Source organism: Candidatus Protochlamydia sp. W-9, assembly GCF_001950615.1.
Taxonomy (GTDB): Bacteria; Chlamydiota; Chlamydiia; order Chlamydiales; family Parachlamydiaceae; genus Protochlamydia; species Protochlamydia amoebophila.
The window spans coordinates 1-53,315 of sequence record NZ_BCPZ01000331.1 but is presented as its reverse complement, the minus strand read 5'-3'; the positions used below and the strand labels follow the sequence as shown (position 1 = coordinate 53,315).

Sequence of the window (53,315 nt, the reverse complement as noted above, 5' to 3'; positions counted from 1 at the left end):
ATTAAAAATTAATTTAAATAAATTGACATTTAATTATTTATTTAAATTTAAATAATATTAACATAGAAATAAATATATAAAATATATTTATTTTAATGAATTTGTAAGATTAGAAAATTTGTTAATAAAATTTCTTGATTATATCTTTATTGATAATGAGAATTTACAAAAAAATATTAAGAATAGTAATTTTTTTCGAGCACATCAACTTTATGTCTGTGGTTTTTCAGAAAAATTCAAAACCAACTTCATGTTATGTAGTACAAATTGAAAAACTTATTCATAACTATAAATTAGTAAAATTAAAAGTTTAATCTATACATCACGATTGGATTTAATTAACATCAGCCTTTTGAGAAACATAGGTATAAAGTGATTGGTTATCAGTAGCGTTTTCTATGGATTCATCAATCAATTTTAAAAAACTATTAATCCTATCCATTTGAGGGGAAGGGCGTACTGAGGCCATTAACCTTTCACTCTTGTCTATGGCATCGCAAACTTTTTTCGCTGTAATACTTTCCACTGCTCGCGCCGGTTGATAACCAATTGTTTTATCATGAAAAGAGATTGCAGATAAAATGCGATCGCTCTGTAAAGCCTCCAAAACAAGTTGTAAGTGATTAAGTGACATGCCTAATTCATGGGATAAAGCTCGATCAGTTAAAGGCATTTCATTTTTTACAAAAGCTTCAACACATCGATAAGTAATGAGTAAAGCAATAGCTTTATTAGAAAGGGGAGTGAGACGCCTTGCAGGAAGAAATAAATCATTTTCAATTTCAAAGGCCATTTCAGCGCCAGCTAGCAAAATATTCCAGCTAAATTGGAGCCAAATTAAAAATAGGGGTAAAGCTGCAAAGCTTCCGTAAATAGCTCCGTAGCTAGCAACTCCAATTTGAAATTTAATGTAAATCCATTGCCAAATTTGAAAAGCTGTTCCTGCGACAATACCTGCAATCAAAGCGGATCTTAAATAAACTTTTGTATTAGGCATGAATAAATAGACAAAAGTAAAGAGGAGCCAGCCCAAAAAATAGGGGAAAAGCTTTAAAAGATAAAAAAGAAACGGACTAAGTGCTTCTACAATAATATTATTATGTGCTGTTTGAGTGATTTGTGTATTGATAAAAACATTTATACTACTTGAAGTGACGAGAAAAAGAGGAGCCACAAGCATGGCTGCTAAGTAGTCACTAATTTTTCGGCTATAGGGACGTGTGTGCCTGGTTTTCCAAATGGCGTTCAGGGCCATTTCAATATTATTCAAAAGCCCAAAAACTGTCCAAAGTAAGGTTAAAGTTCCAATTCCTGCTATGACACCACCTTGAACAGTTTTTAACCATGTATAAGCAAATTCGATCACTTTTTCGACAAGTTCTTTTTGTTCAAGAAATTGTTGGTTAAGCTCTGATTCTAAAGCTTTTTCAAATCCAAATCCTTTAGCAATTCCAAATAAAACCGCCAAAACAGGAACAACTGATAATAAAGTATAAAATGTCAAAGCAGAAGCTTTAGCATAACAATCATCATCAATAAATCCCTTACAGGTATTAACTAAAACGCGAAAACACCTTTTAAAAAAGGAAGGAGAAACAAATTTTTCAGGAGAAGGTCTTGAATGTATGTGCTGTTGACTATCAGTCATAAATTTTTTAATATTAAAATTAGGATTCTAACATTACATGCAATAAGGACTTTGTCAATAAACTTTTCGAAGATTCCCTTAATAATAAGCGAATAGAAATAAACTTCTATTCGCTTAATAAACAGCTTATATGGAAAAAGATGCTTTAAGTCGTTTAAATTGCTTAGGGTAGTCGAGTAATACATCAATTAAAATATCATGTGACACTATGTAGGAATGAGATGGACAAAATAAGGAAGCGATAATCATTCCTCCTGTTAGCATTGCATTAGCCGTATTGCGCTGGACGTCAGGATTATGAACGTCTTTTTTTAATTTCTCTTCCTCTTCTGGCAACCAAATTTGTTGCAGCGTTCCATAAAGCATAGAAAGAAGATCTATGACAAAGGCACGCTTTGTCAAATCTGAAATCTCTATCACTTTATTAATGAACGCATCTTTAGATATTGCATCTCTAAGGTCACTAAAAAAGGCTGTAAGGTGTTTAAATTGAGTGTCATCATCATTTGGTCCTGATATTCGCATCAAAATTCTTTTAAGAATGGCATAAGATTCAAAAATAGTAAAAGAGGATGGATCAATATTTTGATAAAAAAATTCATCTAATTTATCTAGGGTGTTAGATGGATTATTTTGCCGCATTAGACGTTGGCTTGGGCCCTCAGATCTTCCTTCTGGAATACCTTGCAAAGGGTAAAGTCTAGACAGCATTGAGGAGATTAAACGATGTAATTGAAAGTTAAGAGTATCGCTACTTGCAAATTTTTGAATTGTTTTATCAATCATACGATTTTCTAAATCTTGACATAAATTTGGAATAATTAATCTAGAATCATCCATGTGATTTTTGATAATATTTAAATTTTCATACAAGTTCTTAAGTTGATCATAAGAGCATTGATCCAATACAGATTTGCTAAAATTACTAGATTGAATTAATTCAAGGAATTTTCCTTTTATAACTGTTATATCAGTTGGTTTTTCCAAATGTTTAAATTCTAAAACTCGTTTCGAAATTTTTCCATAATCCTTCGTTTGAATAGCGGTAGATTTAACTTTTAACTGAAAGCGTTGTGTAGGATCAATTTTTAATGATGTTAGCCAACGCAATGACCAGTTGATAGAATTTTGAATTTCTATAATTTTATCTTCTTCGGTTTTTAATACGGTCTTTAATTCAGTTCCCTTTTCTGGGCTTGAAGGGGGTCTTTTTGTTTTAGATTTTATTTTATCTTTTTGAGGGGTAGAAAAAATAGGAGTTTCAATAAGCGTCTTGGTAGCAGTGCTAGCAGAAGATAAGTTTGAATTCCAAAAAAAGGTTGGCAAATCAAAAAAATCTGAACTTATAGGCTTAAAATTGACAGGTAAAGTCGTGGAAGGGGGAGAATCAGTCACTCGAGAAGAATCTTCCGTTACCTGTTTAGAAGTTTGGTCACTAGATAGAATCGTCGTGATCGGTCTAACTTTTTTTATAGCAGGCGCTTCTGTAGCTTGATGCAAAAGAAATTTTGGGCTCAAATTAGCATTTGGCAAACATGTCTCCGTTACAGTAGCAGGTTCCTTCAGTACCTCTGGAGTTGAAGGGATAGATTTTGTTTCTGTTTGGAGATTATCAACTACATTTTCGACTCTCATACCTTCTTTTTCAGCTATCAAAGAAGATGTTTCTTCAAGATAATTTCGAGGAGTTGTTGGAGAAACCAGCTGGTCGTCAGCTAAATTAAAAGAGCTCTGATAAAAATCAGTAGGTTGGGTAACTTTTGCTTTCAAATCTACATATGTACTTGTTTCTAATACAGTTACTTGTTGATGTAGAGTTGTTACAGATGTAATATTGGGTAATTCAACACTTTTTGACTTAGGTTGATTTGCTTGAGCAGCCGTTGCAGTAGGTAAAACCTGCGGTATTTTTATTGAAATAGCATTTATTGAATGAGGAGTAGAATTTTTAGCTGACAATCCCTCTGTGGTTGGATTAACTGTTGGCATCGTAAGTTTTTGCATATCAGTAGAATCAGGTGAGAGAACAGCGATTGAACCTTGCTTTATTGAGTTACGTAGAATTTGTTTTTCAGATCTTGTGGGCGTAATAGAAGATGAAGATGAAGATCTAGGAATACATATTGGTGAAGAAAGTGAAGCTGAATTGCTTGACGGTACAATTCGATTATCAGAGATTAATCCAGTATAAACGTGATATTGATAACATGCTTTGGGATTTCTTTGCATATAATAAGGGCCGAATAAAATATTAAAAGCCAACAATCCTGCTTTCCCTAAAAGACGATAAAAAGGTTCCGGATTTCTTTTAAATTCTTCATTTCGTATTGATTTAAAAAGAATATTTCCTATTACACAAATACATCCAGCAGCTTCGAAAATGGGAATTGCAAGCATTTTTAAATTTGCTTTAGCTAAATTCCCAGTAGCAATATCGTTTTGAATTTGTTTCATTAACCTTTCTAAAGGAATTAATCCATGAATTTTCATTTTTGGCCCCTTGTATAATAAATAAAATAAAAAATTATAAAAACTTTTTTTTAAAGTCAATGTAAAGATTATTAATAAGGATAATTTAATTGTTGTTAATATTAAATATAAAATTCTTTAGAATAATTACCAACGTCTGATAATATATGTTATGTTTCTTTTATAGGGAATTAATTTATTTGATCTCCAGATGCATTAAAAAAAATAAAAGTCTATGATTAGAAAATAAATTTAAATTAACGAAATAGACCTCGAAAGGAGTTTTTTTATGGCTACAGCACTTTTAATTTTACTGGGAATCGTCATTGTAGTTTTTTTATGGGGTATGGGAGTTTACAATACTCTCGTTCGTTTACGTAATCAAGTCAACAATGCATGGGGCCAAATTGATGTTCAACTACAACGTCGCTATGATTTAATTCCCAATTTAGTGGAAGCTGTTAAAGGATATATGAGTTATGAAAAAAACACATTAGAAGCTGTAATTAGTGCGCGCAATCAAGCTCAAGCTGCACGTGGCCAAATTACCCAAAGTGGCGGTCCCACTGAGAGTTCTGCCAGCGCTGTTAAAAAATTAGTTACAGCTGATGCGGCGGTTAGAGGCGCTGTTACAAATATTATGGCTCTTGCAGAAAATTATCCGCAACTAAAAGCTAGTGAGAATATGCAACAGCTTCAAGAAGAATTAAGCTCAACAGAAAATAAAGTTGCCTTTGCTCGTCAAGCCTACAATGATAATGTCATGCTTTATAATACGGCTCAGCAAGAATTTCCCGCAGTATTATTTGTTACAATATTTGGGCATCATTCAGTGGAATTATTTCAAATTGATGATCAAAAAGCTAAACTAGCTCCAAAAATATCTTTTGATTAAGCAACTTATTTTAAGAAATAGAAGGATTCAGTGATGGCCATGAACTTTTGGGAAGCTCAACGTGAAGCAAAGACAAAAACAACTCTTTATTTAGTGATCTTTTTTATTCTTACTCTTATCTCAGCAACCCTTGCAGAAATATTGATGAGAGGCTTTGTACAAGATGGCTATCATACTGATTTTCCTTATGTAGGCTTAGGATTTTTAAGTGTTATTTTTTGTGTGGCCGGATTCAATTATATGAATTATTTGCAAAATGGAGGTAGTTACGTAGCAGAGTCTTTAGGTGCGAGACTTATCGACCAGAATACGCGCGATGGTAAAGAAAGGCAATTATTGAATATCGTGGAAGAAATTGCTTTGGCCACTTCTTTACCTATTCCTTCTGTGTACATTTTAGAAGCTCAAGAAATCAATGCTTTTGCGGCAGGAACTTCGTACGATAATGCAGCTATAACTGTCACACAAGGATGCTTATTAGCTTTGAATCGAGATGAATTGCAAGGAGTTTTAGCTCACGAATTTGGGCATATATACAATCGAGATATGCTGATTGGAATGCGTGTTGCGGCTATGATTATGGGATTCTTTATTGTCTCTTATATTGGACTTAGAATGTTACAAACCGTTCCTTATGCAAGAAGAGATGATAAGGAAGAACGTAAAAGTGGTAATCCTGTTGCAGCGATAGGTATGATTTTCACGTTAGTGGGAGCATTCATGTGGTTTTTTGGCTCTATTCTTCAAGCCATGGTGAGCCGCCAAAGGGAGTATTTAGCGGATGCAAGTTCTGTCCAATATACACGCAATCCTGTAGGAATTTCTAATGCTTTAAAGAAGATCCAAAACTATAAACTTTCTGATATGCCAAAAAGTGGGAAACCTTTTGCTCATTTATACTTTAATGAGCATACCTCTTTTTGGCAGCGCTTATTCGCGAGTCATCCTCCAATTGAAGATCGTATTGCAGCGATTGAAGGTCATAAATATGTGGATCTTAATCAAGAATAATGATGTTGCATTGCCCTCCCCTGCACTTAATTAAAAGTTTCAAAAAATTTTACTAAAGCACCTAAACTATCAAATGAAAAAATTAAAATGCTTAGACTTACATCCTCATTTAGGTATTTTGACTTTAATAAGCAAATAAATGAGATGATTACATGTCAAAAGAGCTGTTCAACTAAAATTTTTTTACTAAGCTTAAACTGTTTGTTCATAATTTGTTTACTTCCCTTTATTTTGTAAAAAATGGGAGCAAATTATTCTCATTATAAAATTCTGAAAAGTATTTTTTAAATTTTTTACTATCATTCATGGGTAACCACTATCGCCATTATCATGATTATGAAATTTTTCTGCTAAAACATAGAAAATTTTTTGATAATTTGAAATTTAATGATATAAACTGGAACTTAATTTTAAAGATTTTCAGGATTTTGAAATGGATAGCCCTAAAATTGACATTTTGCTAGCTACTTATCAAGGCTCTAGCTATATTGACGAGCAAATTAGTTCGATTATAGAGCAAACTTATCAAGATTTTCATTTGTGGATAAGAGATGACAATTCTTCCGATCAAACAGGGCAATTATTAAATCAATGGGCATTAGCCTATCCTCAAAAAATTACTTTGATTTTGAGCAATAAAAATTTAGGGATTACTCAAAATTTTTCATGCCTTTTAGATTATGCGCAGGCCCCTTACATTTGTTTTGCTGATCAAGACGACAAATGGCTTCCGCATAAATTAGAATGGAGTCTAAAAAAGATGCAAGAATTAGAAAAAAAGCACGGGCATGCGACTCCCCTACTTATTCATTCAGACTTAGTCGTTGCATCAAAAGATTTATCTATTATCCATCCCTCATTTTGGAAGTATACACGTTTGAATCCTCATTTGACGAGCCTGAATCGACTTTTAATTCAAAATAACGTGACAGGATGTACTTCGATGATAAATCGATCTTTAGTTGATCTCGCAAAACCCATTCCTGAAAATGTCGCAATGCATGATTGGTGGCTAGCTTTAGTAGCCTCTTGTTTTGGAGTAATCGGAAATATTGAGCAACCTACGTTACTGTACCGGCAGCATGTTTCAAACGATACTGGAGCTAAACAAAACAGTATTTTAAACTATTTTACTCAAAATTCTAAGGAAAAAAATAAAAAGGAAGATGCAGCACTTTTCTCCTATCATCACGCAGAAATGATGTTAGAGCGGTATAAACTATTACTGAACGAGAAGAATAGAAACATATTGCAGTCTTACGCAAAATTAAGGACATTACCGTATGGCAAGCAAAAACTTCAAACTCTAAAATATCAATTTTATAAACAAGGATTTCTGCGATTTTTGAAAACATTTCTTTGTCAATATTGATAATTTTATAAAGAAATAAAATTTAAATTTGCCTATAGGCGAGATTAACTAAAACATGGCCTATAGAATGAAATGTTATCGAAGATCTTTAACTTCATTTACAACCTGAGTAATTAAACCAATTTCATTTTTCATGGCAACACTTTCCAATATAGATTCAGAAGTGGCCCCTATTATTTTTTTAACTAAAGCTCCGTGTCGTTTATTAAAATCTTGATAATCTATAAGTTTTATTATATTTCTGGACATTTCATTGTTATGTTTAGCAATGTTGAAATTTAAAGTAGCTAATCTCCTACCAACTAAAACTGGGCAGTTGTAAGTACCATCTTTGAATTTTAATTGATTTAACGTTTCAATTTTAAGTTTTTCCAGCTCCCTATTTTTACTTGGTGTGACTGGTTTTTTAGTTGCTCCTGCTGGTGTTATACTTTTTGTTTTTGTAGGACTTCTTGTTGTGATTATAGCAGAGGTGGATTTTCTTAGTTTTGCAGCAGCTTCACGTTTACTATCATTTAAACTTTCCAGTTCTTGAAAATAAGATACAAGAGTTTCAATTTTATTTTCCTCTTCATCTGAGCTTTCCAGATAATCTTTCCACATGACATCTTTTTTCAATGTTTGTACCAATTCACAATCATCATATTTTTTTAATTTAAATGTCGCTATCTCTAAAACTTTAGAAATTTGCTCTGTCAATCTTCTTTGTACATGGGGATTAGTATCATTAAGTAGTAATAAATGGGGATTTAAAATATTTGCTGGATTTGGTTTAGTAAATTGGGGTCTTGCAGAATTTATTCTTGAAGGGGTTAATGGTGGTGTTGTTGAATGTGCAGGAAGGATAGAACGTTTTTTATTCATAGCCTCTTTAAGTGATTCTATGAATGAAACTTGAACAGATGGAGTTTTGTTAAGAGCGCGTCTATTAATGCTAATGCCATCAATGGGAGTTGACTTTGACAGATTATTTGCTATCGCTTTCAGAGTCGAAACAGATATCTGAGAAGAAGAAGAAGGAGGAGGAGGTGGTGGTGGCGGTGGTGCGGGTTGAATAAATGGAGTACTGCTCTGAGGTGTTGAAACAGTAGGTTGCGATTTCACAGAAGCTCTGAATGGCGTTGTTCCTGAACTGGAAGCTTGGGCTTGCGAATTTAATGCGGGCTTTTCAGTAACCAAATTAGGTGGAATATTGCTCTCTCTAAAACCAGGAGTTGAATCTAAAGGTAAGGGCCTTGCTCTTAAAGAGGGAGACTGTGCTTTTTTATCCCTATTTACGGTTGTTGTTTCAGGCCAATATTCCCTATACGAAGAGTGTCGAGATAGCCTTGAAAATGGCTGAGCTGATTTTTCATTTTTAGGGAGCCTTTGACTCATGAATTGATTGGCACGTTCAGGATTTAATAAACAAACAAATGGAAGCAAAATTCCAGTCACGAGACTTTCAACGACTCTTATCAAATGAATTAAAGCAGAGGATAATTCTAAATCTGTTGATGCGGCTTTATCCGGAAAAAATAAGTCAGCTGTAATATTATAGGGAGAAATGACTATTCCAGTTGCAAATTTACTTGTTGTCAAACAGGCGTGCGCGAAAGCATCTGCTAAAGATGTAAATGGGATGGCAACAAAACCAACAATTCGAGAACTAACAGAACCTAATACAAATGAATGGTTAACATTCGCCATTTGTTTTGTAAAATATGCTGTAAAACTAAAATTTTCTAAGTTTGATAGTGATGCGCTGGGTATCATTAAATTACCTTCTAAGAAATTTTCATCATTTCTGTATAAAACAGGTGATATGATGATTTAGATCAATTTTACAATTATTATTTATAAAACTAAAGTGTAATCATAAATCACACCTTATAATTTATCTAGAAAAAATTCACATAAACAATGCTTTTAATCATATTTTTACAAAATCTTAAATTAAAAATAAAAAAACTTTTTTGTTTATATGCGAGTAAAATTTGTTAAAATATCAAATTTTTTATAATCTGGGATGAAAATTTAAAGGTTCAAAGCCATGTCAACAATTCTCATTTACACACCTAACGTTGTTCATTCAAAAATGGCAGGGCCTGCAATTCGTTGCTGGGAACTTGCGAAAGCTTTAAGTTCATCTCATCATGTTATTTTAGTTATTCCAAATCAAACAGAAATGAAAGGAGAAGGATTTCAAATTATTGCAAAACAAAGCTCTGAATTAAAGCAGTGGATTAAAAAGGCAGAAATATTAATTGCACAAAATTTAACTATATCCATGGCATGGCATGCTAAGAAAAACGGAATTAAAATTATTATCGATGCTTATGATCCCCTACCCCTAGAAATTTTAGAACTTTTTAAAAACGATAGGGTTGCCAAAAGAAAAGAAAGTTTAAACTCTTCTCTTAATCAACTTATTTTTAACTTTAAAATAACCGACGGAATTCTTTGTGCAAGCGAAAAACAAAGGGATTTGTGGATAGGATTTTTACTAAGCCAAAAATTAATTACACTTTCTCGCTATGATCAAGATAAAAGCTTAAGGCAATTTATTGATGTCGTCCCTTTTGGCCTTCCAAACAAAATAGCTAAAAAGGATGGACCAGGGCTTAAAGAAAAATATTCCCTTAATTCTAAAGATAAAATTCTTTTATGGGGAGGAGGAATTTGGAATTGGTTTGACCCATTAACCCTTATCAAAGCTGTCAAAAAACTTAGCATGACAAGATCGGATATTAAGCTTGTTTTCCTGGGAATTAAGAATCCGGATCCTTCAGTTCCTGAAATGGAGATGGCTTCAAAAGCTATTAAACTTGCTGAAGAATTAAATATTTTAGATCGCCATGTATTTTTTAACCATGACTGGATTCCTTATAACGAAAGACATAATAGTTTTTTGGACGCCACAATTGGTGTTTCTACTCACTTTGATCATTTAGAAACCCGATATTCTTTTCGAACAAGAATGTTAGATTATATTTGGACTGGACTTCCCATTTTAGCGACCGAAGGTGACTCTTTTGCGGAATTGATTGAACAAAATAAACTGGGAATTACGATTTCTTATAACGATGAAGAATCTTTAATAAATGCCATTACCTTAATGGTGGATCACCCAGATTTAATCACCGAATTTCAAAATCAATTAACATCTATTCGCCCTTTGTTTCATTGGAACAAAATTATTGAACCGATCAACCATATGATAGCGAATTTTGATAAGACGCCTAATTCATCCCTGAATTTTGAAGTGATCAAAATATTAACAACTTTTGTTATTCATCAAGTTTATGAAAAAGGCTTTAAAAATACAGCCAAAATTATTTTAAGGAAAATGTTCAATAAATGGAGATAGAAAAGAATGAATAATTAAATTTTTGATTGTTTCTGCAGCGAATAATTTTCAAAAAATTGCTTATCAAGCCAGCTAGACATTTCCACATCTTCAATATTTTCAAATTTACGTGAAGCACTTTCATGATGGATTCCTTTTGCATAAGGAGTATATAAACAATAAAAACCTTTAGATTTAACTTTAGTTGCTAAATTAGTATCGCTGTAAGCAATCGGGTACCATATTTCATCAAATCCTCCGACTTCTACAAATAAAGTTTTTTTCATTAGTGAGCAAGCTGCGGTGACAGCATCCACTAAACGAATGATTTTTGTCATTTTTTGATTCGTTTTTGGAGCAAGTTTTTCTAAGCTAATCCACATTAATTGATTAGCTGGTGCATCGCGTTTAATGTCAATTCCTCCATGCTGTAATAACCCATTAGGATAATGCAGTTGGCATCCCACCATTCCAATCATAGGTTGAACAATCCATCGACACATTTCCTCTAAAGCATCTTCCTCAAGTTCTACGTCATTATTAAGAAAAAGAAGATAATCACAATTCTTGGCATAAATAGTTCTTTCAACAGCAATATTATTTAATCTCGAATAGTTGAAAGGTTCTTTAACAATAATTACTTCACTACCCAATTTTCTAATTTCTGAAGCAATTGTTTCATCTTGACTGTCGTTATCAATAGCTGTCACAAAAACTTGAACATTTTTTTGTTTCAAAATACTATGGATCGTTTTTAAAGTCAGAATTTTTTGATTTTTAAAAGGGATGATTACTTGAACTTTTGGAACGGCGTTTAAAGCTGGAATAGCTCGGTAGGTTTGGGAAATTAATCCTTTACCCCATGACCATGTTAATTTTTTTGCTAAGCTATATTTTTCTAATTGTTTGACAAATAAAAGAGATGCTTCTTTTTGTTGAAAGTGGGGATTTATACAACGTTTCGCATATAAATAAAAAGGTAGGTGGTAGAATTTTGCCCCAGCTAAATCTAATCTTAAAGCCAAATCCCAATATAATTCTTCTTTATTAATTTCTTCCATTCCTCCAGCTCTATTCCATAATTGACGTGGAATTAAGACACTTCTCCCTAAAGCTTGATGAAAAAGATAAGGGAAAACTAATTCGTTTGGTTTAGAAAAGAGCCCTCCTGGAATGGGATCATCGTTTTCGGTGATTTCATATTCATCTGTATAAATACACCCATTCTCCTTTTCTTTTATGAGTCTTAAAAATTGTTCGCACCGGAAGAAAAAATCTGGTCGAATCCAATCTTCAGGATCTAAAATAAAAAGGAAATCTCCTTCAGCAAATTGTGCTAGAGAGTTTAAAATCTGCGTGAGAGAATGATCAGAAAATGAAAATGTTTTAATTAATTGAGGATATTCATTTTGATATTCTTTAATTAGCGTCTCAATTTCTTTAGTTTGTTGCTCCTTGTTATAACCAACCAAAATTTCGAAGTTAGGCGCTGTTTGTTGTAGAGCAGAAAAAAGTGCTTTGCAAAAACAATTTCTTCTTAGCGAATCTGAAACAGGAATTAAAATTGAATAAGAAAATGAAGGTTCAGAGGAAGACATTAAAGTATGCAGACCTATAGTCAATTGGCGAAGCTTTTTTATTCGAGGGCCCTGTAAATCTCCTAAATCACGACACTCTTTATTTAAAGCTGCTCCTAATGATTGAAGGTGACGGAAGCTGTGTCTTGCAAAACTTACCCAATGGACTTTGAGCAGATTTGATCGATATCCTTGTCTTAAGTAATTGAAAAGAGGATAAATACAGTCTTTTAACAAAATAAAAATGCGCTTGGAATGATGAAATATTTTCATGATGGTTCTTTGTAATATGGAATATTGGAAAATAACATAAAGCTATTTAATGCAGAAAGTTTAGATTTGCCTTAATCAATTGTTTAATTGAAAAGCTAAGTAAGCTAACAAGATTCTATAGGCTATTCCCATAATCTATCCATTTAAAAGAAAGAAATTTTTATCAATCAAAAACAACTTCAAAATTAGTATGAGTATTTTAGAAGTTCAAATTTTTTTTAAAAATTAGGCAAATAAGGATTTTCGAATTTTCAATAAAACCTCATTCATGCAAGCGAAATTTTTGAAAAATTCGAAAACCTTACTACTTCCAAAATCATCTACTTAATTATTAAGTGCTATTTAATAAAGGTGCGTTTGACAATTACTTATTTTCAAGAAGGTATTTTTCAATTAAATAATCAATTGAAAAGCGACCTGGACCAAAAGCAAAAATAAATAAAGAGATGAGAAGAAAGTTGAAAGGACTTTCAGCTACAAATTCAGTTGGATTTCTAAAGATAGATTTTAACGATTCCTGATGTGCAGTTGCATAAGCTATTAACATAGTGATGATTAAAGGAATTGCAGCAACTCGAGAAGCAAATCCTAAGATTAAACAAATCCCTCCAAAAAATTCCGTGCAAGCGGCCAAATAAGCAAAAAAATAAGGAGCTGGGAAATCAAATTGGGTTAATAAACTGACAAAGGGATCCATATGAGTTAATTTTCCCCATCCTGCTAACAAAAATAACGTTCCCCAATATAGCCGACAAAGCATTAGAATCGGAGATTTTAAATTCGTTGCAAAGGTGATAAGCTTTTGGTAGGCTTTAGCTCGTTCTTTAAACATATATATCCACCGAGTTAAGATCTTTGAAATTGAGGTCTCTTTTGCTTAATAATATACGCAGCAATGTCAATTGCTTCGTCTTCTGGTAAAGAAGCATCTTGATAAGGCATGTTCCAATATATAAATGAAGAAAGCATGTCTAATCGCGTCATTCCAGCTCCATCATTAAATGACTGAGGACCCCATAAAGGGGGAATGCTTTTTCCTTCTAATGCCGTTAATGTAGCTCCCCCCTCTCCATTTTCTTTATGACAAGATGCACAATAAGAAATATATAATTTTTCCCCTTTCTGAGAATTTCCTTTATATTCACTTTTTAAGAATTTTAGGCCTAGCCAGGGAATATCCTTAATATGTTCAACTTCTTTCGAAATCCATTGTAAATAAGTGACTATATCTTTCATCTGTTGAGAATTTTTAGGAAGAGAAACTCCGTTCATACTCCTTTGAAAACAGTTGTCAATACGCTCTTCGATGCTAATTTCTCTATTGTCCCGTTTAGAAAAACGGGGATAGCTGGTTGTGACTCCGATCAATGCAATTCCGCCATTTTTTCCTCCTAAAGTGTCTCCCCCTAAAAAATGACAGTTTGTACAAGAAAGTTGATTTTTCACATACTCAGGCGCATAGTGTGGTGTATTCATGATGAGTCGATATCCTCTCATGACACTATCTCGAATATCTAAAGGGGCTTGTTCGGGATCTTGCAAATCTACACTATAAATTGTATGAGCTTGAGTCAAAGCAAGTCCATGTTTAAATGAGCAGCGATCATAACATTCAATCTCACGAGCTTTATGCTTAATAGCCCAGAAAAGGCCAATTCCTAAAAGAATTGCTAAGATGAAAGAGATAGATTTAATCATGTTAATATGCAATGTATGGTTAATGTAGGTAAGTAAAATAGTTGATAACTTTTTTACCCATAAAATTTTTAAGTATCAAAAGTTTTGACAATATTTTTGTTTAAACCCATGTTGATTGAATTATTAAATCTTTTTTATAGAAAATGGCAAGAAAGATTCATCATTTTTTTAATGAGCAGTATAATTGCTTTTTTTTAAATTTTTTTTTGCACTTTAAATAACAAAGCTTTAGAAAAATTGAAATTCAATTTACGGATAAAGGAATATAAGTATGTCTGCGAGTTTAACCATCCGTCGATTTGGCTACATCGCCTCCCTCTTAATTTTTATTTTAGGTGCAACCTTATTTTATAATGAATCTCATACTTTTTGGAATAGCTTATCGGCTGCTTTTTTAAGCTCTCTTTTAGTTTTGATTTCTTTTATTATGATTAGCTGGCTAGTTCAAGTTTTTACAAAATAGATTTGCGAAATTCACTTTATTTTGTAAAGATAGTCTTACTTAAATCAATTCCCCTAATTTTTATAGGATGATAAACAGCCAAAAAAGTTTAAATGTGCGATTGAATCCGCACGAGGGCCTTTAGCGAAACATTTTAAAGTGAGTTTTTACTGTGAAACTTTTGTATAAAACGTTGATTTTTCTATTAGGTATAGTTAGCTTTCCGCTTGTTGTGATTGCTCTCCCTCAACTAGAAAAAAAAATAACGTTGGATTATTTAGCGAGTCAAATTTCTCAAGAACAATATCCAGCTTTAGCACTTTTTAAAATCTGGGATTCCTCTATAGAGATTGCCGATCAATCTAAAGAGTTATCTTGCACTCCTCTAGACTTATTAAATTCTGTGAAAATTTGTTCACAAGAACAATTTGCTTATCAATTTATTAAACTTTGTCATCAACTTGGCATTCGCACACGATTAAGTAGTAAACAGAATGCTTTTGCCTTTGATTTTGGCTATGACGACGAATGGATCTTCATTGATTTAGAAAAAAAACAAGTTTATCTAACTTTAGACAATCAAACACTCGCCTCTTCCGAAGATTTAATGGACGATCCATTTTTAGCTTTAAGGAGTAAAGATTCAATTTATGATACTGATGTTGACTTTGAAAAAAGTATTATAAAGCTAGCTCAATTCTCGATTACTGAACCTTTTTTGGTCGAGCAAGAAAGTGGCTTATATGGACAAATATTTGATACAGAGAGCGGATTTAATCCATTTAATATTGATGAAGTTGATTTAAAAGACCCTGTACCTGGGGATATACAAGTTGGGAATCAATCCCAAGTGTTTGATTTTACTTCTCCTTGTTTTTACTTAATGAATCTAGGTGAAGTGCCTGCAGGAAAAATTTGGTGGCAAATTTCCCCTAACCCTACTTTTAATTTTATTCCCTCCAATTTTGAACAAATTGAACCTTTTAAAACAGAAGTCATTTTATCTCCGACAACTGAAACATTTTTTAATGCGGGAAGCATTTATTATTTCCGAATTAAAGGCTTCTCTGATGGTAAATGGGGTGCTTGGTCCAGAATTTTTGCCTTTACCGTTGAAAAACCAGATCCAGTTGCATTAGTAGAATTTGAAAAAAAGGGTCAGCTTTTTGAGCTAAGTTGGGAAAGAGAATCTATTGATGATCCGACTATTGAATATTTAGTTTTCGGATCAAACTCTCTAGATTTTATTCCTACTCTTTATACAAATTTGCAAATTAATGCAATGGAAGACGGGAAAATCACAGATATAGAAATTAATAACAATTTAGTTGCAATTATTAAAGAAACTAAAATTTTGGTAGATGGATCTTTAGCATACTACCGTATTATTGCAAGGAAAAATGGACAATACTCAGTCCCTTCTTCCCTTATCCATGTTTATGATGAGGAACTTATTCAACCACGTAATGTTTTGCAAGTTGTTGAACAAGAAGAGGGTAAACACATTATTAAAAGAATGTTATTACCCCTTTCTTATCCATATTTTCAAAGTTTTTTACCTCAAATTTCTAATTCTTACGATACTTTTGACAATAGCCTAATTAAACTCTATAAAATTTATCATCGAACACCAGTTTTACCTTTAATAGAAATCAAAGCTTATCAAAAATCTTCTTATGTACCAGATCAAATTTGGGAACACGTGCGACCCTATTTATTGCCAGAAAATCATCCGGTTAAGCCTAAATTAGATCGTATGTTTTCGGCAACTCGCGTGATTTTAACACCAGAAACTTTTAAAAAGGCTGGTTTTAAACGCTATCAACAAGGACGTGCTAGCCGCATCATGGCATCTCCCCACCCTGATTTACCTCACCACTTTATCAAAGCATTTCCAGATAGCGATCTTGTTGTACGGGCAGAGTGGCATAAATTTGTTCATCGCATTGAAGGGGCAAAAGTGATAAGAAACTGGATTACTAATAATAACTTACAAGCCACTTTCAGTGTTCCTAAGAAGTGGATTTATCCTTTACCAGAATATCCCTCTCCTCCTAATTCATCTAGATACATGCGAAAAAATTTTATTTTAGTCGCAGAAAATATGCGTATTTTGAGTCATGAAAAAAATGAAAAGGCCTATAAACATCGTATGACTCGCAAATTATTAGACCAAATTTATCAAGTTTTTGACGATTTAGGGCTGTATGATTCTGTTTATGCTTTTAATGTCCCTTTTTGCAAAAATGGAAAGCTAGCTTTTATTGATACTGAACATCATCATAGATGGCCAGTTCCTTTTCAAAAGCTTAAAAAATACTTTTCAAATGATATGCAAAATTATTGGCAGCAACTTATTGATAAAGGTGGGCCAAAAGGGCATATTAGAAATCCTAATTATTAGGAAATTTCTTTTTTTGGAGTCGATACTTAACACAGTATCGACTCTATATTTTAGAAGATTCATTTATGTAGATTTTTTATTCTGTTTTTCAAACACTCTTACAAGTCAATGATTTTTTATCAAATGAAGCCAATTTCTAAAAAACAATTAAAAAATTCTTTAAATTACTCTTAGAACTTGGATTAATCGATTCCATTCGTTCACGTCTAGGGGCATTCGGAATGTCTTGCTGCAAACCACTGTTTAAATTTATCACTCAGCCATAGTAAGCAAGGAAAAAGAATAAGCCATACACCTCCAAGAATCATCAAAGTTAAAGGTAGCGGCTTAAGTAAGCTGATACTTCCGAGCCGGATAGCCGAAAAATAACTAAGAGGGCCACCAAAAGCACCTAAAACTGCTGCCAATACCCATCTTTGATTAAGCCAAGAAAAAAGAGGAAGGTTAACAGCTACCAGAGCCCAAAGTAAGAAAATCCACACGGGAGGAAGCCAAATGATTGAATGAAAAGAATGATGATAATTGATTAAACCAAATTGAGCATATAAGGCATCTGACAAAGGCCCTAAGAGACAGATAAAACAAACCAACAAAAAATCTGCTTTTCGAGAATTCGATCGAAAAATCTGATAAATAATGATAAATAAAACAAACCAAAATCCATAATAATGTGTGCGGTTATGTGCGGCATCATTTAAACACCAACACCATCCCCCATAAAATAGAGCGGTGCTAATCGCGCGGTCTAAAAAAGGAAGCAACACGTTGTGATCCAAATTTAAAAATTTTTGATATCAATTGATACAATAAAATCCCTACAACAATTCCGATTGCCGTATAGCCCAAGCCTTCCAATGTCAAATTAATACCTGCTTGATAAGAATAAAAGGTTTCTTGAGCAATAGGGTAATTCATTTCTTTTAAGAAAACAAATGGGCGTTCAAAATAAGAGCTTTGAACCAAACTTCTTAAACTATCATTGAGGTTTTGCCAACGAGTGACTAATGCCTGCATGAACTCCCCTTGTTTGACGAAATCTAAATCACTACTATGAACAAATTTTTGAATATATTGTTCTAAAGATTTATTAGAGGCAGAAGCTAATTGGCTTAATTGATCAATTATATATTTCAACTCATCAACATGACCCGCTAACCGTTGCACGTATTGTTGCAAAAATTCAGGGATTTGACTTCCTAAAAATGCCCCTAAAACAACAAAAAAACGATCCAAAAACTTATCCAAAATTTGCCAAAATTTCATCAAATTACCTAACTCATCTATCTCATCATGCCTAGTTCTTTTATTATTTTTCAACTCTGGCACAATCTAATGATCCCCTGGATAGTAAGGTTCGATGTGAACGGTCACATCTCGAACTGCTGGCCAAGCTTTTTGAATAGCTGCGCGTACTTGTTGACTAATTTGATGTGCGAAATCAACTGTAAGTTTTGGTTCCACTTCAACGTCGATATCCACATGAGCGTCAGGACCATAAAGTTGAATGCGAATTTTTTCTGTCGCTTGCACTCCTTCTACTTCATGCGCAGCTTTTTCGACGGTTTTAAAAAACTCTTGATTAGGGACTTTATCTGTTAGTTGATTAAAGTTTTCACGTGCAGCAAAAACCCCAAGACCTATCATAAATAAAGCAATCAGAATAGCTCCTATATGGTCAACGATTCCGCTCCATTCAGGAACCAAGGCAGCTGCAATTAATGTTAAAGTTGCCAATAGGCTTGTTAACCCATCTATTCGATAATGGACAGCGTCTGCAGCTAGAGCTGGACTATTTTCTTTTTTTGCCGTTCTAAAAATTAATTGATAACAAATTTCTAAAAGAATCATAGCTGTAGCAGGAAAAATCCAAGCCCAGGGATGTAAAAAAGGTTGAGGAGCTTCCTGAATAAATCCATTGACTTGTTGGAACAACATAATGGCTCCAATAAAAATTAAAATTAAGCCAATTAAAAGACCACCCAAAGGTTCATAGCGACCATGTCCAAAAGGATGATCTTCATCAGGTGGTTTACGAGCTAATTTTATGCATATAATCAAAAAAATAGTCGATAGAACATCCATTAAACCGGAAATAGCATCTAAGAAAAGAGTAGAGCTATTGATCAACGCTACACCAAAAAGTTCAAAAACAATAATAGCTAGTCGTATTTTTATTCCCAATTTAGCAGATCGAAGAATAAGTTGACTGCGTTGAGCTCTTTTGAGATAAACATCCGCTGGAAGAAAAACTGGTTTGGGAAATTTTGCCATGAAAACCTTTAATTAATAGTCGATTGTGTTTCTAATTTTCCAAATAATTCTAGTGCTTGCTTTAAAGGCGTCTTTTCACCCACAACAACTAAAACATCATTAGCGAGTAATTGAGTATCCGGAGAGGGATTAGAAATAACAGCTTTTTCGCGCCTAATTAATAAAACCGTCATTCCGTGTTTTTTACGTAAATTTGATTCAGATAAAAGCATCCCAACCAAGGGAGAATTTTCGTGTAAACGAAAAGTTCCCATTTCAACGTTTGATAAATTTAGCTTAACTTCTGATAAATTTGTTAAAGGAGCTTGTTGATCGCGTAACATTTTGTATCCATCTGCTCGAACCTCTGTGACAAGTTGATGGATTTCTTCATCTGGGATGTAATATTGTTTTAATACACGAGAAAAAATTTCTACAGAAGTTCCTAATTCATCAGGAATTACTTCATCAGCACCTAATTTATGCATTAACAGCATTTCTCGCATGTAACGTGTTCTTACAACAATGTAAATGGTTGGATTAGATTCTCGTGCAATTTTAACAATTCGTCTTGCTGCAATAGGATCATTAACTAAAACAGCAATTGCTTTGGCTTTATGAATGTGGGAGTGTTCTAAGACAGTTAGATGTGTCGCATCACCAAAATAAATTGATTCATTAAGTGTCCGTTGTTCCCTGACAATATCTGGATTCATTTCTAGTATTGTATAAGGAATATTTGCTAATTTGCTTGAACGCGCTAGATTTTTCCCACTGATCCCAAACCCAACAATAATCACGTGATTACTGAATGACCTATCATCACTTTTTCGTTGTTCTCTTAGGCCTGAAAGCAATTTTTGTGGTAAAGGTAAAGAACAGATGAAACTAACAATTTTTGGAGAAAAAGAAATCAAAATTGGGCTAATCGCAAGAGAAACAAGTGAAATTGATAAAAAAAGTTGGTATTCATAATCCGTTAGGAGTCTAAAAGACATTCCAGCGTTTGCTAAGACAAAAGAAAATTCTCCAACCTGACTTAGCATTAAACCTGTTAAAATAGCTGTTCGCATGGGTAAACCAATCATCAATGTTGTTAATCCTGTCACGAAAATCTTTAAAAAAATGACGAGGGTAGCTAAAGCTAGAATAGTAAATAAATGATGGATGAAAAAATCGATATTTAACAACATGCCTATGGAAACAAAAAAGAAGCTAATGAAAAGCGTTTGCAAAGGAAAGATATGCCCCACAGCTTCATGGCTATACTCTGATTCAGAAATAATTAAACCAGCTAGAAATGCACCGATCGTTAAGGAAAGGCCTAAGGTTGACGTCAGCCATGCAACACCAAAGCAAAGAGTTAATACACTTAATAAAAAGAGATCTTTATTCCGCGTTCTTGCCACTTGTAGTAATAAACGAGGGACGATCCGTTGCGCACTAAAAAAGACAGCGACTAAAATTAACATTCCTACCATAAAAGGTTTAAAAACTGTCCACTCTATTTGAAATTGTTTTTCTTCCATATTTCCAGAAAGCATAGGAATAAACAAAATCATTGGAATTGCAATCAAATCTTGAAAAATCAGAATTGAGATAGAAAGTTTACCCTGAGGACTTAAGCTTTCCCCTTTTTGCTCTAAAAGTCTAACAACAATTGCTGTGCTGCTCATAGATATTAAACAGCCGATAAAGATAGATTCTTTCCATGGCAATTGCATGAGCTGGGTTAAAATATAAGTAAATAGAATGGTTAAGCCAACTTGTAGAGAACCTCCTAAAAAAAAGAGCCGTCTAATCTGAAAAAGTTTTTTAATGGAAAACTCCATTCCAATTCCAAACAAAAGGAGAACGATTCCCAATTGAGCTAACATTTCTACATCTTTACTTTCTTGCACGAAGGCTAATCCGTGCGGGCCTGCTAACATACCTGTTAAAAGAAAACAAACAACAGGAGGAATGTTAAATCGATAACCCACTAGAAGGATAATAATCGATATAGCAAACAGAATTAATAAATCTGTAAATAGAAATAATTCCATATCGAATCCTATTTTACTTGCAAATGGAGCTTTGTTTTTTAAGCCAGAGAGTTTTAATTAGCAAATTAAAGATTGAAGTGAAAGAAATGGTTTTCTGCTAGTTTCAAAAAGCTGTTCTAATCAAATTAATTCTAGGGCTCCAAAATTTGAAAAGATATTCAAAATTTGGAGATTGGAATCTTATAAAAGTTTATTTTTTCTTAATCAATGCTTGTACAGCTTCATTGACTGCGGCTTTATAACCTTGATAACCATTTTGCAAATCATCAACAGTTATTGAATAAGCAATATCTGGAGTGACACCCAAATTTTCTATTTTTAATAAAGTTTCGGGTCTTTCTGCAATAGAACCAGTATAGGAAAATGCAGCAATTCCATTATTATTTGGAAAACTGGCCTGTAAAACAAATCCACCTGCGCCAGATGTACGCGTTCCAAAAAGAACAGCTCTTTGATTATCTTGCATTATAGCTGGCATGAAGTCGCCACCTGAAAAGTCGAGTTCATTGATCAACATTAAAATAGGCTTTGTATAACGATAATCAGAATGAGGATTAATCCAGTCACACCCTTCTAGATGCGTTGGATCGGTTAAAGTTCGCTGCTCGTCCCATTCTTGAATTGTAAACTCATAAAAGGCTTTGAGAAATAATAAATGTTGATAATCAATAGGACCTTCTTCTATCTCATCATCTATTCCTTGTTGAATTTTTTCAATTACGTCTAAAATTTGATAAGCAGTCAAAACATCTTTTTGTGTAATTTTCATTTGGTGTTTAGGTGTTTTAAGCGGATTTAAAGCAAGCATAGAAGCTAATTCATATTGGAAAGAAGCATAACCACCACCATTATGCACTTGATCGATCACTAAAGCATCTGTTTTTTGCTCTAGATAGTTTAGTAATTCTCCAAACTCTTTACTCTCTTCTTTATGACCAATATAATGAGGAATGCGGATATATCCGATTTTTTCTTCTTCAGATATTTTATAAATATAGGCATACCAGGAAATTTCTTTTTCTTTGTCAATTTTATCAAACATCCAAACACGAGGCCCTAAAGTAGGAATAAAACTTTTTCGAGCACATAATGTTCCATCCCGCTTTGTTTCAGACATCATTTTACGATGCGTCAAATTCATCATCGTCATGTAAGGACTTCTAATACTGATTTTTTTGTTAGGAAAAAAACTTTCCACAGTTTGTAGGAAAAGAGAGGGAGAAAAAATCAATTCGGGACGATAATCCCAAATGAGTTGGTAGCTCAAAGGAACTTCTTTTGAACGAGAGCGAACTTTAATAGTTACAGGCCCTTGAGGAATGATGTCTCCAAGCCATCCTAATCGATTAGTCAATTTAATTTCTGCCAATGCTTGATCTGTTAGGGGATTAGAATTTTTACTTCCATGTTGTTTTAACTCTTCGATCACATCGCCTAAAGGGCGATCATCAAATTCTATGATTTCATCTCCTACTTTAATTGTATAAGTAGAAGGAGGTAATTTTAATTCATCGATCCACGTAATAAAATAACGATTATTGACTCCTTTAACATCAAAAGGAAGGGTGGCAGTTTCTGTGGAAAAAAAAATAACATCAACATGATAGTCTTTGGTTGAAGCCAAGAAATTTTTAACAATTCTTTGAAAATCTTTATGAGTCAGGGTCGGATTCGATAAAATAAGATCAATTGATTTATTCAATTCCTCGTCTAAATTCAGTCCTGTATAATTTTTTTTCCATTCCAAAGGAGCATACCCTACATCGAAGACATGCTTAATCATTTTAAGATCTTCAATCATCGATCCTTTCTTTATATCCTCTGTAGAGGCAAAGCTCAATGAAGCATTGAATAAAACAAAAATTGCGCAACTTCTGAAAGTGTTAAGAAAAAACTTATTCATTTCTACCTTTTTTGGTTTAAAAGAGATTAAGGACTATTTCTATATTTTTATTCTATCCAATGAATCACATAATAATACTACACAAAAATATAAAATAATTGAACAAAAATTTATTCATCATTAATAATGAATTTTAAGACAAAAAATCAAAGGTTGGGTAAATAATTGCTAATGTTTTGAAACTATTTAGGTATTTATAGGCTAAGAATCCCTGATTATTTATTTGGTTGATGTTCAACGAACGATCTCATTTTATCAAACGATTTTTCATCTTAAAAAACACTTTATACAGAAAAATCATTAATATATAAAAATGAAAACATAGGGAACAATTCTTGCATTTGCGGAAAAAACTTTTGCTTTCTTACCTCATCCTTTTTAATCCATTTATAAAGCCCGATAACCTATTGGTTGTTTGTGTAGGAATTACTTTAATCACAAAAGATGTTAATTAAGGTTTTCAATAAGCAACCTTGATTGGAGTTGCTCCAGTTATTGAACTTACTTAGAAAAGCTTAAGGACAAATCATTTCGTATACCCGTAATTGTGCAATGTTTTTTAGTTGATCTTCGTTTTTCTATTCATTAGGAAGAGTTGGCAAGTTTCCATTTTGCTCCCCGTCCCTTACCTTGAGGGATAATGATTCCTTCGTCTCTTAGTTGTCTTAAAACCAGACGAATTGTATCTCGACTGACAGCAGGACAAGCCTTTTCAATATCCGAAATGGCAAAGGGGCCTATCATTCTTTCAGCAGTTTGACGAATATAAGCATTTTTGCTGCCTTGGCCAATCTTTAGTGTTCCTACACGAGCTTCAAATTCGTTATAGGCCCTTAAAAGCACTCCCCAAAAATATGTCATCCAAGGCATCACATCATGCTTTCCTTCATGCCAACCTTTGGAACTTTTTTCTAGTGTCGCATAATAACTTTCTTTAGATTCTTCAAAAATGCGTTCTAAACTAATATAACGGCCTACTTGATAATCAAAATGATATAAAAGTAATAAAGTGAGTAATCGCGCTGTTCTTCCATTTCCATCACTAAAAGGATGGATGCATAAAAAATCTAAAATTGTCACAGGCAAAATAATCAACGGCTCTTTTTGAATAGATTGAATGTTTGTTTCATATCCTTCAATTAATGCATGCATTGCACTTGGAGTTTCAAAAGCAGATGTTGGATTAAAGCGTATACGTCTTGTCCCATCTGAATGAATTTCTGTGATTTGATTGTCTAATTTTTTCCACTGTCCCCCACTCTGGGATTGATAGCGATAAAGCCAACTATGTAACTGTAAAATTACATTATTTGTTAAACGCATGTATTGGCCAGATTGATGAATCAAATTTAAAGCGTCACGATAACCGGCAATTTCTTGTTCTGACCGGTCAATGGGAGCGCTATTTTTAATCACTAAATCAGCAATTCGATTATGAGGAGCTGTAATTCCTTCTAATCGATTAGATGATTCACTCGACTCAATGGCGGCAACTTGCTGTAAATTTTTTAAAATCTCAGGGGATTGCTTGAAATACAAAGCCTGCTTTCCTCGATATTCACCAAGTAAACGCAAAGTTGACAGATGTTCTTCTGAAAAACGAAGCGAATTTAAATAACTAAGGGATAATGAATGCATATATGTATAAATAGGGTAATAATGGTTAGTTTTTACCCTATTTATAAAATAGATTCCCCTATTTTTCTACTTTTATTTGAAAGTTGGGGAGGTTAGAGGGATTGATGAATGCAAATGAAATTAAAAGAGGAAAATCCTGTTTTAACAAGGCAATCGCAAAGGATAGACTACCTGTGTTAAGTTGCAACCTCGCTATTACAGCTATTCAATTCCCTCAAATCTTTGTATAAAAGCTTGATGCATAGGAACATCTTCCCATCGAGAAGACCTATTCCCTCTTAATGTTTCTTTGTCATATCCTGTGATAAGAGAAAAAACAAGAAGTATGGAATTATCAATTGAATAATTGACCCGCCATGTTTGATAAGCAAGTTGATAATTGTTACCTTTAATAAGTTTAATACGATTATTGGAAGAAGGAAAAGGATTTACTTGTAAACGCAATGCGATCTTCGCTTGCAGAAAGCAATCCCACTCTTTTTCTAGATATTGGAACTGTTCGAGAACTTGTGATGACCATTGGATAGAAAATACTTCGTCAGTAATAAGGTCATCCAACCATCCCTGTTTTTGGCATTGAAAAGAATCGGCATAGTTAAGATAAGGCTTGATATCTAGAATAGGAGTTCCTTCTAACAAATCATGGTTGACAATATAAAGTTTTAATCCACAAATCTTTTTCAATTTGACGCAAGAAAGTCCTATTAAATTAGGGCGATGAGGAGAACGCGTTGCAAAAACACCTTGTTTTTTCTCTCCTCTTGGAGGGAGTACTTTCGGTTTCCAATGGGTATGTAAATGAAATCGAAATAATATCCATATTCTTTCAAATCCTTCCAAACCTTTAAGGGCCTGTTCAAATTGCACCTGAGGAAGTAATTCAATAAGCCCTTCGCTGTCAGAAAGAGGCGCTTGTCTAGGAACTTGATATTTTTTTATTTGCTCAGCTCGAAAATAACCAATAGGCTTCATGAAAAATTGTGTTTTGTCGTCTAACATTGTTTCCTTCAAATAAACAGAGAAAATTGGTATTAATTTTCACATATTCATTGTTAAAATGAATCAATTTTTGATTTCTATTAAATTTTTACTATTTTGCCAGAGGAAAACATGCCTTTTACAATCGGTGGCGAATGGATCCCTGAGCCAATGCCAGCCATTAAATCTAAACATCCTATAAAAGTTATCAAAGAAAAAAGAGGATCTTCTATTGTGACTATTATTTTAAATCTTCCATTACAAACTGAAGAGTTAAAATTTTTATGTTCAACGCTTAAACAAAAATTTGGGTGTGGTGGTGCTGTTAAATCTAATCAAATTGAATTGCAAGGAGATAAAGTGCAAAGAGTCAAAGATCATCTCAAGCAAAAAAAGAGGTAAAAACAATAAAAAAATAAATACCTTTTTTTCCGAGTTTGATGTTTAAATAAATTTTATGAGAATACACTAAAAATAGAATCACTAGAAATTTGTGAAAACCACAGTTCTTGTTATTAATAAAACGAGGGAATGAAATGAAAAAACCAACTTCCTGGCTGTTAATCGCCAATAGTAGCTTAGCTAAAATTTATAAAATTGAAACAATTCGTTCATTAGCTATTGTAGAGACCTTTGAACATCCTGAAAGCCGGCTGCATAATCGTGATCTTGTTTCAGATAAACCTGGCCGTGATTTTGAAAGTTTTGATCAGACTCGGCATAGCCTGGAGCCTCATACAACGCCAAAACAAAATGAATTTAATATTTTTGCTAAACATCTAGCAAGTTATCTAGATACTGCACGTAATGAGGGGAAATTTGAAAAACTGTACATTTCTGCCCCCCCTTCTTTATTGGGGTTATTGCGTCAATTTCTGCATACCTCAACGGCAAAATTGGTTTGTGGAGAAGTTAATAAAGATATGACGCATATGACTCCCGATGAAATAATGACTCATCTTCCTTTTTTTAATTAAATATTCGAAAAGCAATGAAAAATGATCAATTATTTTTGGAGCGAGCTAAGAGAAAGTGGAATTCACGTTCGAGATCAGTGGCAGTTTGAGCTAAAATCAGAATTTAGGATTAATCAGACGCTGGTCAAAAATATTTATAAACAAGAATTTTATTTTTTTATTCCCAGTCCTTTACAAATTAATTCAGAGACCCTCACTAAGGCTCAATTTTTCTCTGATCAAACAAATTTGATTCGTTATAAAACGCCTCGGATGAGTTTATCTGAATTAATCGATCTTTCATATTCTTCCTCACCTCTTAATCGCTTACAACTAATTATTGAAGCTAATTTAACAAATCAAAAAAGTATTATCGATGAATTGCAACTATTTGCAAATATTTTCAAAACAGCTTTGAGAGATCGAATTTTTCACATTTCACAAAGCTTAGAAAAAATGGAAAATCAAACGATAATTCTTTATTCTTCCATCATCGAAGAGCTTTCTAAACAAGTTCAACAAGTCACATTTCACTATCGTGAAATACAAAAGAAACTTTTACACAATTCTTCTTCTCAAATTAATTATGCTTGTAAGTATGTAGATGAATTTATCAGTCACACAATTGATGAATATTTTCTTATTCTTCTTAAACAATTTACTCAAAATGATAAAAGGGACATTCATGTAAAAAAAGAATTGGCTAGACATATAGCAAAAGAAAAAGAGTATAGAAGAGAATGCAAATTAGAATCGAAGTCAAATGATGAGCAAAATAATGAATCCATTTTATACCGGCAAGGATTGCTTAATCGATTTATGCTTGAATCACTCATGTTAAAAAGTTATCGAGCTTCTCTTGAAGAAAAACATGGAAACATTTTAGGCGGTGTAGCTGCAGGAATTGCTATGTTTGTCTATATGATTTTATTTGCTTGGAAAATTTCCGTTTTTGTCATCAATTCATTCCCTTTTATTATGTTTGCCGTATTTTTTTATATTTTAAAAGATCGTATCAAAGAAGGACTAAAAAAAATTTATTATACAAAGGCTTCTCGGTGGTTTCCTGATTATTCGACAGAAATCAAAACACAAAATGAAAAAAAAATCGGCCATTTAACAGAAAATTTTGCTTTTATTGAACCATCTCAATTACCTCCCGATTTTTTGGAAATTCGGAATCATCATTTTCACGAAGAACTTCAAGCTTTAAATCGACATGAATCTATTCTTCATTACAAAAGAGAAGTCTCTCTCTATTATCAACCCAGCCATTTACAAAGAAGAAGAAAAGAGTTAACAACCATTTTTAGACTCAATATTCAACGATTTGTGCAAAAAGCTAGTAATGCGTTGCAATCAAACCTGACTCTTAACCTTTCTACTGAAGAAATTCAAGAGCGGTTATTACCTAAAGTTTATCATCTCAATATTATTATTCGAAATACCTATCAACAACCCGATTTTACTTATAAAAGTGAGATAGAAACTTTTCGTGTTGTTGTTGATAAGGTCGGTATTAAACGAGTCGAACAAATTAACCAAAATTAATCCATGCGTAAAGAACCTCTCAATTTATCTCATCAAACTCTTTTAACTCAAAAATTTCGGCAGATGAGATTAGTAATTTCTGAATATTCTTTCGCAAATCTTTATTTGTTTAGAAAACAACATGAATACGAAGTTATCTTTGGAGAAGATATTTACATAAAAGGAATTGATCGAGGAAAACTCCCTTTTATGATGCTGACTTCAATCCCTCATCATCCCAAAGTTTCATCTGAAATTATTTTTTTCTTAAATACAGGCTATTTCTTATTTCCCATTCCAGAAGAATGGAATCCTTTATTTGACTTTCCATTGAATTTTAGCTTTGAAGATGCAGACTCTGATTATTTATTTAAAGTTGAAAAACTAGCTTTTTTTTCAGGAAGACACCTAAGCAAAAAAAGAAATTTAGTCAAGCAATTATTCGATCGATATCAAATTGAAACGGCCCAGCTAACACAAAAAAACAAAAGCGATGCTTTAAAAATTTTAATCAATTGGCAAGATCAACAAAAGCAACAGGAACAGACAGACTATTTTTCGTGTCTAGAAGCTATTAAATTGCTAGAATGTTTAAATTTAGAAGGAGTTATCATTTATATAGATGGCAAACCTGCTGGTTTTACCATTGGAGAATATCTCACACCAACCTGTTTTGTGATTCATTTTGCTAAAGGGGATGCTAACATTCATGGCCTTTATCAATATCTTTATCAATATCAAGCCCAAATACTATCTAAACAAACAGAGTGGATCAATTTGGAACAAGATCTCGGATTACCTTTTTTAAGACAGGCTAAACATTCCTATGTGCCAGACCGAATGATTCTTAAGCAACGCGCTAGGGATAAGAATAAAGAAGCCTAATCAGTTTTTTTAAATCCTATTGATAAAGAATGACAAGGAATATTAAACAAATCCTTGTCACTCATCAAAATAAATTAAAATAACTTTTGCGAATTGCTTATACCTAGAATCAGTGAGCCAGCTATAGCGCTCGCAAAATAGATAGGTAGAGGCAGAGGAATTTGTGCATAATATCTATAAGCCCACATCCCACCAATCCAAGTCACAACACCAGTTAAGCTAGAAACTACTCCTTGAACAGATTTTTGGGTCTTTGTTTCCGAAGGTAAAATCTTTTGAACAATTTCTGCAATAGTATCAGCTATTATAAGGCTTATAATACTTACAGTAGCGACAGAAGTTGCAGCTATATAAGGATTTTTTAAGTAAGGTTGAGCCCGGTTCACTTCTCTCTGAGCGTAATTCACTCCTGATTTAATAACTCTAACTGCATATCCAGCTAAATTTCCAAAGATTTCGTTTGTTTGGTGAGCGGCATAAGCGACACCAGAAAGAATACCGTTCTTGATCATTGCATAATCAATCTTTTGATACATAAAAGTTCCAATTGTTAAAGTTTAGGGTTATTACTTAATATAAAGTCAAAAATTTTGTTTTAATTAACGAATAAATACCAATTGTCGCTGCACTCACAGCCGTGCTAACTAAAGGTGAAAGAGGTAGCTTCAAAGCTTGAAAAACAGCATAATTCAATCCAATAATCATTCCACCAAGTATTGGGAAAGTTAAGAAAGCTACCACATTTTTTTCTGTTTCCATCAACCGATCAGGATAAAATTGGCTAAATCTTGAAATCGATCGAGAAACAAATAACACCAATTCTGTTGTAGCGATACTTGTAATAATGGTCGCTAAAATAGGCAAGTAATTATTTCGCGTATATTTTGAAGTTTGGCTTACAAAAGAAATTAAATGACCTTTAAAAAAAGTTTGATGTTTCGTGCGATCTTTTAAAGAATTTTGACAAAATCCATCGAGAAAATCAAAATTAATATTAAAATTCATGATTAACTCTATCTAAGTTCTGCACGTAAAAGTTGAAAACCAATTTGTGCACAAGAAGTTGCTACACACACAAGGGCATACTTTGAAGCAGATATATTGGGCTTTAAAATGCGTCTAAAAGCTGTATGCAAACCTACTAATGACGCAATAGCAAGTGCTAAAAAGGCTACATCTTTTTTGTTTTTTTGATCTTCAGTAAGATTTTCTTCTCTAATACACGTTTCCTCTACTTTATCATGTAATAAATCCCCAGCATTGAAAACTATCTGAAGTAAAATCATATTTGTAATCGCGACTACAGGATAAGCATAACGAGGATTTTGAAGTTTTGCTGAGCTAAAAGCCACAATTTTCCTAGTTTTGTCTTGTATAATTGCAGGGCTTTTACGAGCAAAATTTATCCCCTTTGCCGATAGACTTTTCGCTATGTTCAAGCCTTTGAAGATGTATACTTTAAGAAAATTTATTTTTTTTTCGGCATATTTTTTTGCAATTCTCAAGCCTTTTTCGATGTTTTCTTGAAATATATTAAAAATTTTCTTAAAGAATTCATTCGCACCTTTAAAAAATTTGATCCCATAATTTTTAGTACTACCTGCTACTTGGCCGGCTTGTTTAGAAAAGTGCTTACAATAGTCAACAGCTTGGTTTTTAATTGTTTCAAAATTAATGCTCATCGTTTTTTCCTTTGGATTAAAGCTGTCATAGAATTTAACTTATTATTTAAATTAGTTTCAAGAAAATAATTCACTTTCTAATGATTGATATAGAAGTTTTATAATTATCATTGCTTTTTCCATTCTTTAAATATAATTTAAACTGAAAATTGTCTATAGTTATTTAAATTTAGTTAAATCTATCCATTAAAAAGTTGAAAATGATAAATATCTATTTATATATTTAATCACCCATTTCAGAAACTGTCGCTAACGTTAAATTATTTTTCCGCTTCTGAAAAAAATAAATGGGAATTCCAGGTAGGAGCGCCCCTAGGCCCCAATATAACTGAGAAGAAGAAGCTTGAAATAACATCCAAATAAGACCAATCAAAGATAACGAAGGAATAATAACCAGAGATATTTTTTTTGACATTTTTAATGTTGTCCTATTGCGATAATAAAGGACAAAAACAGCTAAACATGTCGCTCCATACTGTACAAATCGAGAGACAACGCTGATCACAGCTAGCTGAGTAAAACTCCCTGACAAAGCAGCAATGGTAGTCAAACTTGCTGTCAAGAGGATAGCTCCCACGGGAACACCGGCTTTATTATTTTTGGCGATCCATCTGGGAACCAAACCATCTTCTGCTAAAGCCGCTCCACTTCTTGGAGTAATAAAAGAAGCTGTAAGATTCACACCCCCAATCGAAATAATCATACCTAAAGTTACAATCCATCTCCCAGCGGACCCAATCATTTGTTCAGTCGCATCAGCTAAAGGAATAGAACTTTCAGCCAAGTGAGGTCCTAATATCTCCATGGCAATTATTTGAATTAAAAAATATAGAAACGAGCAAAAGCTAATAACAGCCATCACCGCTATTGGTAAGTTATGGTGAGGATTTTTTATTTCTCCTGCAGCAATAACAAGAGTTTCAAACCCTCCAAAAGCATAAAAAATAACTATAGCGGCATTTCCAAAAGAAATAGAATCTAAATGGGATAATGACACATCAATCGCTTGAAAGTTCCCCTTAGTATAAAAAAAACCAATCAAAACAAAAAATAGAAGAGGTAATACTTTTGCTATCGTCACGACATTGTTGATATTTTTAAGTTTTTCAGTTCCTCCCATATTAAATAAAATAAGAAGAGCTAAAAAGGTTAAAATCAAAAATCCCCTTAAAGGCTCTGTCAATGCATTTGGCCAAATAGAACTCAGAGCTGTAACAAAACCTACAATAAGCGAAGCCCAAGCCATCGCTCCAGCAATCCATCGCATAAATCCTATTTCAAATCCTATAAAATCACCAAAAGCTTCTTTAGCATATAAATAAGCACCTCCATTGCGATCGAATAGAGCTGCACATTGCGCAAAGCACCAAGCAATTGACAAAATAAGTAGAGAAACAAAGACATAGACATACAGACTAGATGCACCGGTTAATTCAGAAACTTTTCCAGGGAGAAGAAAGATTCCCGATCCTAAAATCATATTGATCCCAAGCAAAATTGCGCTCATGAGCCCCATTTTATTTGTTGCCATCGTTTTCTCCCTATTGACTAGCTTTGACTAAACCCTCAAAGAGCTTTCGCGTTTCTTCTTGTTTATCAGCCATTAATTCTGGGTGCCATTGTACACCAATAATAAAAGAACTGTCTTCCTTTTCAATTCCTTCAATGATGCCGTCTCCTGCTACTGCATTAATTCGAAAACCCGGAGCGACCTTTTTTACCGATTGATGATGAAAACTATTGATAGTGGTATGGCTAACTTCCATGGTTTTTTTTAGAATTGAATGTTCCAAAATCTTAATTTCGTGAGCTGCTACATGTACCTGAGCTTGTTGAATGTGTTGATAAACTTGGTTTGAATGTAAAGAAACATCTTGATAAAGAGTTCCCCCAAAAGCAACATTTAAAAGCTGAGCTCCTCGGCAAATACCTAATATAGGTTTTCGGCTTTGATGAGCAAGCTGAACTAATTGAATTTCGTGTAGATCTCTCTCTGGGCATAAATCTTGTAATAAAGGATGAGGTTCTTCTTTATAAAAATGAGGATGTACATCACAACCCCCTGAAAGTAATAAACCATCAATTAATTCCATTTGTTGTTCAATTTGTTCCTGATCTGACAAAATCGGTAAAACAATTGGAGTTCCACCAGCAATTAAAATGGATCGAACATAATCTTGCCCTACAATTATACGCTCTCGCCCTCTAAAACACCCATTGTCAATCATTAATAAACTAGTTGAAATTCCAATGATTGGTTTTTTAGTTGCAGTTTTTCGCATAATTTTGACCGATAAGTTTGTTTTATAAAGTTTATTTCTTTTAGCATTAAAGCGTTCTAACAAAACATTTACATATTGTTGTAGAAAAAAATTTATTGTGAAGGGAAAGGAAAGCTAGGACAACACCCAGCGTAGAGTGGGGAACGCATTTGAATGAACCAGAGTCTATTTATAGGGAATAGATAAAAAATAGCGATACTCATTTATATTCTTTTTTTAAATTATAAATATTTTATACTATTATTGTTTTATTTGCAAATATTTATTATTATTTAGTAAAGTTAAACAGAAATGATAGTTAAATCTAAAAATTTAAAAATAATTAAATTCTTATGAAGCACTCCTCCTCTTTACCTTGGTATAAAAAAGGACTTCACTTTAGTTGCACAGAGTGCGGAAAATGTTGCACTGGGGCACCTGGTTTTGTGCTTATCAGTGAGCAAGAAATCCAAGAGATGGCACATTTTTTAGAAATTTCAGTCAAAAATTTTAAAAAATTGTATATCAAAAAAAGAAATAATCAGTCTTTTTTAATTGAAAAAAAATCTCCTGAAGGCTATTCATGTGTATTTTTTCGAGATAAAAAATGTACTGTTTATTCAGCCAGACCGTCTCAATGCCGTTTATATCCTTTTTGGCCTGAAAATCTCCTTTCTCGACAATCATGGGAGCAAGCAGCAAACTTTTGTGAAGGAATTACTTGTAAGGGGGCCGTATTCTCGCAAGAAAAAATTGATGAAATGAAAGAAATTCAAATGCAGGCTAATGAGCATTATGTAGTGAATGAATGAGCCAAGCTATCTAAGTTATTTATGTCCTTGCTAAAATCAATTGAGCTTCTTTTTCATCGATGAGAACAAATTGATTAAGATCTTCCTTATAGCAATAAACATCCGCGTGTGCAATATCAAACCACCATCCATGAATTCTTAATTCGTTTTTATCTAATCTTTCTCTAATAAAAGGATAACTTTTAATATGCTCTATTTGCTGAAGAACGTTAATTTGAGAAATTTGATTATGCTCAGATAAAGAAGGATTAATTGTCATTCCATTTCTCACTAAATTTAAAGAGATTTCTCCATGCTTAAGCCAAGACTGTAAATGAGAACAGCAATTTCCTGGTATCCCTTCAATTAAAGCACGCATGGCGCCACATTCAGAATGGCCACAAACAATAATATCGGGAACATTAAGTGAAAAAATAGAAAATTCAATGGCAGCCAAAGCACTATTATCTGAATCTATGGAAAAAGGAGGAATTAAATTTCCAATATTTCGAAGAACAAACAAATCACCAGGGTTTGTGGAAGCAAATAGATTTGGGACAACCCTACTATCCGAACAAGCAATAAAGAGGACATCAGGAGTTTGACCAAGAGCCAAATTAGCAAAAAGATGACGACTTTCTTCAGTTAAACCTTGTCTAAAATCGGCAATACCTTGAATGAGTTTTTTCATAACCTATGAATTGGTTTAAATTTGAATCAAGGAAAGCTTAAAGCATTCCTTGAAAAAGACCTATAAATTAAATTAATCAATCTTATTTTGAAATAATATTTAAAGCATGCATGAGAGCCCAAATATCTCCTATACGAATACTTGGATTCGTAAATAAAAGGTAGGAAAGCTCACTTTTAGGATCAAATTTTTCCCAAAACTTCATTTTTCCATCTAAGTGAAAAAATCGGTTAGCGAACTTAAATGAAAGCTCGGCAATATATTTTGAAATAGAATTCAACCCTTCTAATTTTCCTAACTGTCCAGTCGTGACAGCCCCAAAAGTAACATAGTGGCAATTTTCTTTAGCCAATGTATCAATAACAGTTGTTAAAAGAAACTCAGGAGTTCCATTAGCAGCACCAGGGATATGCATTAAACGATTAATCAACCATCCATTACGCGATTGAAGTTCATTGAGAACAACAACACCAGTAACCTTTTCTCCCTGCTTAGCGTAAAACCATCTTTTACCGGCTCGATTATCAAATAAATGTACGCGGGAGATATAAATTTGTGGACCCCGCCTTCCTTTAAGCCATTTTTGAGCGACTTCTTCAATTTGAGCTTCAAGGCTGAGATTAGGGATAAGGTATTCTTCCACAACCACGGCTTCCTTTTGGGCATGTCGAACTTTACGTCGAACTAAACTAGCATTAACTCCAGTTTTAGCTCTTGGGTCATCGTAAGGATCCATAAATAATTCATGTCCAAATTCTACTGAGGCATGGCAAACGTTTTCCATTGCCCATTTACAAAATTTTTCCGTTGTAATGACATAAATGATGTTTTTATAGCCTTCTCGATGGCAAAAATCTGTAAAAGATTTGATTAATAAAGGGGTATCTTCCCATTGGCACACAGGATCTCCGTATACAATAGCTCGTGAATTCTCTAAACGATAACCAATTAATCCATCAATAAAAGGATCAGTAAAAATTTGGCATCGTGGATCTAAAATAGCTTCTGAACAAGATCCTCCAAAACGTCTAACTTGCATTAATGCATCAAATTGCGGATCTACATTTTGATCTAAAGTAGGCATGACGGCGGTCATTTCTTATCTCCTAAAATTTACTAAACTAAATTTTGAGTTTTTCTTATCAATAATCAATCTGTGCTGACACGTTGAGAGAAAGACGTATGGAAAATAGTGGTGGACTATTTGCTTAAAAACGCCTTTTCCTACTTTGTAGCAAAAAATCTGACATAGACAGAAAAACTCAAAGTTTAAATTACTAAACGAATGCAGTTTTTTGTTTGTGAGTGGATAATAATTCTTGAATAATACTCAAACAAAAACGCTGGCAAATCTTCTAATGTTCGGCTAGAAATAAAATGACGATTGACCAGGAATAATGAGTGCATCAGACTTATTTTCTTTAATAACTTGAAAACCGATATCAGATTTGCAAGGCCTCCCATGCTTTCCTTTGCATATTTTATGACTTTTAGAACCAGCTAAAACGATTTTTGCTCCTTTTTTTAAACGATAGAGCGGATAATAAAGTTCCATTTTTTCATAAAAAATTTCCAAAAAAATTAGAAGTTGCTTATTGGAAAGTTCCTTTGAGCCATGTTGTTCCCCTTTAAGCGACCGTGATAGATTTATCTAAATAGACATCTTGAATCAAATTTAATAGTTCGATTCCTTCCTTTAAAGGTCTTTGGAAAGCTTTTCGCCCCGATATTAGACCCATTCCGCCAGCACGTTTATTAATAATGGCTGTTTTAACAGCTTCTGTCATATCATTTTTACCGGCTTCTCCACCGGAATTAATCAATCCCATTCGTCCCATATAGCAGTTGGCAACTTGATACCTTGTTAGATCAATCGGATGGTCTGTTGTTAACTTTTGATAAACAAGCTCATTTGTTTTACCATAATGCGCCAGAGCTTTGAACCCTCCATTATTAGTCGCTTGTTTTTGTTTGATGATATCCGCCTCGATCGTAACTCCCAAATGATTAGCCTGCCCGGTTAAATCAGCACTGGTTGAATAATCTTTATCTTGCTTAAACGCATTATTGCGCAAATAACACCAAAGCACTGTCGCCATCCCCAGTTCATGCGCTTTTTGAAAAGCTTTAGACGTTTCTTGAATTTGGCGATGAGATTCTTCAGAACCAAAATAAATGGTTGCACCGATTGCAGCAGCCCCCATCTCCCACGCTTGTTCAACTTGGCCAAAATAAATTTGATCAAATGTATTGGGATAACTTAATAATTCATTATGGTTGAGTTTCACGATAAAAGGGATTTTGTGAGCATAACGTCTGGCAACAGAACCAAGTGCACCTAAAGTAGAGGCGATCGCATTGCATCCCCCTTCAATGGCTAACTTCACAATATTTTCTGGATCAAAATAATCAGGATTAATAGCAAAACTTGCTCCGGCTGAATGCTCAATTCCTTGATCAACAGGCAAAATAGAAAGATAACCCGTTTTGCTTAATCGCCCCTGATTAAAAATTTGAACTAAGTTACGAAGAACTGGCGTCTTTCGGTCTGTTAAATTCATGATCTCATCAATATAATAAGGACTTGGTAAATGAAGTTTATCTTTTGATATTGTTTTACATTCATGGTCAAGTAAATAACTTGCATCATTTCCAAGTAAATTTAAAATCGCTTGATTAGCCATAGAAATTACCTTTTTAGTAAACTATCTAGAATCATTTTTGTTTGTTCATAATTTTGATGTTGGATAGCCGTCATTCCGATGTGCTTTCCTATTTCTGCTAACAAGGGTCTGTCATCGATATAAATCACTTGCTCGGGTTTTACTTGAGCTAAATCCAATGCGAGTTGATAAATATCGCTGTCGGGTTTGCGTAGATGAACAAAGCCTGACACCACAAAAATATCGACAAACGCTTTCATTTTAAATTGATCGATTCGATTTTGCATCAATTCACGGCCTTCATTACTTACGACAACAATCTGTAAATTCCAATCTTTTTTGACTTTTTTTATAAAATCAATCATTTCATCAAAAGGCTGAGATTGCTCAAACATAAATTTTTTAAAAGATTCAATAGAAAAAGAGCGTTCTTGATCAAATACCACACGTTTTAAATATTCATCTAATGAAATTTTACCAATTTCATACGTATCAAAAATTAAATTATGTCGTTTATTCATTTCTTCATAATTTAATTCAAAAATATGTGAAGCCTTTTCACGCATATGTCGATCCCATCCATTTGTCAAAAGGACGCCACCAACATCGATAAATAATGAAGTAAATAATTGTTTACTCATACTCCTCTCACCCAACGTTATTTTTTAAGACATCTAAAATCACAGCTCCAGATCCAATAATTCCCACATTTTTACCAAGTAAAGCGGTTTTTATCTGTAATTTATCTGTCGCCGCTTTTAAAGCAGTTTCTCGAATGCCTTTATCAATAAATGATAGGATTTCTGGAATGCCATCTAGAACCCCACCTCCTAAGATTAAACAAGCAGGATTAAAAGCATTCACAAGATTAACGCAACCTGCAATTAAGGCTTGCTTAACTTTTTCTAAAATCAATAGAGCTAGAGGGTCTCCACTGTGGTATGCTTCAATAACAGCTTTAGCTGAAACATTTTCTAAATATCCCCCCGCTTTTTCTAAAATGGATTGACCACTTTGGTTATCGGCAAGAATGAGTTCTTTGGCCTGTCTAGCAATTCCCCATCCTCCAGCAAAAGCTTCAAAACAACCATTGTTACCGCAGGTGCAACGAGGGCCATGAAAATCGATCGTCATATGGCCGACTTCTCCGAATGTATTATTACCCCCTTTTTGCATTTTTCCCTGACAAACAATACCACTGCCAATTCCTGTTCCTACGAATAAACAAATAAGATCTTGATAATGTTTACCAGCTCCGTAAAGCCATTCTCCCCAAGTAATAGCGCGAACATCATTCACAACCTTAACTGGAATTCCAGCTTCTCTTTCCAGATTTTCGCGTAGTGGTACTTGATGCCAGCCTGGGAGATTTGGAGCAAAACGAACGACTCCTGTTTCTTCGTCAATTTGACCTGCTACCCCTATTCCAATTCCTTTAATCTCAACTTTTGTCCGATTTTTTAAATCCTGAATCGCTTGCATGATTTGTTTTTCGACACTAGCTGATCCGTGTTTAGAATCCGTTTTAAGTCTCACACTATCAATCAATGTGCCGGAGACATTCAAAATTCCTATTCCAATTTTGGTTCCCCCTAAATCGATTCCAATGACACAATCTGTTTCTTTTAGCATATCTTTCGTAAAGTTTTACAGTTTTTAAATTTGTAGCTTATGTTGATAAGAAATTTAGCAAATAACATAAGGGGAACAATTTTGCTTGGTAATCCCTTAAAAAAAGATATATATAATTAAATTGTTTTTAGCGACAACAAATCCTGCCTTAATGGAAGATTAAATGACATTGATAGTTGAGAAATCTAGCGTAAAAGACTAAAGTTAAATTTAAAAAATCAATTTTAAGAAAAAGATGATTAAAAATAGACTGGCAAAAATAATGCTTTCTCGTATTAGAAAGAATTTAATGCCCTTAATTACAGGTTTAAAAAAACATACAAGGTGAATAAATGGCCAATTTAATAAAAATCTTTTCATTTTGCTAAAACTTGTAACCTATCCCTAACCCTAATTTATTTCCGCCGAGATTTACTTGTGTTTTGAAACAATTAGGTTGATAAAGATAATCAAAAAACATATTTAAGAAAAAACAGGCATTAATATCATAATAAAAGCCCGTTTTAAATACTCCTCCAAAGACAAAATATGTTTTATTGTTATGAATCCCAAAAAATCGATTTTCTAATTTGACAATTCCAAAACTCGGCCCTAATCCAATGTAGAAAGATAAATTTCTTGGCAAAATATAAGTGTATTGCATGCCAAAACTCATATTAACAATTGATATCCTTGTAAAATCATGTAAGTAAAAAGAATGGCCTTTTTTAGACATTCCATCGACATTGACCCATCCTTGAAAATATTTAGGAAAAAAAACGGTGACTTGTCCTTCATACCCTCCCATACAATTTCCATAAATGCGACGAAAACGTTTGGAAGCTGGAAAAAATAATTGACTTTTTGCCTCTGTTTTGATCTCTAAGCTTGCTGCTACAGTAGTTAAATTTAATAAAATAAGTAAGAAAGTGCTTAAAAATGCAAATGTTGGATAAGAAATAAAATTATTTGAGAAATTTTTCCAACAATCCTCTAAGATGAATGATTTTTCTAATCCAAAAGTTGCATTGACAAATTCTTTCATTAATCTTTTCCTTTAACGACGTTTCTTGATGGGAAAAACCTTTGTGCTAATAGGTGAAGATTTTACTCCTTTTTTGTTAACCGAGACAATATAGTAAGTATAAGCTTTGTTTTTCTTGCGATTGCCATCTTCAAATTGAAAGGGACATTGGTTAGGAATTTTTCCAATGCATCGTTTTAATTGAGCATCTCGATAAATTTCATAAAAGACGATATTGGCATTCTCTGGAGGAGGAATCCAGTATAAAACGTTCACTAAATGATCTTTATCGACGAATTGGTTAACAATTTGGCAGCCATAAAAATTCTGAGGTGGTTGGGGAATAGTATCTCTTGTCACCACCTGTATCAATGTTTGTGAAGTGGAAGTAGCAAAATTTAAATCTGAATTGTAAACGGCAATAATTGAATGGGATCCTGGAGCTAAACTGATGACTTCTAAAGTTGCCATTCCTTCATTTAATGTTGACGTACCTAAAGGAACAGATCCATCATAAAAAGTCACTGTTCCTGTTGGAGTTCCTGAGTCAGAGGTAACAGTAGATGTAAATGTCACAGGTTGTTTATAAGCTAAAGGATTGATAGAAGAAACCACTTTGACATTCGTCCCAACTTTATTCACACATTGAACAAGAGTATCTGTCGAAGAGGAATAACTAGCGTCTCCAGAATATAAGGCAACTAATGTAATTTCGCCACTTGGGAGCGTTGTCGTCGAATAAGAGGCTTGTCCATTCACAAGATTCAACGTTGTTAATGGGACAGAACCAAAATACAACGTTATAATTCCAGTTGGTGTACCCGAACCTGTGATAGGGGCAACAGTTATTGTAAAGTCAACATTTTGACTGAAATTAGAAGGATTCAGTGCAGAGTTCAAATTAGTCACTGTTGTGACTGTAATATTTGTTTGATTAACAGTTTGGACAACTGTTGGAGATGTCGAAGCATTGAAGTTTGCATCTCCATTATAAATGGCTTTAATCGTATGATTTCCAAGCGCTAATAAATTTGTCGAATAGATAGCCAAGCCATTATAAACTGGTACCGTTCCAAGTAACGTTGTTTGATTATCATAAAAAGAGACATTCCCACTCGCAATTCCGATTGGCGTAGTCACAGTAGCAAAAAAAGTGACATTTTCTCCTGATCGGGATGGATTGGGAGAGGTTGTCAAAATATCAATCGATGAATTAGCTTTGTTCACATTTTGCACCAAAGCAGAAGAGGTCGATGTGGCAAAATGACTATCTCCACTATAAACAGCAGTTAGGGAGTGTGAGTTAACAGAAAGATTAGAAACTGCCAAAGTAGCAACCCCTAAGTTGTCTACTGTCGCTGTTCCAATGACTGTCGTTCCATCCAAAATTGTCACAGAACCTGAAGGGGATCCTGATCCTGTGATTAAACTGACATTGGCAGTAAATACTACCGATTGCCCATATGTAGAGGGGCTAGCTGAAGTAGAAAGTGATGTAGCTGTCGTTCCTTGATTAACCTGTTCAGAAAGTGTGGAAGAAACTGATGCCGCAAAGTTACCATCTCCTACATAAACAGCTGTAATCGCGTGAGTATTCACAGAAAGCGTAGAAGTTGTAAAGTTGGAAACTCCCCCTACCAAAGTAACATTTCCAAGAACAACATTTCCATCTCTAAAAATGACTGTTCCTGTCGGTGTACCCGTTCCGAGTATAGGCACCACAGTAGCGCTAAAATTAATAGAGTCCCCAAAAACAGAAGGATTAGTCGATGAATTTAGTAAAACTGTCGTAGCAGCAGCTTTCACAATTTGAGTCAAAAGAGCCGATGTCGAAGCGGCAAAATTTCCATCTCCGTTATAAATCGCGGTTAAATCATGAGAACCCACAGTTAAATTAGACATATTTAGTGTTGCAATGCCTTCAGATATATTCACTGTCCCAAGTATGAATGAACCATCTTTAAATGTGACGGTTCCCGTCGGTGCAACAGGGGCAGTACCTGCTGGAATTGTTGCTATTAACGTATTGGTTTGACTAAATTCGGAAGGGTTAATAGAGGAAGTAAGTGTAATTAATGAACTCGATTTGTTAACAATTTGATTGAGATTTGAGGATGTGGAACCTTCAAAACTTGTGTTTCCACTGTAGACAGCTGTTAAAGAATGCGTTCCCACCCCTAAATCAGAAACACTGAATGTGGCTTGATCATTACTAATTGTCCCAGTTCCTAATACACTTGAACCATTTTTAAAAGTTACGGTTCCTGTTAAGGTTCCATTTCCGCCTGTTGCACTCACGTTTGCAGTTAGAGTGATTACATCTCCAAATTGTGAAGGATTACTAGAAGAGGATAGAATCGTCTTAGTTGTTCCTGGCTCGACAATTTGGTTTAAATTTGGCGAAATTGAGTTTCCAAAACTGGAATTTCCATTATAGATTGCTTTTAGTGTATGTGCACCTACCGATAAATTAGAAATAGTAATCGAAGCAATACCGTTTGATACTCCACTTGTTCCTAAAACAACACTTCCTTCATTAAATGTTACTGTACCAGACACGACTCCAGAACCCGCTAATACAGTAACATTAGCTGTTAAAGTAAGTGTTTGTCCAAATACTGAAGGAGTCATAGAAGAAGATAATGCTATGCTTGTTGTTGCCGCAATAATATTCTGAGAGAAAACAGGCGATGTTGAAGCAGCGAAATTTGCATCTCCTTGATACAATGCTTTAATTTGATGGGTTCCTAACATTAATGAAGAGGTAGACAATATTGCTACTCCTGTTCCATTCAGTGCTTGTACTCCAATTAGAGAGGATCCATCAAAAAAAGCAACATTGCCCGTGGGGGTACCAAATGGAGATGTTAATGTGGCTGTCAATGTGATTGTTTCTCCCACGTGGGAAGAGTTAAGAGAAGAAGTGAGGTTTGTGACTGTACTAGCTTGCAAAACTGTTTGAGATAAAGTCATAGAAGATTGGGCGTGATTAGAATCTCCCCCGTATTTAATCGCAATCGGCAATGTCCCTGCAGGAAGCGTCGTAGTTAAAAAAGTGATTTTTCCTGTTGAATCTAAAGATCCTGTTCCAATGACTGTTGAACCATAAGTAGCAGTTACGGTGCCTGTTGGAGTAAACACATCTGTATTAATAGGCTCTACTGTGACATCAATTGTTACTAAATTTCCGATTGTAGAAGGATTAGGTGAAGAAGTTGCTGTTGTTCTCGTGGAAACTTGTAAAATAGTTTGTTCCAGTATGGAAGAGATTGACGAATTAAAATTGGCATCTCCATTATAAACTGCCGTAATGGAATAGGGCGTGTTATTTGCAGATAACATTGGCGTCGCAAAAGAAGCAATCCCTCCCCCATTTAAAGAAACAGTTCCAAGAATTGTCGAGCCATTTTTAAACGTAACAGTTCCTGTAGGAATTCCGCTACCTGGATTAATTGGACCAACGGTGGCTATAAAATCAATCGGTTCACCATAAATTGAAATGCTTTGAGAAGAGCTAACAACGGTTGTTGTTGGAGTTTTATTCACAACTTGATTTAAAGCAGCAGAAGTCGAAGCAGCAAAATTTCCACTTCCTAAATATTTTAAGGTTATTGAATGACTTCCCACATTTAAATTGTTTCTTGTGATAGCAGCCCTTCCTGTACTATCCAGCGTAGCCACACCGAGTTCTGTAGTTCCATCATAAAATGTCACTTGACCGGTAGGAATTCCTGCTGTTGAATTCACTTTTCCACTTAATGTAAGTGATTGCCCAAATACAGAAGGATTATTAGACGAAGTCAGTGTAGCCATTGTTGTCGCGGCGGCTGTAACAGTATGGGTTGCTAATCCTTGCGATTCTGTAAATTTCGCATCTCCGGCATAAATAACGGTTACCGTTGGCGTTCCTGTTGGTAATATGGTTGTAGAAAAGGAAGCAATCCCATTGTTCAGAGTCGCTGTTCCTAATGAAACTGACCCGTAATATCCCGTTACAGTTCCAGTTGGGATTCCCCCACCCGGACTCACCGAAGCAACAGTCACATTAACTGTAACAGAGCTATTAAAAGTAGAAGCATTGAAAGGAGAGAAGCCAACTGTTGTCGTTGTTGCTGATTTATTAACAACTTGTGTTAAAGCTGAAGAAGTTGCTGTTAAAAAGTTACTACTTCCTGAATATAACGCTGTAATACTATTTGAACCAACATTCAAGCTAGAGGTTGAAAAAGTGGCAACACCGTTGTTAAGAGTCGCTTGTCCTAAATTTGTCGTCTCCGATAAGAATGTAATCGTTCCGGTTGGAACACTAATGAGTCCTGCTGAACTTACGGAAGCATTAAATGTCACTAGTTGACCATATAATGATGGATTTGTAAATGAAGTCAAAGCAACATTGACGGGTGCTTTATTGACAATTTGCTGTCTAGAAGGAAAGTTTTTAGCAATAAAGTTAATATCTCCATTATACCGAGCATTAAAAATGGCTACACCAGCTTGGACATTATTTGCATCAATTCTTGCGGTGCCTTGAATAATTGGGGCTGTTCCAATTAAAGTACTTCCATTATAAAAAGTGGCTGTACCAGTTGGGGATCCCGTTGTGAAAGAATCTACGGTTGCTGTTAATGCGATGGTATTACCATAGATTGACGGAGAGGGAGATGCTGTCAAAACCGTATCTAAATCCACAGCCGTGATTGTATGACTTAAAGTAGCAGATGAAGGTGAATAACAAGGATTTTTGACCGAGCAACAGCTGGGATCATAGATCGCTGTAAAATCGTGTGTTCCTGTCGGGAGACTATCTGTCGTAAATACTGCCTCTCCACTTTCGTCAAGTTCAATGGTTGCTAATTCCCCAGATTGATCAGAAAAAATCACAGAACCTATTGGTAGCCCATCTAATCCATCGACTGTAGCTACAAATGTCAAAGTTTGTCCATAAGGAGTACTTGAAAGATTGGGAATAACAGAAAGAGTAGTTAACGTCGTATTTGGATTCACTTGTTGCGTAATTGTATTTGAAATGGAGAAAGCATAGTTAGAATCGCTATTGTAAGTAGCTGTTAATTGATGAGCTCCCACACTTAAATTAGAAATAGGAAGCACAGCAATTCCATTCGCATCCAAAATTGACGTTCCAATAGCGATTTCCCCATTAAAAAATGTTATCGTACCTGTCGGAGTATAATATCCTTGAGTAGCAACGACAGCTGCTGTTAATTCAATCATTTCACAGAAATAAGAAGGATTTGGACTAGCTGTTAAAACTGTCTTTGTTGTTAACATATCTGTCTGTTGAACTTGTTGAACGATAGAATTAGAGGTTGATGTAGCAAATATTGTTTGATCACCGCTATACACAGCAGAGATGGGATGGGGTCCAAAGTGAAGATTATCAGGCATAAATGAAGCTACCCCTGTCAATGGATCGACAGGAATAGGAGGTGAAATAGCGATTCCTCCTTCATAAAAGACCATCGTACCAGTAAATGATGGAATAGGCATTGGAGAACCAGTTGCTGTTATGATCGCTGTCAATGTAGCATTAGCTTGTTCAGAATGATTGGGTAAGGTAACTAATACTGTTGAAGTATCATAAGGAACAACATATTGGTTATAAGTGCTCGAATTTGATGTGATAAAGTTTATGTCTCCGCTATATGATGCAGTAATGGGGTGTAACCCTAAAGTATTAAGCCGATTGGCAGGTTCAATACAAGTTGCTATTCCATTGGCATTAATCGTTCCTGTTCCAAAAGCCACTCCATTATCATAAAATGTGACTGTTCCAGTTGGAATACCTGTTAACGCGGTTACCTCAGCGCTGTAAGTCACTGTTTGATTGATAGGTGAAGAATTTCTAAAAGATGTGAGTTTGATTTTTGTTGGTAGCTGGTTGATAACAGTCTGTTTGAAAGTATTAGAAGTCGAAGATATGAAGTTAAAGTCGCCATTAAAAGTAGCCGTTAAAGAGTGATTGCCGGGATAAAGTTTAATGGTTGAAAAAGTGGCAACACCATTGGCATTTAATGTTCCTGTTCCTAATACCTTGGATCCTTCTTTAAAAGTCACTGTTCCTGTTGAAATTCCTGAACCCGGTGCATTAGCGGTCACTGTCGCACTTAAGGCAATCTCATCTCCAAAATTTGAAGGGTTCAAATTTGATGCCAAAGTTGTCGTTGTCGTATCTTTTACAACAATTTGATTGATTAAGGGGGCTAAGGAACCAGTAAAATCCCCATCCCCCAAATAAGCCGATCCAATTCGGTGTGTCCCTAAGCTTAGGCTAGAAATTTGAAGTGTTGCTTGACTTTGATTAGCTCCGCTAGCTGCTAAATTCCCCGATCCAATTAAATTAATTCCATCATAAAATTCTACCTTTCCTGTGGGATTTCCCATGCCCGGAATATGAGAATTCACGGTTGCTGTAAACTTGATTAATTCTCCAAAAACCGAAGGGGTATGAGATGTCGCCGTTGTGATTGTTGTCGCTGTAAAAATAATTGTTTGCGTCATAGACGATGAATTGGAAGGATTATAATTTACATCCCCACTGTATTTCGCGCTTAAAGTATGGGGCCCAATAGAGAGATTTGAAATTGTTAATGTTGCAAAAGCTACGTTTGACGAAAGTTTAGTTATGGGGACTGCACCTAAAAGCGTGGAGCCATCGTAAAATGAAAGTGTCCCCGAAGAAGTGAGAGGAGGTGTCGCAACAGAACCGATTACATTAGCTTGTAATGTTATCGGTTGACCAAACTGAGAAGCATTAGGAGAGTTAGAAAAAATTAATGTGTTGGTATTAGCTAAAATAACTGTTTGATCTAATGTGGTCGAAGTCACAGCAATAAAATTTGTATCTCCTGGATAAGAAGCAGTAATAGAATGATTTCCTCCATTCAGATTTGGTGTTGTAAAGGTGGCTTGACTTTTATTAGCACCAGTCTGCACAAGAGTTCCTGTTCCAATCGATGTGTTACCATCATAGAAGGTAATTGTTCCTGAGGGTAAACCAAGTGTTGTTGGTGAGGAAATGGAGGCTGTAAAAGTGATTTCTCCTGCATAATTGGAAGGATTTAGTGTGGAAGTCAGGGATATGACAGGAGTTGCTCGGTTAACTTGTTGAGAAATGACTGGTGAAGTAGAAGTAGAAAAATTCAAATCTCCACTATAAACTGCTGTAATGGAATGAGCGTCGACTGATAAATTCGCGATTGTTAGAGACGCATTTGAGCCCGTGATATTTGCAGTCCCAAGGGTGGAATTTCCGTCTTTAAAAGTAAAATATCCAGTCGGGGTTCCAACCCCTGTTGCAACAGCGATGGAGGCAGTCAATATCGTCGGTTGCCCATAGGTCGTGGGATTAGTTAAAGAAACAATGTTAGAAGTTGTTGTTCCTTTATTTATTATCTGAGTCAAAACTGTTGAAGTAGAAGTGTTAAAATCGCTATCTCCTCCATATACTGCTGTCAATGAATGAGACCCCACTGATAGATTGGAAACGTTTAAAGTGGCAATACCTGCATTTACATTTCCCGTTCCAATGATTGTTGACCCATCTTTAAATGTCACAGCTCCTGTTAAGGTTCCAGACCCATCATTGATATTAACTTTGGCTGTTAAGGTTGTTGAATTGCCAAATATTGTCGGGTTAATAGAGGAGGTTAGCACGGTCATCGTGGTTCCTTTAGTCACAGTTTGCGTAACTACGCTCGATGTAGAACCTGCAAACTTGGCATCCCCGCTATAAATTGCTGTTAAAGAATGAGTTCCTACTCCTAAATCAGAAATGGAAAGATTAGCTGTACTACTAGAAGTTAGAGTTACAATTCCTAAAACTGTATTGTTATCTTTAAATGTAATTGTTCCTGTTGGAGTTTCATTAATTTGAGTATTAGACAATGCTACTGTGGCGGTTAGTTGGACTGTCTCTCCAAAATAAGAAGGATTAATATTAGTTGTAAGATTTGTTATGCTAGGTGCTGGATTAACAATAAAAGTGTTCGTTGCAGACGAATCCGAAGAAGGTTCATAGTTACTATCTCCACTATAAACAGCTTTAAACTGGTAATTCCCTGTTGAAGTGGGATAATAGGGATCCGAAACCGCAACTGCTGTATTATTTAACCCTGCCAATAGTGCTATCGGTGAACCAACTTGCGTACTTTCTACAAAAAATGTCACAGTTCCAGTTGGTGTTCCCCCTGTAAAAGATCCGGTTACAGTAGCACTATCAAATACAGTATGTCCATAGAAAATGGTTGTTTGAGAGGGTTGTCCGTGAGTTATAGAAGGCTCTGCAGCAAAATCAGAATCTACTGTATTTTTAGCCGCTTGCTGTTTTTTGCTTATTTTTTCTAAACCTTCATTTTTTGAAGAAGGGATGTCAAAACTTTTCTTAGTGGATGAAGTTAAAAAAGGATTTCCAATTAAATATTCGAGATAAGGGGCAATAAAATCATTTTCAAGTTTTTGAGTTATAGTAAGAGTTGCGGTGAAATAGCCCGTATTGTCATAAACATGTTCAATAATGGGTTGACTCGAAACAGCTTTTAATCCATCTCCAAATTCCCACTCATAACTGACCTCACCTGGATGTATTAAAATTGTTTCGGAAGCATCAAAAACTGTGGGCAGTCCAGACTTTGCCTCTTTTACACTAAATCTAGCTACTATTCCTTGTTTATCATCAAAATTAATATTTTGAATGCTTTGTCTAACAGAAACGAGCGGCTCTAACGCTCCAGTCAAGAGATTGACAGGAATGATTTGATCCGCAGATTCTTTAAGAATATAAATGTGATTTTCGTTGGGGTGAAGCACAAAAGAATTTGTTTTTTTTTGTAAAATACCTGAATCATTTTTAAGCGAAATATGAGTGATTGCTTGTGTTTGTGCATCAACAATTGATAATTGATGATTGTTCTCTTGCAGTGCGTAAATTTTTTGCCCATCATTTGCAATCGTTAAACTTTCTATGTTATGATCTAAAATCGCAAAAGACGTAGTTTCTAAAGAAGCTAAATGAATACTTTTAATTTCATTTTGATTTTTTAAGCTCACGTATAAGCGTTGGTTTTTACTATCGAAAGCGATACTGGATGGGTTTATTTTTAAATTTACAACCTTTGTCAATTGACCATTTGATAGATTTAAACAATCAATGTCGTTACTATCCTCATAACTGAGATAAGCAACTTTTTTATCTGCCGAAACGATAAATTTAGTGGGAACTTGGTTTAAACTTCCCACTTCTCGAACTATTTTTGTCTTTAAATGAAAACATTTGATTTGTTTTAAATCTTCTCCAACAAAAAAAACTTCATTGGTTGCCGCATGCATAGCTAAAATTTTAGTTGCCGGCTCAATGATAATTGGCACCCCTTCTCGTCCATTGCTTAAGTTAATAGGAATAATTTCATTAGATTTTTCTGCCATTAAATAGGCAATTAAATCTGGTTGTCTATAAGTAGTTACAGAAGTAAAAGTTTTTGAAGCGATAAAATCGTTATTCCCAAATAGATGAAAAATGGAAAAGAAAAAAGAAAACAGCAGAAAAATTTTGATTAAACGCATGTTCACTCCTTGAGTGTGCCCAAAAATAGTGTGCTCAAAAAATTTGGACTATATAACATTGGCTTTAATTCAGTAATTTTTTTTTGATTTTCTGGTATAATTAAACTCAACCGTCTAAAAAGCAGAAATATAAACTCATTTATTTCTTTTAATTTAAAAAAATATTAATTAGTTTAAGGTAATAAAAAATTAACGGGACAGAAAATTAAACTTGGGATAGACAAGAATTTTATCTCTTAATAACCTTTAAAATTTGAATTCGTAAAAAATTTAGATTTTATTAAAATATTTAAAGGAGACAGCATGCCTGAATTTATCCAAAAAAATCGGACTCTTTTAATAATTGAAGGATTTTTATTTGCCCTTCTAGGCATAATAGCAATCGCATTGCCAGGGATCTCGACTTTAAGCACAGAATTATTTATAGGATGGCTTATTTTGTTAGGTGGTGTTATCCAAACCTATCGGGCATTTCAATCCTATCGTGAAAAAGGTTTTTGGGCTTCCTTCGTTGTGAGTTTAATGTATCTTCTATTTGGAATTTTACTGCTTATTGATCCTTCCGCTGGTGCCATTTCGTTAACAATACTATTAATGCTCTTTTTCATTTTTGAAGGTGTTGCCAAAATCATCATGGGATTTCAACTGAAATCTACTAATAGCTGGATATGGTTTATCTTTAGCGGAGCCTTATCATTAATGATGGCTGCAATCATTTGGATGGGCTGGCCAGGAACAGCATTTTGGGTGCTTGGCCTTTTGGTCGGAATCAATTTATTATTTTTTGGATTATCGCTTACATTTTTAGCTTTAGGAATAACTAAAATTGATCAGGATCAATTGAAATAAGTCGTGTTTAAAAGTAAGTAATCATTTTAATTTTTGATTCTTTAATTTTAAACGCGTCTCCAAACAGATGTTATTTATTCCAAAACGTCTCTTTAGCCGAATATATTCATTAGAAGAAGGATTGTGATTAGATCCAATCCTTTTTCTTTAAGGCGTAGAGTGTTTAGAGGGACAGTCTGAAAATTTTTCAAAAAGCTTATCAAAGCTAAAACTCTTTATTGCCATTTCTTTGGCTTGAACTTAGAGGATAGAAAGTAAAAAGAATAGGAGATATATAATGATCTAATAATCTGTTACAGCCAATCAGGTAAATTGTTTTGTCTTTAGATGGTAAAGAAAATTAATATAAAATGTTTCAACATGAGGAAAAGGAAAGGGTAAATCCGTTAAATTGTTACAAACATGGCAATAACTTTTTTTAACAGGATTAGCTTCAAATTCTTGTAATTTGCCATACGCACGCAAAATTGTGTAAGATTTTAGTACTTGAGAAATTTAAGTTTAAATTTTCACGATTCTTTAGCTTCCAAAACTTAGCTCATGGAGTCCACACAAAATTGTCGAATGTCTGACACTAGTTAATTTAACAATAATTTAGGAATCCTGCAGCTCAATTTATCAATTTTAGTAAATGGATAAATAAATGAATAAAATCAAATAATTATTTAAATTTATAATTAATTAAAGCTTGATAAATAGAAAATCATTAAGAAATGAGTGGTTAGCTCACTCTGAACAGAGATTTGTGTTGTTGAAAAAATTGTTAGGAAAGATATTAAATAAGCAGCCTTATTTTTTTATTCTTTATCAGAAGTAATTATAGGAAATTCAAGGTCGATCCAAGCTTGCATTCCTCCTCTTACATTGACAACGTGATTAAAGCCATATTTTTTTAGTAGGGATATTGCTGTAGACGCGCGTATTCCGGATCGGCAAATGACTGCAATTAAACGATTTTGAGGGATTTTATGCATATATTGATAAAGATTATTTAACTCCACGTGATAAGCATCTGCAATATGGCCCGAGTGCCATTCTGAGGTGGTTCGTACATCTAAAACAAAAACATTTTCTTTCGGGTCGTGCAATCTTTTTGCAAGTTCTTCTGGGGTTAGATAACTAAAACACTCAGTACGATTCATCTTTTTTTCTGCGTCATCTTTTAGTACAAATAAATAAAAGGGCTGATCAAAGCCAATTAAGCGCAATTGAGACACGATATCATTCATTTGATTTTCACGGTTTGTGATAATGATTAATGGGATATTATGAGGAATAAGCCATCCTGCCCATGAATAAAAAGAAGGGGTCATAGGGATATTGACGGACCCTGGAAGATGAAATCGCGCAAAAAGTTCTGGATAACGAACATCTAATAAAAAACACGAATCCAAATCTAAATCTGTTTCAGAACAGACTTTTTCAACTTTTAGTTCACTCAATAAAGGTGGATTAGAGACATTTATTTTTTTCATGAGAGAAAAATAGGGAGGAATTGCAGGCAAATCCTGACTAATACTTTTAATCCATTCTGTTTCTTCAATGGGATTTAAATAAGGATTACAAGTTCTCTCGTAACCTAAAGTTGTTGCGTCTACTCCTCCAATGTTTTTACCACAAAGAGAGCCGGCTCCATGCGCAGGAAAGACTTCAACAGAATCCGGTAAATGAGCAATCCTGACGAATAAGCTTTGATAAAGCTCTTTAGCAAGAAAGTTAAACGCATTTTTTCCTAATAAATCCGGTCTTCCTACACTACCTACAAATAAACAATCCCCGGAAAAAATGAACCAGGGAAGATCATGGCTTCTTGTTTCATCATAACAAATCCACATGATATGTTCAGGCGTATGTCCTGGCGTATGCAGAGGTTTTAAACGAATAGATCCGAATGACAAAACATCTTCTTCTTTGACAATATGATCAGCATAAGCGGGAACCCAATGCTCTCCGCCAAACCCCGAAGAATAAATAATCGGAGCATTTTTTAATTGAAATTTTAATTCTCTAGCCCCGGAAATGAAGTCAGCATGCACATGCGTTTCCAATATAGCTTTGATGTGCATTTCAGCGTTTTCAGCAGCCATAATGATCGGAGTAACTATACGAGTAGGATCTATCACGACGCATTCTTTGGTCGTTTCATCTCCTAACAAATAAGTATTAATCGCCAGGCCTGGAGTGTAAATTTTTTGAAAAAACATATATTAACTATAACATTCGTGGAAAAATTAATGGTTTTTCACAGTATTTAGTACATTAACCGTTTACCATAAATAGATTTTATCTGAGCATAATTTCGAGAGAATTTTATATTTTATACATTTTGCTTTAAATTAACGTTATTTTTCGATAAAAAATCGAAATGATCAATAGCGATTTAAGGATAGGCATAATGAGACATTATTTTTTTGTAATTCTATTTTCTAGTCTTTTTCTTTATTACCAAAATATTCAAGGAATAGAATATCCTCCCTTTCAAACAGTTTCAAATGTCGATTTAAATCGTTATATGGGCACCTGGTATGAAATTGCCCGTTTAGATGAACCATGGGATAGAGGATGTTATCATAACCCAATGGTTATTTATACAATGCAAAGTGATGGAATCATTCAGGTTGTTAATCAATGCGATATAAATAGTTTTTTTAAATCTGTCCAGAGGGCAGAAGGAACAGCCGAAATTATTGATAAACAAACGCATGCAAAGTGGAAAATCACCTTTCCGGCTACAGAACAGTATAAAGGATTACCTATTGGAGACTACTGGATCCTTATTTTAGCAGATGATTATAGTTATGCAGCTGTTAGTGATTCTGATCAAAAACATTTGTGGATATTAAGCCGCACACCCTTTTTACC

The 53,315-nt window shown here is 34.2% G+C and carries 40 protein-coding genes; 13 read left to right on the top strand and 27 right to left on the bottom strand.

The window, feature by feature from the left end; translation table 11 throughout:
* Positions 1-334: 334 nt before the first annotated feature.
* Both BU804_RS09295 and BU804_RS09290 read right to left on the bottom strand, forming a co-directional pair.
* Positions 335-1,648 (bottom strand): YihY/virulence factor BrkB family protein, encoded by a 1,314-nt coding sequence (locus tag BU804_RS09295; protein ID WP_075883850.1) that lies wholly within the window; start codon positions 1,646-1,648, stop codon positions 335-337.
* 126 nt (positions 1,649-1,774) lie between these two features.
* Complete coding sequence (locus BU804_RS09290) at positions 1,775-4,138, bottom strand: hypothetical protein (protein ID WP_075883849.1); 2,364 nt, start codon at positions 4,136-4,138, stop codon at positions 1,775-1,777.
* A gap of 268 nt (positions 4,139-4,406) precedes the next feature.
* Here BU804_RS09290 and BU804_RS09285 point away from each other — a divergent pair, with 268 nt between their 5' ends.
* From BU804_RS09285 to BU804_RS09275, 3 genes are all read left to right on the top strand, one after another.
* On the top strand, positions 4,407-5,012 hold the full coding sequence (locus BU804_RS09285; protein ID WP_011175450.1) for a LemA family protein: 606 nt from the start codon (positions 4,407-4,409) through the stop codon (positions 5,010-5,012).
* Positions 5,013-5,045: 33 nt separating this feature from the next.
* Complete coding sequence (locus BU804_RS09280; protein ID WP_226996173.1) at positions 5,046-6,023, top strand: M48 family metallopeptidase; 978 nt, start codon at positions 5,046-5,048, stop codon at positions 6,021-6,023.
* A gap of 433 nt (positions 6,024-6,456) precedes the next feature.
* On the top strand, positions 6,457-7,395 hold the full coding sequence (locus BU804_RS09275; protein WP_075883847.1) for a glycosyltransferase family 2 protein: 939 nt from the start codon (positions 6,457-6,459) through the stop codon (positions 7,393-7,395).
* 75 nt (positions 7,396-7,470) lie between these two features.
* Here BU804_RS09275 and BU804_RS09270 read toward each other — a convergent pair whose 3' ends face one another.
* Complete coding sequence (locus tag BU804_RS09270; RefSeq protein WP_075883846.1) at positions 7,471-9,150, bottom strand: hypothetical protein; 1,680 nt, start codon at positions 9,148-9,150, stop codon at positions 7,471-7,473.
* 277 nt (positions 9,151-9,427) lie between these two features.
* Here BU804_RS09270 and BU804_RS09265 point away from each other — a divergent pair, with 277 nt between their 5' ends.
* Complete coding sequence (locus BU804_RS09265) at positions 9,428-10,744, top strand: glycosyltransferase (RefSeq protein ID WP_075883845.1); 1,317 nt, start codon at positions 9,428-9,430, stop codon at positions 10,742-10,744.
* 14 nt (positions 10,745-10,758) lie between these two features.
* On the opposite strand, the gene BU804_RS09260 is transcribed toward BU804_RS09265, so the two are convergent.
* From BU804_RS09260 to BU804_RS09250, 3 genes are all read right to left on the bottom strand, one after another.
* Positions 10,759-12,573 carry a glycosyltransferase gene (locus BU804_RS09260; protein ID WP_075883844.1) on the bottom strand — a complete coding sequence of 605 codons (1,815 nt, stop codon included), beginning with the start codon at positions 12,571-12,573 and terminating at the stop codon, positions 10,759-10,761.
* A 364-nt stretch (positions 12,574-12,937) separates the two neighbouring features.
* A complete protein-coding gene (locus BU804_RS09255; protein WP_075883843.1) occupies positions 12,938-13,405 on the bottom strand; it encodes a DoxX family protein in 468 nt (155 codons plus the stop codon).
* Positions 13,406-13,419: 14 nt separating this feature from the next.
* Positions 13,420-14,271: a c-type cytochrome gene (locus BU804_RS09250; protein ID WP_075883842.1), complete on the bottom strand. Its 852-nt coding sequence runs from the start codon at positions 14,269-14,271 to the stop codon at positions 13,420-13,422.
* Positions 14,272-14,542: 271 nt separating this feature from the next.
* On the opposite strand from BU804_RS09250, the gene BU804_RS09245 reads away from it, so the two are divergent.
* Positions 14,543-14,734 carry a hypothetical protein gene (locus tag BU804_RS09245; protein WP_039358049.1) on the top strand — a complete coding sequence of 64 codons (192 nt, stop codon included), beginning with the start codon at positions 14,543-14,545 and terminating at the stop codon, positions 14,732-14,734.
* Positions 14,735-14,885: 151 nt separating this feature from the next.
* The gene (locus tag BU804_RS09240) at positions 14,886-17,117 is read left to right on the top strand and encodes a hypothetical protein (RefSeq protein ID WP_075883841.1); all 2,232 of its coding nucleotides are present in this window, start codon (positions 14,886-14,888) and stop codon (positions 17,115-17,117) included.
* Positions 17,118-17,323: 206 nt separating this feature from the next.
* Here the strand turns inward: BU804_RS09240 and BU804_RS09235 are convergent, their stop codons facing one another.
* The 7 genes from BU804_RS09235 to tsaA all read right to left on the bottom strand — a co-directional run bounded on the left by BU804_RS09235 (position 17,324) and on the right by tsaA (position 25,952).
* Complete coding sequence (locus BU804_RS09235) at positions 17,324-17,881, bottom strand: DUF2878 domain-containing protein (protein ID WP_075883840.1); 558 nt, start codon at positions 17,879-17,881, stop codon at positions 17,324-17,326.
* A complete protein-coding gene (locus BU804_RS09230; RefSeq protein ID WP_143298975.1) occupies positions 17,850-18,443 on the bottom strand; it encodes a DUF2937 family protein in 594 nt (197 codons plus the stop codon). Before BU804_RS09230 ends, BU804_RS09235 begins: the two co-directional genes overlap by 32 nt.
* A gap of 3 nt (positions 18,444-18,446) precedes the next feature.
* Positions 18,447-19,388 (bottom strand): cation diffusion facilitator family transporter, encoded by a 942-nt coding sequence (locus BU804_RS09225; RefSeq protein WP_075883838.1) that lies wholly within the window; start codon positions 19,386-19,388, stop codon positions 18,447-18,449.
* Positions 19,389-19,396: 8 nt separating this feature from the next.
* Positions 19,397-21,412, bottom strand: a complete 2,016-nt coding sequence (locus tag BU804_RS09220; RefSeq protein ID WP_075883837.1) for a cation:proton antiporter domain-containing protein — start codon at positions 21,410-21,412, stop codon at positions 19,397-19,399.
* Positions 21,413-21,602: 190 nt separating this feature from the next.
* The gene (locus BU804_RS09215; RefSeq protein ID WP_075883836.1) at positions 21,603-23,315 is read right to left on the bottom strand and encodes a protease-like activity factor CPAF; all 1,713 of its coding nucleotides are present in this window, start codon (positions 23,313-23,315) and stop codon (positions 21,603-21,605) included.
* Between the two features lie 585 nt (positions 23,316-23,900).
* On the bottom strand, positions 23,901-24,953 hold the full coding sequence (locus tag BU804_RS09210) for a Fic family protein (protein ID WP_075883835.1): 1,053 nt from the start codon (positions 24,951-24,953) through the stop codon (positions 23,901-23,903).
* Positions 24,954-25,154: 201 nt separating this feature from the next.
* Positions 25,155-25,952: a tRNA (N6-threonylcarbamoyladenosine(37)-N6)-methyltransferase TrmO gene (gene tsaA / locus BU804_RS09205; protein WP_075883834.1), complete on the bottom strand. Its 798-nt coding sequence runs from the start codon at positions 25,950-25,952 to the stop codon at positions 25,155-25,157.
* 111 nt (positions 25,953-26,063) lie between these two features.
* On the opposite strand from tsaA, the gene BU804_RS09200 reads away from it, so the two are divergent.
* The 4 genes from BU804_RS09200 to BU804_RS09185 all read left to right on the top strand — a co-directional run bounded on the left by BU804_RS09200 (position 26,064) and on the right by BU804_RS09185 (position 29,302).
* Positions 26,064-26,333: a translation initiation factor gene (locus tag BU804_RS09200; RefSeq protein ID WP_075883833.1), complete on the top strand. Its 270-nt coding sequence runs from the start codon at positions 26,064-26,066 to the stop codon at positions 26,331-26,333.
* 134 nt (positions 26,334-26,467) lie between these two features.
* Positions 26,468-26,908, top strand: a complete 441-nt coding sequence (locus BU804_RS09195) for a host attachment protein (protein ID WP_075883832.1) — start codon at positions 26,468-26,470, stop codon at positions 26,906-26,908.
* Positions 26,909-26,929: 21 nt separating this feature from the next.
* Complete coding sequence (locus BU804_RS09190) at positions 26,930-28,438, top strand: hypothetical protein (RefSeq protein ID WP_075883831.1); 1,509 nt, start codon at positions 26,930-26,932, stop codon at positions 28,436-28,438.
* Between the two features lie 3 nt (positions 28,439-28,441).
* A complete protein-coding gene (locus tag BU804_RS09185) occupies positions 28,442-29,302 on the top strand; it encodes a DUF2156 domain-containing protein (RefSeq protein ID WP_075883830.1) in 861 nt (286 codons plus the stop codon).
* 74 nt (positions 29,303-29,376) lie between these two features.
* On the opposite strand, the gene BU804_RS09180 is transcribed toward BU804_RS09185, so the two are convergent.
* The 5 genes from BU804_RS09180 to BU804_RS09160 form a co-directional block, all read right to left on the bottom strand.
* Complete coding sequence (locus BU804_RS09180; RefSeq protein ID WP_075883829.1) at positions 29,377-29,838, bottom strand: hypothetical protein; 462 nt, start codon at positions 29,836-29,838, stop codon at positions 29,377-29,379.
* A 34-nt stretch (positions 29,839-29,872) separates the two neighbouring features.
* Entirely contained in the window at positions 29,873-30,307 is a 435-nt protein-coding gene (locus tag BU804_RS09175; RefSeq protein WP_075883828.1) for a hypothetical protein, read from the bottom strand.
* Between the two features lie 8 nt (positions 30,308-30,315).
* Positions 30,316-30,984, bottom strand: coding sequence for a hypothetical protein (locus BU804_RS09170; protein WP_075883827.1), 669 nt, complete (start codon positions 30,982-30,984; stop codon positions 30,316-30,318).
* 223 nt (positions 30,985-31,207) lie between these two features.
* Positions 31,208-32,515, bottom strand: a complete 1,308-nt coding sequence (locus tag BU804_RS09165; protein ID WP_075883826.1) for an APC family permease — start codon at positions 32,513-32,515, stop codon at positions 31,208-31,210.
* A 10-nt stretch (positions 32,516-32,525) separates the two neighbouring features.
* The gene (locus BU804_RS09160; RefSeq protein ID WP_075883851.1) at positions 32,526-33,266 is read right to left on the bottom strand and encodes a gamma-glutamyl-gamma-aminobutyrate hydrolase family protein; all 741 of its coding nucleotides are present in this window, start codon (positions 33,264-33,266) and stop codon (positions 32,526-32,528) included.
* A 332-nt stretch (positions 33,267-33,598) separates the two neighbouring features.
* Between BU804_RS09160 and BU804_RS09155 the strand changes: the two genes are divergently transcribed.
* Complete coding sequence (locus BU804_RS09155; protein WP_075883825.1) at positions 33,599-34,057, top strand: YkgJ family cysteine cluster protein; 459 nt, start codon at positions 33,599-33,601, stop codon at positions 34,055-34,057.
* Between the two features lie 19 nt (positions 34,058-34,076).
* On the opposite strand, the gene BU804_RS09150 is transcribed toward BU804_RS09155, so the two are convergent.
* From BU804_RS09150 to BU804_RS12315, 8 genes are all read right to left on the bottom strand, one after another.
* Positions 34,077-34,727: a carbonic anhydrase gene (locus BU804_RS09150; protein WP_075883824.1), complete on the bottom strand. Its 651-nt coding sequence runs from the start codon at positions 34,725-34,727 to the stop codon at positions 34,077-34,079.
* A gap of 82 nt (positions 34,728-34,809) precedes the next feature.
* Positions 34,810-35,823 carry a phosphatidylglycerol lysyltransferase domain-containing protein gene (locus BU804_RS09145; protein ID WP_075883823.1) on the bottom strand — a complete coding sequence of 338 codons (1,014 nt, stop codon included), beginning with the start codon at positions 35,821-35,823 and terminating at the stop codon, positions 34,810-34,812.
* A gap of 270 nt (positions 35,824-36,093) precedes the next feature.
* On the bottom strand, positions 36,094-36,309 hold the full coding sequence (locus tag BU804_RS09140; protein WP_255371577.1) for a DJ-1/PfpI family protein: 216 nt from the start codon (positions 36,307-36,309) through the stop codon (positions 36,094-36,096).
* Between the two features lie 46 nt (positions 36,310-36,355).
* The gene (locus BU804_RS09135) at positions 36,356-37,411 is read right to left on the bottom strand and encodes a class I fructose-bisphosphate aldolase (RefSeq protein WP_075883821.1); all 1,056 of its coding nucleotides are present in this window, start codon (positions 37,409-37,411) and stop codon (positions 36,356-36,358) included.
* A 5-nt stretch (positions 37,412-37,416) separates the two neighbouring features.
* Positions 37,417-38,031: an HAD-IA family hydrolase gene (locus BU804_RS09130; protein WP_075883820.1), complete on the bottom strand. Its 615-nt coding sequence runs from the start codon at positions 38,029-38,031 to the stop codon at positions 37,417-37,419.
* 7 nt (positions 38,032-38,038) lie between these two features.
* Complete coding sequence (locus BU804_RS09125) at positions 38,039-39,022, bottom strand: ROK family protein (RefSeq protein ID WP_075883819.1); 984 nt, start codon at positions 39,020-39,022, stop codon at positions 38,039-38,041.
* Positions 39,023-39,386: 364 nt separating this feature from the next.
* Complete coding sequence (locus tag BU804_RS09120) at positions 39,387-40,046, bottom strand: hypothetical protein (RefSeq protein ID WP_075883818.1); 660 nt, start codon at positions 40,044-40,046, stop codon at positions 39,387-39,389.
* 12 nt (positions 40,047-40,058) lie between these two features.
* Positions 40,059-49,604: an Ig-like domain repeat protein gene (locus tag BU804_RS12315; RefSeq protein WP_075883816.1), complete on the bottom strand. Its 9,546-nt coding sequence runs from the start codon at positions 49,602-49,604 to the stop codon at positions 40,059-40,061.
* A 303-nt stretch (positions 49,605-49,907) separates the two neighbouring features.
* Between BU804_RS12315 and BU804_RS09110 the strand changes: the two genes are divergently transcribed.
* Complete coding sequence (locus BU804_RS09110) at positions 49,908-50,453, top strand: HdeD family acid-resistance protein (protein WP_075883815.1); 546 nt, start codon at positions 49,908-49,910, stop codon at positions 50,451-50,453.
* Positions 50,454-51,250: 797 nt separating this feature from the next.
* On the opposite strand, the gene BU804_RS09105 is transcribed toward BU804_RS09110, so the two are convergent.
* The gene (locus BU804_RS09105) at positions 51,251-52,657 is read right to left on the bottom strand and encodes an MBL fold metallo-hydrolase (protein WP_075883814.1); all 1,407 of its coding nucleotides are present in this window, start codon (positions 52,655-52,657) and stop codon (positions 51,251-51,253) included.
* A gap of 191 nt (positions 52,658-52,848) precedes the next feature.
* Between BU804_RS09105 and BU804_RS09100 the strand changes: the two genes are divergently transcribed.
* A partial coding sequence (locus BU804_RS09100) for a lipocalin family protein (protein WP_075883813.1) occupies positions 52,849-53,315 on the top strand: 467 nt, incomplete at its 3' end.

Excerpts from the sequence above, each read along its gene's own strand:
- BU804_RS09175 (WP_075883828.1), bottom strand. The coding sequence starts at position 30,307 with ATGAATTTTAATATTAATTTTGATTTTCTCGATGGATTTTGTCAAAAT.
- BU804_RS09280 (WP_226996173.1), top strand. The coding sequence starts at position 5,046 with ATGGCCATGAACTTTTGGGAAGCTCAACGTGAAGCAAAGACAAAAACA.
- BU804_RS09210 (WP_075883835.1), bottom strand. The coding sequence starts at position 24,953 with ATGCATTCATTATCCCTTAGTTATTTAAATTCGCTTCGTTTTTCAGAA.
- BU804_RS09295 (WP_075883850.1), bottom strand. The coding sequence starts at position 1,648 with ATGACTGATAGTCAACAGCACATACATTCAAGACCTTCTCCTGAAAAA.
- BU804_RS09285 (WP_011175450.1), top strand. The coding sequence starts at position 4,407 with ATGGCTACAGCACTTTTAATTTTACTGGGAATCGTCATTGTAGTTTTT.
- BU804_RS09145 (WP_075883823.1), bottom strand. The coding sequence starts at position 35,823 with ATGACCGCCGTCATGCCTACTTTAGATCAAAATGTAGATCCGCAATTT.
- BU804_RS09105 (WP_075883814.1), bottom strand. The coding sequence starts at position 52,657 with ATGTTTTTTCAAAAAATTTACACTCCAGGCCTGGCGATTAATACTTAT.
- BU804_RS09215 (WP_075883836.1), bottom strand. The coding sequence starts at position 23,315 with ATGAATAAGTTTTTTCTTAACACTTTCAGAAGTTGCGCAATTTTTGTT.
- BU804_RS09170 (WP_075883827.1), bottom strand. The coding sequence starts at position 30,984 with ATGAGCATTAATTTTGAAACAATTAAAAACCAAGCTGTTGACTATTGT.
- BU804_RS09250 (WP_075883842.1), bottom strand. The coding sequence starts at position 14,271 with ATGATTAAATCTATCTCTTTCATCTTAGCAATTCTTTTAGGAATTGGC.
- BU804_RS09265 (WP_075883845.1), top strand. The coding sequence starts at position 9,428 with ATGTCAACAATTCTCATTTACACACCTAACGTTGTTCATTCAAAAATG.
- BU804_RS09195 (WP_075883832.1), top strand. The coding sequence starts at position 26,468 with ATGAAAAAACCAACTTCCTGGCTGTTAATCGCCAATAGTAGCTTAGCT.
- BU804_RS09160 (WP_075883851.1), bottom strand. The coding sequence starts at position 33,266 with ATGCGAAAAACTGCAACTAAAAAACCAATCATTGGAATTTCAACTAGT.
- BU804_RS09260 (WP_075883844.1), bottom strand. The coding sequence starts at position 12,573 with ATGAAAATATTTCATCATTCCAAGCGCATTTTTATTTTGTTAAAAGAC.
- BU804_RS09130 (WP_075883820.1), bottom strand. The coding sequence starts at position 38,031 with ATGAGTAAACAATTATTTACTTCATTATTTATCGATGTTGGTGGCGTC.
- BU804_RS12315 (WP_075883816.1), bottom strand. The coding sequence starts at position 49,604 with ATGCGTTTAATCAAAATTTTTCTGCTGTTTTCTTTTTTCTTTTCCATT.
- BU804_RS09275 (WP_075883847.1), top strand. The coding sequence starts at position 6,457 with ATGGATAGCCCTAAAATTGACATTTTGCTAGCTACTTATCAAGGCTCT.
- BU804_RS09120 (WP_075883818.1), bottom strand. The coding sequence starts at position 40,046 with ATGAAAGAATTTGTCAATGCAACTTTTGGATTAGAAAAATCATTCATC.
- BU804_RS09200 (WP_075883833.1), top strand. The coding sequence starts at position 26,064 with ATGCCTTTTACAATCGGTGGCGAATGGATCCCTGAGCCAATGCCAGCC.
- BU804_RS09255 (WP_075883843.1), bottom strand. The coding sequence starts at position 13,405 with ATGTTTAAAGAACGAGCTAAAGCCTACCAAAAGCTTATCACCTTTGCA.
- BU804_RS09180 (WP_075883829.1), bottom strand. The coding sequence starts at position 29,838 with ATGTATCAAAAGATTGATTATGCAATGATCAAGAACGGTATTCTTTCT.
- BU804_RS09150 (WP_075883824.1), bottom strand. The coding sequence starts at position 34,727 with ATGAAAAAACTCATTCAAGGTATTGCCGATTTTAGACAAGGTTTAACT.
- BU804_RS09290 (WP_075883849.1), bottom strand. The coding sequence starts at position 4,138 with ATGAAAATTCATGGATTAATTCCTTTAGAAAGGTTAATGAAACAAATT.
- tsaA (WP_075883834.1), bottom strand. The coding sequence starts at position 25,952 with ATGTTAGACGACAAAACACAATTTTTCATGAAGCCTATTGGTTATTTT.
- BU804_RS09220 (WP_075883837.1), bottom strand. The coding sequence starts at position 21,412 with ATGGAATTATTTCTATTTACAGATTTATTAATTCTGTTTGCTATATCG.
- BU804_RS09190 (WP_075883831.1), top strand. The coding sequence starts at position 26,930 with ATGATCAATTATTTTTGGAGCGAGCTAAGAGAAAGTGGAATTCACGTT.
- BU804_RS09245 (WP_039358049.1), top strand. The coding sequence starts at position 14,543 with ATGTCTGCGAGTTTAACCATCCGTCGATTTGGCTACATCGCCTCCCTC.
- BU804_RS09270 (WP_075883846.1), bottom strand. The coding sequence starts at position 9,150 with ATGATACCCAGCGCATCACTATCAAACTTAGAAAATTTTAGTTTTACA.
- BU804_RS09225 (WP_075883838.1), bottom strand. The coding sequence starts at position 19,388 with ATGGCAAAATTTCCCAAACCAGTTTTTCTTCCAGCGGATGTTTATCTC.
- BU804_RS09185 (WP_075883830.1), top strand. The coding sequence starts at position 28,442 with ATGCGTAAAGAACCTCTCAATTTATCTCATCAAACTCTTTTAACTCAA.
- BU804_RS09165 (WP_075883826.1), bottom strand. The coding sequence starts at position 32,515 with ATGGCAACAAATAAAATGGGGCTCATGAGCGCAATTTTGCTTGGGATC.
- BU804_RS09110 (WP_075883815.1), top strand. The coding sequence starts at position 49,908 with ATGCCTGAATTTATCCAAAAAAATCGGACTCTTTTAATAATTGAAGGA.
- BU804_RS09135 (WP_075883821.1), bottom strand. The coding sequence starts at position 37,411 with ATGGCTAATCAAGCGATTTTAAATTTACTTGGAAATGATGCAAGTTAT.
- BU804_RS09125 (WP_075883819.1), bottom strand. The coding sequence starts at position 39,022 with ATGCTAAAAGAAACAGATTGTGTCATTGGAATCGATTTAGGGGGAACC.
- BU804_RS09155 (WP_075883825.1), top strand. The coding sequence starts at position 33,599 with ATGAAGCACTCCTCCTCTTTACCTTGGTATAAAAAAGGACTTCACTTT.